Source organism: Dyadobacter sp. CY345, assembly GCF_021502725.1.
Taxonomy (GTDB): domain Bacteria; phylum Bacteroidota; class Bacteroidia; order Cytophagales; family Spirosomataceae; genus Dyadobacter.
In genome coordinates, this window is the sequence record NZ_JAKFFS010000008.1 from 57,672 (window position 1) to 115,342 (window position 57,671).

The 57,671-nt window shown below is 41.1% G+C and carries 43 protein-coding genes and 1 pseudogene (2 of these 44 cut by a window edge); 32 read left to right on the plus strand and 12 right to left on the minus strand.

Annotated features, from left to right (window positions below):
• Positions 1 to 605: the 5' end (the start) of a substrate-binding domain-containing protein gene (locus L0657_RS27050; RefSeq protein WP_235153991.1), read on the minus strand. The gene continues 2,131 nt to the left of window position 1, outside the view; only the first 605 of its 2,736 coding nucleotides appear in the window; the start codon lies at positions 603 to 605; its stop codon lies off the left edge, out of view.
• 556 nt (positions 606 to 1,161) lie between these two features.
• Here L0657_RS27050 and L0657_RS27055 point away from each other — a divergent pair.
• Complete coding sequence (locus L0657_RS27055) at positions 1,162 to 5,526, plus strand: PAS domain-containing protein (protein WP_235153992.1); 4,365 nt, start codon at positions 1,162 to 1,164, stop codon at positions 5,524 to 5,526.
• Between the two features lie 384 nt (positions 5,527 to 5,910).
• Here L0657_RS27055 and L0657_RS27060 read toward each other — a convergent pair whose 3' ends face one another.
• Positions 5,911 to 6,585: a VTT domain-containing protein gene (locus L0657_RS27060; RefSeq protein WP_235153993.1), complete on the minus strand. Its 675-nt coding sequence runs from the start codon at positions 6,583 to 6,585 to the stop codon at positions 5,911 to 5,913.
• Between the two features lie 970 nt (positions 6,586 to 7,555).
• On the opposite strand from L0657_RS27060, the gene L0657_RS27065 reads away from it, so the two are divergent.
• On the plus strand, positions 7,556 to 9,193 hold the full coding sequence (locus L0657_RS27065; RefSeq protein WP_235153994.1) for an ABC-F family ATP-binding cassette domain-containing protein: 1,638 nt from the start codon (positions 7,556 to 7,558) through the stop codon (positions 9,191 to 9,193).
• 42 nt (positions 9,194 to 9,235) lie between these two features.
• Here the strand turns inward: L0657_RS27065 and L0657_RS27070 are convergent.
• Positions 9,236 to 9,750: pseudogene (locus tag L0657_RS27070) on the minus strand (IS982 family transposase); the annotation flags it as partial.
• A gap of 171 nt (positions 9,751 to 9,921) precedes the next feature.
• Between L0657_RS27070 and L0657_RS27075 the strand changes: the two are divergent.
• From L0657_RS27075 to L0657_RS27120, 10 genes are all read left to right on the plus strand, one after another.
• Positions 9,922 to 10,401, plus strand: coding sequence for a RagB/SusD family nutrient uptake outer membrane protein (locus L0657_RS27075; protein WP_310588308.1), 480 nt, complete (start codon positions 9,922 to 9,924; stop codon positions 10,399 to 10,401).
• 80 nt (positions 10,402 to 10,481) lie between these two features.
• The gene (locus L0657_RS27080; RefSeq protein ID WP_235153996.1) at positions 10,482 to 12,197 is read left to right on the plus strand and encodes an FAD-dependent oxidoreductase; all 1,716 of its coding nucleotides are present in this window, start codon (positions 10,482 to 10,484) and stop codon (positions 12,195 to 12,197) included.
• 163 nt (positions 12,198 to 12,360) lie between these two features.
• The gene (locus L0657_RS27085; RefSeq protein ID WP_235153997.1) at positions 12,361 to 15,114 is read left to right on the plus strand and encodes a PQQ-dependent sugar dehydrogenase; all 2,754 of its coding nucleotides are present in this window, start codon (positions 12,361 to 12,363) and stop codon (positions 15,112 to 15,114) included.
• A 636-nt stretch (positions 15,115 to 15,750) separates the two neighbouring features.
• Positions 15,751 to 16,299, plus strand: a complete 549-nt coding sequence (locus tag L0657_RS27090; RefSeq protein ID WP_235153998.1) for a sigma-70 family RNA polymerase sigma factor — start codon at positions 15,751 to 15,753, stop codon at positions 16,297 to 16,299.
• Between the two features lie 175 nt (positions 16,300 to 16,474).
• Positions 16,475 to 17,515 (plus strand): FecR family protein, encoded by a 1,041-nt coding sequence (locus L0657_RS27095; protein ID WP_235153999.1) that lies wholly within the window; start codon positions 16,475 to 16,477, stop codon positions 17,513 to 17,515.
• Positions 17,516 to 17,681: 166 nt separating this feature from the next.
• Entirely contained in the window at positions 17,682 to 21,119 is a 3,438-nt protein-coding gene (locus tag L0657_RS27100) for a TonB-dependent receptor (RefSeq protein WP_235154000.1), read from the plus strand.
• A 14-nt stretch (positions 21,120 to 21,133) separates the two neighbouring features.
• The gene (locus L0657_RS27105) at positions 21,134 to 22,795 is read left to right on the plus strand and encodes a RagB/SusD family nutrient uptake outer membrane protein (RefSeq protein ID WP_235154001.1); all 1,662 of its coding nucleotides are present in this window, start codon (positions 21,134 to 21,136) and stop codon (positions 22,793 to 22,795) included.
• A 70-nt stretch (positions 22,796 to 22,865) separates the two neighbouring features.
• A complete protein-coding gene (locus L0657_RS27110) occupies positions 22,866 to 24,530 on the plus strand; it encodes a glycoside hydrolase family 28 protein (protein ID WP_235154002.1) in 1,665 nt (554 codons plus the stop codon).
• 38 nt (positions 24,531 to 24,568) lie between these two features.
• A complete protein-coding gene (locus L0657_RS27115) occupies positions 24,569 to 26,203 on the plus strand; it encodes a glycoside hydrolase 43 family protein (RefSeq protein WP_235154003.1) in 1,635 nt (544 codons plus the stop codon).
• A gap of 28 nt (positions 26,204 to 26,231) precedes the next feature.
• Complete coding sequence (locus tag L0657_RS27120) at positions 26,232 to 27,215, plus strand: alpha/beta hydrolase (protein WP_235154004.1); 984 nt, start codon at positions 26,232 to 26,234, stop codon at positions 27,213 to 27,215.
• A gap of 79 nt (positions 27,216 to 27,294) precedes the next feature.
• Here L0657_RS27120 and L0657_RS27125 read toward each other — a convergent pair whose 3' ends face one another.
• Positions 27,295 to 28,137, minus strand: coding sequence for a hypothetical protein (locus tag L0657_RS27125; RefSeq protein ID WP_235154005.1), 843 nt, complete (start codon positions 28,135 to 28,137; stop codon positions 27,295 to 27,297).
• Positions 28,138 to 28,370: 233 nt separating this feature from the next.
• Between L0657_RS27125 and L0657_RS27130 the strand changes: the two genes are divergently transcribed.
• On the plus strand, positions 28,371 to 29,108 hold the full coding sequence (locus tag L0657_RS27130; protein WP_235154006.1) for a GAF domain-containing protein: 738 nt from the start codon (positions 28,371 to 28,373) through the stop codon (positions 29,106 to 29,108).
• Between the two features lie 7 nt (positions 29,109 to 29,115).
• Here L0657_RS27130 and L0657_RS27135 read toward each other — a convergent pair whose 3' ends face one another.
• The gene (locus tag L0657_RS27135; protein WP_235154007.1) at positions 29,116 to 29,406 is read right to left on the minus strand and encodes an HU family DNA-binding protein; all 291 of its coding nucleotides are present in this window, start codon (positions 29,404 to 29,406) and stop codon (positions 29,116 to 29,118) included.
• 98 nt (positions 29,407 to 29,504) lie between these two features.
• On the opposite strand from L0657_RS27135, the gene L0657_RS27140 reads away from it, so the two are divergent.
• The 5 genes from L0657_RS27140 (at position 29,505) to L0657_RS27160 (ending at position 36,386) form a co-directional block, all read left to right on the plus strand.
• On the plus strand, positions 29,505 to 29,750 hold the full coding sequence (locus tag L0657_RS27140; RefSeq protein WP_235154008.1) for a hypothetical protein: 246 nt from the start codon (positions 29,505 to 29,507) through the stop codon (positions 29,748 to 29,750).
• Between the two features lie 333 nt (positions 29,751 to 30,083).
• Positions 30,084 to 31,520: a porin family protein gene (locus L0657_RS27145; protein ID WP_235154009.1), complete on the plus strand. Its 1,437-nt coding sequence runs from the start codon at positions 30,084 to 30,086 to the stop codon at positions 31,518 to 31,520.
• A gap of 448 nt (positions 31,521 to 31,968) precedes the next feature.
• Positions 31,969 to 33,201, plus strand: coding sequence for an ice-binding family protein (locus L0657_RS27150; protein ID WP_235154010.1), 1,233 nt, complete (start codon positions 31,969 to 31,971; stop codon positions 33,199 to 33,201).
• 771 nt (positions 33,202 to 33,972) lie between these two features.
• Positions 33,973 to 34,548, plus strand: a complete 576-nt coding sequence (locus L0657_RS27155; protein WP_235154011.1) for a porin family protein — start codon at positions 33,973 to 33,975, stop codon at positions 34,546 to 34,548.
• Between the two features lie 542 nt (positions 34,549 to 35,090).
• Positions 35,091 to 36,386 carry a sensor histidine kinase KdpD gene (locus L0657_RS27160; RefSeq protein ID WP_235154012.1) on the plus strand — a complete coding sequence of 432 codons (1,296 nt, stop codon included), beginning with the start codon at positions 35,091 to 35,093 and terminating at the stop codon, positions 36,384 to 36,386.
• An 18-nt stretch (positions 36,387 to 36,404) separates the two neighbouring features.
• On the opposite strand, the gene L0657_RS27165 is transcribed toward L0657_RS27160, so the two are convergent.
• The 3 genes from L0657_RS27165 to L0657_RS27175 form a co-directional block, all read right to left on the minus strand.
• Positions 36,405 to 37,037: a response regulator transcription factor gene (locus L0657_RS27165; protein WP_235154013.1), complete on the minus strand. Its 633-nt coding sequence runs from the start codon at positions 37,035 to 37,037 to the stop codon at positions 36,405 to 36,407.
• A 567-nt stretch (positions 37,038 to 37,604) separates the two neighbouring features.
• The gene (locus tag L0657_RS27170; protein WP_235154014.1) at positions 37,605 to 38,795 is read right to left on the minus strand and encodes an alpha/beta fold hydrolase; all 1,191 of its coding nucleotides are present in this window, start codon (positions 38,793 to 38,795) and stop codon (positions 37,605 to 37,607) included.
• A 125-nt stretch (positions 38,796 to 38,920) separates the two neighbouring features.
• Positions 38,921 to 39,664: a CPBP family intramembrane glutamic endopeptidase gene (locus L0657_RS27175; RefSeq protein WP_235154015.1), complete on the minus strand. Its 744-nt coding sequence runs from the start codon at positions 39,662 to 39,664 to the stop codon at positions 38,921 to 38,923.
• A 184-nt stretch (positions 39,665 to 39,848) separates the two neighbouring features.
• Between L0657_RS27175 and L0657_RS27180 the strand changes: the two genes are divergently transcribed.
• A complete protein-coding gene (locus L0657_RS27180; protein WP_235154016.1) occupies positions 39,849 to 41,150 on the plus strand; it encodes a DUF2268 domain-containing putative Zn-dependent protease in 1,302 nt (433 codons plus the stop codon).
• 37 nt (positions 41,151 to 41,187) lie between these two features.
• Here L0657_RS27180 and L0657_RS27185 read toward each other — a convergent pair whose 3' ends face one another.
• Positions 41,188 to 42,954, minus strand: a complete 1,767-nt coding sequence (locus L0657_RS27185; RefSeq protein WP_235154017.1) for an ABC transporter ATP-binding protein — start codon at positions 42,952 to 42,954, stop codon at positions 41,188 to 41,190.
• A 159-nt stretch (positions 42,955 to 43,113) separates the two neighbouring features.
• Between L0657_RS27185 and L0657_RS27190 the strand changes: the two genes are divergently transcribed.
• The 5 genes from L0657_RS27190 to L0657_RS27210 all read left to right on the plus strand — a co-directional run bounded on the left by L0657_RS27190 (position 43,114) and on the right by L0657_RS27210 (position 47,017).
• The gene (locus L0657_RS27190) at positions 43,114 to 43,758 is read left to right on the plus strand and encodes a DUF1080 domain-containing protein (protein ID WP_235154018.1); all 645 of its coding nucleotides are present in this window, start codon (positions 43,114 to 43,116) and stop codon (positions 43,756 to 43,758) included.
• Between the two features lie 78 nt (positions 43,759 to 43,836).
• The gene (locus L0657_RS27195; protein WP_235154019.1) at positions 43,837 to 44,307 is read left to right on the plus strand and encodes a YdeI/OmpD-associated family protein; all 471 of its coding nucleotides are present in this window, start codon (positions 43,837 to 43,839) and stop codon (positions 44,305 to 44,307) included.
• A gap of 69 nt (positions 44,308 to 44,376) precedes the next feature.
• Entirely contained in the window at positions 44,377 to 44,742 is a 366-nt protein-coding gene (locus L0657_RS27200; protein WP_235154020.1) for a hypothetical protein, read from the plus strand.
• Positions 44,743 to 45,012: 270 nt separating this feature from the next.
• Positions 45,013 to 46,626 (plus strand): ATP-binding protein, encoded by a 1,614-nt coding sequence (locus L0657_RS27205; protein ID WP_235154021.1) that lies wholly within the window; start codon positions 45,013 to 45,015, stop codon positions 46,624 to 46,626.
• Positions 46,619 to 47,017 carry a response regulator gene (locus L0657_RS27210; protein WP_235154022.1) on the plus strand — a complete coding sequence of 133 codons (399 nt, stop codon included), beginning with the start codon at positions 46,619 to 46,621 and terminating at the stop codon, positions 47,015 to 47,017. The genes L0657_RS27205 and L0657_RS27210 overlap by 8 nt, the downstream gene beginning before the upstream one ends.
• A 134-nt stretch (positions 47,018 to 47,151) precedes the next feature.
• Here L0657_RS27210 and L0657_RS27215 read toward each other — a convergent pair whose 3' ends face one another.
• Positions 47,152 to 47,709, minus strand: a complete 558-nt coding sequence (locus L0657_RS27215) for a hypothetical protein (protein WP_235154023.1) — start codon at positions 47,707 to 47,709, stop codon at positions 47,152 to 47,154.
• 219 nt (positions 47,710 to 47,928) lie between these two features.
• On the opposite strand from L0657_RS27215, the gene L0657_RS27220 reads away from it, so the two are divergent.
• From L0657_RS27220 to L0657_RS27240, 5 genes are all read left to right on the plus strand, one after another.
• Positions 47,929 to 48,726, plus strand: a complete 798-nt coding sequence (locus L0657_RS27220; RefSeq protein ID WP_235154024.1) for a transglutaminase family protein — start codon at positions 47,929 to 47,931, stop codon at positions 48,724 to 48,726.
• Between the two features lie 81 nt (positions 48,727 to 48,807).
• Complete coding sequence (locus L0657_RS27225) at positions 48,808 to 49,926, plus strand: AI-2E family transporter (protein ID WP_235154025.1); 1,119 nt, start codon at positions 48,808 to 48,810, stop codon at positions 49,924 to 49,926.
• Positions 49,927 to 50,036: 110 nt separating this feature from the next.
• Complete coding sequence (locus tag L0657_RS27230; protein ID WP_235154026.1) at positions 50,037 to 51,557, plus strand: FAD/NAD(P)-binding protein; 1,521 nt, start codon at positions 50,037 to 50,039, stop codon at positions 51,555 to 51,557.
• Entirely contained in the window at positions 51,541 to 52,455 is a 915-nt protein-coding gene (locus L0657_RS27235) for an AEC family transporter (RefSeq protein ID WP_235154027.1), read from the plus strand. Before L0657_RS27230 ends, L0657_RS27235 begins: the two co-directional genes overlap by 17 nt.
• Before the next feature lie 54 nt (positions 52,456 to 52,509).
• Positions 52,510 to 53,907 carry a hypothetical protein gene (locus L0657_RS27240; RefSeq protein ID WP_235154028.1) on the plus strand — a complete coding sequence of 466 codons (1,398 nt, stop codon included), beginning with the start codon at positions 52,510 to 52,512 and terminating at the stop codon, positions 53,905 to 53,907.
• Here L0657_RS27240 and L0657_RS27245 read toward each other — a convergent pair.
• Both L0657_RS27245 and L0657_RS27250 read right to left on the minus strand, forming a co-directional pair.
• Positions 53,900 to 55,027: an acyl-CoA dehydrogenase family protein gene (locus tag L0657_RS27245; RefSeq protein ID WP_235154029.1), complete on the minus strand. Its 1,128-nt coding sequence runs from the start codon at positions 55,025 to 55,027 to the stop codon at positions 53,900 to 53,902. The genes L0657_RS27240 and L0657_RS27245 overlap by 8 nt on opposite strands.
• Positions 55,028 to 55,112: 85 nt before the next feature.
• The gene (locus tag L0657_RS27250) at positions 55,113 to 55,571 is read right to left on the minus strand and encodes a hypothetical protein (protein WP_235154030.1); all 459 of its coding nucleotides are present in this window, start codon (positions 55,569 to 55,571) and stop codon (positions 55,113 to 55,115) included.
• 259 nt (positions 55,572 to 55,830) lie between these two features.
• Between L0657_RS27250 and L0657_RS27255 the strand changes: the two genes are divergently transcribed.
• The 3 genes from L0657_RS27255 to L0657_RS27265 form a co-directional block, all read left to right on the plus strand.
• Complete coding sequence (locus L0657_RS27255) at positions 55,831 to 56,415, plus strand: phosphatase PAP2 family protein (protein WP_235154031.1); 585 nt, start codon at positions 55,831 to 55,833, stop codon at positions 56,413 to 56,415.
• Between the two features lie 180 nt (positions 56,416 to 56,595).
• A complete protein-coding gene (locus L0657_RS27260) occupies positions 56,596 to 56,850 on the plus strand; it encodes a hypothetical protein (protein WP_235154032.1) in 255 nt (84 codons plus the stop codon).
• Between the two features lie 182 nt (positions 56,851 to 57,032).
• Positions 57,033 to 57,671, plus strand: partial view of a tetratricopeptide repeat protein gene (locus L0657_RS27265; protein ID WP_235154033.1) — the beginning only. It continues 1,038 nt past the right edge of the window; 639 of the gene's 1,677 nt are visible here — the first part of the coding sequence; its start codon is at positions 57,033 to 57,035; its stop codon lies beyond the right edge, outside the window.

The following is a 57,671-nucleotide window of genomic DNA, read 5'->3' on the forward strand; positions in this document are numbered from 1 at the left end:
AGCAATTTAGTCAGCGGAGCTTCCAGAGAATATTTGTCCCAATCGCCATCAAGTTTTGCAGTCAATTCAATGCCAGGAAAGCGGTTGATCGCTTCCATAAAACCTTTGTGGCGATCTATGTCTGCGGATGAGCCTGGCTTTTCGCTAATCTCAATCACCTTTCCGGTTCCTTTCAGTAGCGTATTTGTATAAGTGCCTGCAATTTGTCCAACCTCCAAATTGTCTGCGCCAACATAGGCAGTATATTGATCAGAATTTGTACGGCGATCCAGAATAATTACTGGAATTCCGTTTTGATATGCTTTCTCAACAACGGGCGAGATAGGTTTGGCTTCATTAGGAGATACTATAAGCAGGTCAATGTTTTGTTTGAGCAATTCTTCAATCTGAGTGATTTGTTTTTGGCTCTGGCCGCCCGCATCCTTCATAATAAAGTTAATCTCCGGATTGAATGACAGCTCGCGGTACATGCTCTCCTGCATAGTTTTACGCCAGTTGTCACTGGCCGTGCACTGCGAAAAGCCAATTGTATACTGTTTTGATTCTTTTTTGGAACAGGCAGTTACAATAAGAGAAACCAGAACAATAAGTTTAAAATATTTCATTATTTTTTTGCATTCAATTCAGCAGTTTGCTGTATAAATGTATTACAAATGAAGTTTGAATCAAATTGTCACAGCTTATGAAGTGTATGTAATTTTATGAAGGATTGCCCTATCGTTCCTGTTAATAAGTACCTTATAAGCCTGAATTTCCATATTATAAAAAAACATCCCTTGGTTTTCCATGGGTGAAAAATTCTTGGTCCTTCTCACCACAGCTGTGCATATCGCAAATTATTTTTCTATTTGAGATCGGAGTCATTCAGCAAACCAAATTAAAGGCTCAGGAGCTTTAGTAAAGTTTGATAGAAAATTCATTATTTGTATTAGGTTTGTTGAATAGCTGGCATATTCTGAATTTGTTTAAGAGTTCGTAGCCTTCTAGTTTCCAAATCGTTTGGAACAATAATTTAAACAAATACAATTGCTTAACTAACAGGTTGGTAGGATACCTAGAGCTACTATATTGTAAAAAGACCATTTGCTATTATGTCTGCCATGTAAAATTTATTATGGCGCCAGTTTCTTGTTTAATTCCAGCCTTCATTAAAGAGACTTTATGGGAAACCCCGCCAACAGTGATTTAGACAAGCTTTTTCAAGGACCTGGGGAAATGCGCGCCATTTGCCGGGCATTTAATTGGTCACAAACCGTTTTAGGAGCCAGCAGGCAGTGGCCTCAATTTCTTCGTTCATCCGTTCAATTGATTTTGGCTACTCCTTTTCCTACTGTAATTCTATGGGGAAAAGAACTTGCTCAAATTTATAATGACGGCTACCGGGATCTAATGGGTGATAAGCATCCATCAGGGCTTGGTCTGCCCACACAGGAGTGCTGGCCTGAGGTATGGCACATCAATGAGCCCATTTACAGGCGGGTTTGGCAGGGCGAGTCTTTTCGTTTCGATGACGCACTCTACCCCATTAACCGTTTAGGTTACTTGCAAGATGCGCGGTTTACCTTAGCTTATAGCCCGGTGTTTATAGATTCAGGTGAAGTTGGCGGCATATTGGTAACAGTACTTGAAACAACTCGCCAGGTGCAAGAAAAAAAGGATGTTAAGCAAGCATTAAACAATAGTGAGCAGCGGTTTGGCCACTTAGTTACAGCTACTTCCGAGATCGTTTACACAATGAGCCCCGACTGCCAGCAAATGTTTCAGTTGGTAGAAAAGGATTATCTGACAAGCGCAGCTTCGCCCAAGGGCAATTGGCTGGAAGAATACATTCCGCATACAGAGCGCGACCGCGTCCAGGAACTCATTCGAAAGGCCATTGAAGGAAAGGCGCCATTCGAAGCGGAACACCAGGTTTATCGCCGGGACGGCTCTGTTGGTTGGGTTTTTTCCCGTGCTATCCCGATTTTGAATGAAGCAGGCGACATCCAGCAATGGTTAGGGGCAGCAAGTGATGTTACCAAACAAAGGCAGGCAGACCAACGTTACCGTATGTTATTCGAGTCCATTGATGAAGGTTTTTGTTTATTAGAGCGCGTAAACAGTCAGCAGGTCGATTTTCGGTACCTGGAAGCAAATCAGGCATTTTCGCAGCATACAGGCGTTGGAGCAGTAACAGGTAAAACGATCAGGGAAGCATTCCCCGAAGCTCCGGAGGAAGCTTTCGCCCTGTACGAGAAGGTCTGGCAAACTGGTCAGTCTGTACGTGCCGTCATTGAAGTAAACGGTATCGACAGGGTTATTGAGCTTTTTGCATTTCTTGTTGAGCAGGGCGCAAATAGGCAGTTAGCTGTCATCTTTAAAGATATCACCCAAGATAGGCTTGATCAAACTCGTCAAGCCCTTTTGGCTGATGTAAGCCAGGAGCTGGCCAGTTTAGATAACGTTGACCAAACAATGGAAAGGCTTGGTGGTAAAATCGTTAACCATTTCAAAACGTCAAGAGTTGCCTTTAGTCAGGTAGGAAAACAGGGTGTAACCGTGGAATATGATTGGCACCAACCAAACTTATTAAGTATCCAGGGTTCATACCCGATTGAGCGTTTTTTAACAAAAGATTTCCAGCAGATATGTGGCACCGGTAAGACGCAGGTTATCCACGATGTTGCGATCGATACCGGCGTCATCCCGCAATTTGCGGAAGCGATGAACTGCGCATCATTTGTAAACATTCCATTGCCCCGGCACGGACAATGTCACTTTTGTATGACTGTGATGGATAAAGAGCCCCGTCACTGGCGTGAGGATGAAATTAGTTTAATGCGTGACCTTGCAGAACGCATTTGGGCACGCCTTGAAAGTCTGCAGGATGAAAAAGCCTTGCGACAGGCGGAAAAGCGTCTCAGGCTTGCCACGGAAGCTGCCGACATGGCGACCTGGGAGTGGCAATTGGATACCAACCAGATATTCTGGAACCAGGAGCATTTCAGGATATTTGGTCTCGAACCTCAAAACAAGCCAGTCAAACCTGAGCTTTTCTTTGAGCATGTGCATCCGGATGACCGTGAACGCGTAGGTGCCCAGCTGCAACAGGCCCTGGATCGCGATGAGTTGTTTGATTCGGAGTTTTGTGCTGTTCTTCAAGACGGTTCAAACCGCTGGATGAGTGGCTACGGCCGTGTGATGGAGAAAGTGAATGACCAGCCTGTCATTATGAGTGGGGTTATGTTTGACGTTACGGAGCGTCGCCAGGCTGAGCAAGCTCTTAACGAGTCCGAAGAGCGCTTTCGTGCTTTTGTGACCTCGACCTCGGATGCTGTCTACCAGATGAGCCCCGATTGGCAGCATATGCACCAGCTAGTAGGAAAGTCTTTCCTTTTTGATAAAGCAACAAAGAATTCCAGCTGGTTGCAGCAGTATATTCCATTAGAAGATCAGCCATTCGTACAGAAAGCGATCGATAAAGCAGTTGCCGCTCAGGTGCCTTTTGAGTTAGAGCACCGTATCATATTGGCAACAGGAGACATAGGGTGGACATTTTCCCGGGCAATCCCGAAGTTTGACAAACAGGGTGAAATCGTCGGATGGTTTGGAACTGCCAGTGATATAACGGAAATCAAACACTCTCAGCAGGCGCAACGAGAATCTGAACTGCAATACCAAATCTTGTTTGATTCGATCGACGAAGGTTTTTGTGTTATAGAAGTCCTCTTTGACCAGCATGAGAAGGCGATCGATTACCTTGTTTTGCAAGCTAACCCGGCACTTATCCGGCAGACCGGCCTCATTGATGTGGTCGGGAAAACGATGCGTGAGCTGGCCCCAGCCCACGAAGAGTTCTGGTATGAAACCTACGGACGTATTGCCAAAACAGGCGAACCGGCCCGTTTTGAGCATGAGGCGACTGCATTGGGGCACTTCTACGATGTTTACGCTTTTCCTATTGGCCCGCCTGGTCAAAACCGGGTTGCCGTTTTGTTCAATGACATCTTGGACAGAATGATCGCCCGGCAAACTCTGGAAGCAAGTCAGACGCGTCTTTCTGCTATATTCCAAAGCTTGCCAGTAGCGGTCGGAGAATTTGACCATGATGGGAGGGTTGTTATTGCTAATCAGGTGATGAATCGCTATATGCCTACCGGACTTATGCCCTCTATGGATGAAAGCCGTTATGATCGCTGGCTTGCGTATAATGCTGATGGCAGCCGGCTGCATAGGAGCCATTACCCCGGTGCCCGTGCACTGCGAGGAGAACGGGTTTTACCACCCGTCGAAATGCAGTATACCATGGACGATGGAAATACGATATGGACCCATGTAGCAGCAGTGCCTCTTATCAATAGCGAGGGAAAGGTTACCGGGCAGGTAACAATCGTTACGGATATTGACCAACTCAAATCAGCTGAATATGCCCTTCAACAGGCGGACCGGCGTAAAGATGAATTCCTGGCCATGTTGGCCCATGAGTTAAGAAACCCTATGTCTACCATACGAAATGGTTTGTCGGTACTATCGTTAACCAGGTCAGAATCTGATTCTGTTATGGAGCAAACCCTGACACTGATGGAGCGGCAGGTAGATCATCTGGTGCGACTAGTGGATGATTTGCTTGATGTAAGCCGTATTACCCAAAACAAGATAGTACTTAAAAAGGAGCATATTGAATTAGGGGGAAAACTATCGGAAGCGGTCATGGCAATTGGCAGCCAGTATGCGGCGGCTGGGAAACAACTGCACCTAACAGCTATGACGGATCGTATATACGTCACAGGTGACACTACACGGTTAAGCCAGGTGATCACCAATCTTTTAACAAATGGCCTTCGCTACACGGGTGATAATGGCCAGGTTTGGGTAAGTTTGAACCGACAAGACGGCCATGCACTGATCCGCGTTGCCGACAACGGAATAGGACTTACGACTGAGCAACTGAGCTCGATTTTTGATCTTTTTGTGCAAGCTGATAATTCACTGGCGCGCGCGCAAGGAGGGCTGGGCATCGGACTTACACTGGTACAGCGTCTGGTCAAAATGCATGGCGGATATGTAGAGGCTCGCAGCAATGGATTAGGCCAGGGAAGCGAGTTTTTGGTCTACCTCCCAATAGCAGATAAACCATCAATTACAAAAGCTATAACTGGCATGAGCGTTGGTCAGCAACTTCGCGACCAGTACATTTTGGTCATTGACGATAACGTCGATGCAACGATACTGGTTACCTTACTTTTGCAATTAAAAGGATTTAAAGTGGAAAGTCGCAAAAGTGGTTTAGAAGGGATTGAAGCAGCCGAAACAACCAAGCCTGCGGTAATCTTGTGTGACATAGGCATGCCTGGGATGAATGGCTATCAAACAGCAAAAATGATTAGGCAGCGGTCCTGGGGCAAAACTATTCCAATGATTGCCCTGACAGGTTATGGTCAGGAGGAAGACAGGCAGTTAGCCCTGGACGCCGGCTTTGATAGTCATCTTGTTAAGCCAGTTGACGTCAAAGAGCTGATCCGGATGATTGATGAACTAACGAAATAATCCCGTTTGCCTGGCATCATGCTGCATAATTTCAACGATAATGCAAATAGATATACTGATGACGGAAATTTTGAAATTACTTCCTTTACGATGGAGCATGCCACAGAAGTGTCTGTCATTAGCAAAAACAACTGATACCCTTCCAAATTATTGACCGGTTTAATAAAGATTACACATTACAAAAACTTAGTGACCAGATCGGGCAAAATGAAATAGGTCTGACGCTGTTTAGAGAAATCTTGTTCCGTGTTGATAAAGATAAGTATGGATTCAGATATATCATACAGAAGTCTAAGGCAATCTACAAGAGTTGCCTTAACCCCAACACAAGAGTTCCGCCGAGACGAAGTGGTTACGCTTTTATTACCTCTTTTTCTGGCACCGTTACACGATGGCCTTTGGCCGGCTGAAAGATCTTAACTTTCCTTTTAGCAACTGCCATATTATAGGCAATACTGATAATGCAACGATACCTAATACTACTTTTTCGAAATTATCCCTGACTAGTGGAATGTTACCCAAAAAGTAACCCGCAAAAGTCAAACTCACAACCCAAAGAATTGCCCCGATGATATTAAACTTAAAAAAGACGCTGTAATTCATTGCCGCAATGCCGCCGACGAAGGGTGCCAACGTCCTGACAATAGGAACAAACCTGGCTATTACAATTGTAGACGCGCCATATTTATCGTAGAACCCTTGGGTATGGGCAAGATGTTCTGGTTTGATCATACTTTTTCCGAAGAGACGGATTTGCTGAATTTTACCTCCAAAACGGCGTCCGATCAGGTAATTGCAGCTATCGCCAAGTATGGCCGCTAGTATGAGCAATCCAACAATGAGCCAGATGTTAAGGGAATCGGAATATTTGGCAGCCATTATTCCTGCTGCAAATAGTAACGAATCGCCAGGAAGAAATGGCATAAAAACAACTCCGGTTTCAATAAAAATAATTAGAAAAAGGATGAAATAAGTCCATGCTCCATACTGCTCAATGATATGTCCCAGATGTTTATCCAAATGGAAAAATATATCCAGGATTCCGTTAAAAAATTCCATAATTACCAAATTTTATTTGATGTTCACCATTAATAGGCAAACGATAATATATACAAGCATGATCGTAAATGCGTAAAGCATTCCAGGAAACATTTCGTTTTTCGATTTACTTTTTTCGTTTTTCATAATCTGTAATTAACATGTGAGAATAATAGCATAGCCGCTACATATGTCGTCTTATGAAGTTTTGAATTGCGGTTGAACACGTCATTAACTTACTATCAGACATTTTATTTTTACAGTTGTAAATTTACAGTTATAAATTTACAAAAAGAAATATCTTATTCAAATTTTAATATTAGTCACAATTTATTCTGTTTGAAAAAGCGAGTTAAGACTGCACTTATCCTTTTCATAGGACCCTGACAAAACTATATTTATGGAATTTCAAGTCTTCATTTCACTGTTGTAGCTGGTCGCTCTGGAAACGGTTTTTGGCGTTGCCATCTCCATTCCAATTTCGCTGGGAGTACCCGTGATTCTGGGCATAAAGGCTAATGAATCAATATTATGCGACCGCCAGTCCACGGTGCCTGACGATATTGATAACCTGAATTATAGGGAAATTGTGTGGTAAACGCTGCTGGAAGAAAAAAGTAGTACACCTGCTCCGCGTCGTGGTGCTTTTGTATAATTAGCCGATTTTGCTACTTACATGCTGTCCAATCGATCCGCGTTTATTTGATCCGCAAAAAGTCTTTGATCCGTTTGTTGAAAAGTTCGACTGGAAGGCGTTTTTCAGAATCGCAAAAATGTACTATTGAGAAACCGTGTGGAAGCTACGAATGGATGATCAGGAAGTGCCAAATAATAAAAGATCCATATTTTACCTAGGGCCTGAAATTTTTGCGGCATTTTTTGTCCAAAAAAGCCTTCTATTACACTTTAATAGAAGGAAGGGTCAAAAGTCAACTTTTTTCGCTTCTTTCAACCGTATAATCGTAGATTTGCGACTTGAAAAAATTAGAAGATGATTACAATTGAAAATTTGGCCGTTGAATTTAGCGGTTCTGTCCTTTTTAGCGAAGTTTCCTTCGTTATTAATCCTACTGATAAAATTGCCCTTATGGGTAAAAATGGAGCGGGGAAGTCAACAATGATGAAGATCATTGCTGGTGAGCAAAAAGCCAATCGTGGCCATGTGCGTGCACCAAAGGATGCCGTTATCGCTTATTTGCCGCAACATTTGCTTACGGAGGATAACTGTACCGTTTTTGAAGAAGCGGCCAAAGCGTTCAAGCAGGTTTTTGAAATGCGTGCTGCGATGGAAAAGCTGAATCTGGAGCTCGAAACCCGCACAGATTATGACAGTGATGAATACATGGCTATCATTGAGCAGGTTACCGAAATAGGTGAGAAATATTACCAGCTGGAAGAAGTAAATTATGACGCAGAGGTTGAGAAAGCCTTGAAAGGATTAGGATTTAGGACGGAAGATTTTCAGAGACAAACCAAGGAATTCAGTGGAGGCTGGCGTATGCGTATTGAGCTTGCCAAAATATTATTACAAAAGCCGGACCTGATTTTGCTGGATGAGCCTACAAACCATATAGACATTGAATCAGTGATGTGGCTGGAAGACTTTTTAGTCAATAAGGCGAATGCAGTAATGGTTATTTCTCACGATCGTGCTTTCATCGACAATATTACCAACCGCACGGTTGAAGTAACCATGGGCCGGATTTTTGACTACAAAGCGAATTATTCACATTATTTGGTCTTGCGTGAGGAGCGCAGGTCACATCAGGTGAAGGCGTATCAGGAACAGCAGAAAATGATTGCTGATAATATGCAATTTATTGAACGCTTTCGCGGGACTTACTCCAAGACGAACCAGGTTTCTTCCCGTGAGCGCATGTTAGAGAAACTGGAAATTATTGAAATTGATGAAATTGATAATTCTTCTTTGAAACTTCGTTTTCCCCCTTCGCCACGGTCTGGGGACTATCCGGTTACCGTAAAAGATGTTTCAAAATCCTACGGAGATCAGGTTGTGTTTAAAAATGCAAGCATGACTATTTCGAGAGGGGAAAAGGTATCGTTTGTGGGGAGGAATGGTGAAGGTAAGTCTACAATGATCAAGGCGATTATGGGCCAGATCGATGTTGAAGGGACCTGCCAGCTTGGCCATAATACGAAGGTCGGCTATTTTGCACAAAACCAGGCATCCTTGTTAGACCCAAATCTGACAATTTTTCAGACGGTAGATGAGGTCGCAGAGGGAGATGTGAGAACTCAGATTAAAAATATTCTGGGGGCCTTTATGTTTCAGGGTGAAGACATTGACAAAAAAGTGAGTGTTTTGTCGGGTGGCGAAAAAACGCGGCTTGCCATGGTGAAGTTACTCCTGGAACCTGTAAACTTACTAATTCTTGATGAACCAACGAACCACCTGGATTTAAAGTCAAAGGATGTTTTGAAAGAAGCGCTAAGAAATTTTGATGGTACGCTCGTGCTGGTTTCTCATGATCGTGACTTCTTGCAGGGCCTTTCCCAAAAAGTTTTTGAGTTCAAAGACAAACGTGTCATCGAGCATTTCGAAACGATTGATGCTTTCCTGGAACGCAATCGGATTAAAAGTATAGCCGATCTGCAACTTGCCAAGTAGAGGTTGGTTATAGTTTATTAATTTAAAACTCGTTGGGTGGAATTATGTAATCTGAATTTTAATATTGTTGATATATTGAATCGAGGTTAGAGCTGTTATTTTAGCCAAAATTCTCGTTTTAAAACCATCAAAGCTTTTTGCGTAGTTTCGTCTAATCATAAACTGGTCGCAAAGTTGTGAAAAAAGTGTTTCTATCCGTTTTCTGGTTTTCTAAAAACAAAAGCTTGCTTTTTGTAGTTTTTTTATTGTCCCTCATTGGCGTCTCCAATCGAATATTTACGGATTCAAAAAAGGTCCAGTTGTTGTTGATTTGATATATATCCAAGATCTCCAAGTAAAACAATATCAGTTGGTTGAGATTTTACTTCCTTTAAATACGCGATATCATGAACATTGGCCTTAGTAATTTCGATAAGGCCAAAAACACCAGTCATTGAGCATATCCCGTGCAATTTATATCCATAGAACCTGGTATTTTGAGACGCGCAGTAACCTTTCTACAGCGCTGTTTCAAAAGTCTCTTTACATATTTTAGCTCTTTTATGTCCAGCCATTTTATACTCAAATTCAGTATATTAACCCAATATGCATCCTTCGATTTTCGCTAATTCATTTCACCCAATGGGTTAAAGAATACAAAGTTGCGGCTGATGCGGCCCTTCAAAAAGCGGGTAGGTTTGCTACATGCAAAATATACGATGACGGCTTAAAACGCCTTTTCAGCGCGTGTGAATTTTATTCTGATGCGTTACGCAGAAATTTTACTTACATATGCAGAATCAAAAATTGAGCTCAATGAAATCGATGCATCGGTTTTAAACGCGATTAATCTGGTAAGAAGAAGAGCCGGACAGCCTGATGCTGTTACAGGAACTCAGGCACAAATGCGTCCGCTGATTCGCAGGGAACGCACGGTTGAGCTTGCTAAGGAAGGTTTTCGCTGGTTTGATATCGATCGCTGGGACATTTCTTCCATTGTGATGCCACAGAAAGTAATGGGTATTGCGAAAGATCCGGCGGTTGTGGCAGCGAAACCAAATTTCAAATTAAACACAGTACATCTAAATAATATTAGGACTTATGCCGAAAGTGAAAGTGTCCGGATGGTAAGGGAAATTCGTTATTGGTATCCCAAATTGAACCTGTTGCCTGTTCCTCAGTCCGAGCGTGACATTAATCCCGCACTTACACAAAATCCGGAGTGGTAAAAATCCGAGATCTATTTGCTTAGATCTGCCAGATATTAAAACACTGGCAGATCTGAAATATTATACAGTAAATTTGAATTATGAATCGTAGAAATTTCATTGAAAATCTGACGTTGGGAAGCGGTGTTATGGCCACAGCGTCTTTAATAACATCGCCTGCGACAGGGCAACCGGTACAAAAGGAAGTTGTAAACGGAAAAGTAATATTAACCTCAGACTTGGTCATTGCAGGAGGTGGTCTTGGTGGCTGTGCATCAGCTATGGCTGCGCTGAGAAATGGACTTTCCGTTATTTTGACGGAAGAAACGGACTGGATTGGTGGACAGCTAAGTCAGCAGGGAGTTCCGCCGGATGAGCATATCTGGATTGAAACGCATGGGGCTACTCAGCTTTACCGGGATTTCAGGAACAATGTCAGAGATTATTACAAACGTAATTATCCGCTTACGGATGAGGCAAAGGCTCGGAAAAATCTGAATCCGGGAGACGGCTCGGTCTCAAAACTTTGCTACGAGCCCAGGGTTGCCGTCGCAGTGCTAAACGATATGTTTGCGCCTTACCTCAGCAACGGGAAACTTAAACTACTACTTGAACATAAGATTGTTGGAGCAGACGCCAGCGGAAACCAGGTTAAAACGCTGGAAGCGATTAGTTTGATCAGCAAGCAAAAGTTGATATTGTCGGCGCCATACTTTGTGGATGCCACGGAATTGGGCGATCTGCTTCCGCTGACTGGTACTGAATTTGTGACAGGCGCTGAATCAAAAAGTGAAACGGGCGAGTTGCATGCGCCGGAAAAAGCGGATCCAGAAAATAATCAGGCTTTCACGGTTTGTTTCGCGATTGATTTTGTCCCGGGTGAAAATCATGTGATTGAGAAACCCAAGGAATATGATTTCTGGAAAAATTTTGTCCCGAAAATGTCAAAACCCTGGTCAGGGAAATTACTGGATCTTGCATATTCAAACCCTAAAACGCTTGAACCAAAATTGCTGGGTTTTCATCCGGAAGGGATTAGTATGGGTGAAAAACTAAATCTATGGAGTTACAGAAGAATTATCAATAAGGAGAATTTTAAAAAAGGATCTTACACGGGAGATATCACGATTGTGAACTGGCCGCAGAATGATTATTTTCTGGGAAATCTGGTAGGAGCAAGTGAAAAGGATTTTAACAAACATTTTGAACGTGGCAAACAGTTGAGCCTGTCACTTCTCTACTGGCTGCAAACCGAAGCGCCTCGTCCTGACGGAGGAAAAGGTTGGCCTGGAGTCAGGTTAAGAAAGGACATTATGGGAACAGAGGATGGGTTGGCGAAATATCCCTACGTCCGCGAATCCCGGAGAATCAAGGCTGTCTTTACTGTTAAAGAAGAGCACGTTGGGGCTGATAACCGTTCTTTGGTCACTGGAAAAAAAGCAGAGAACAAAGCTGCGGAATTTTACGACAGTGTTGGCGTTGGTTACTACCACATAGATCTGCACCCGAGTACGGCCGGAGACAATTATATCGATTTCGGCTCGCTTCCATTCCAGATTCCGTTGGGGGCACTTCTTCCGAAAAGTATGGAAAATCTCCTTCCTGCAAACAAAAACATCGGTACCACACATATTACCAATGGCTGTTACCGCCTGCATCCGGTCGAATGGAGTATCGGCGAGTCGGTAGGTTTGCTCATCAAATATGCTCTGGACAAAAATGTCATCCCAAGGGTGGTGCGGGAAAAGCGCGACTTACTGACTGATTTTCAGATTTTTATACGTAAACAGGGAATTGAAACAAAATGGCCTGAATAGAAGAAGATACCAGCATGCTAATTTCCTTTTGCGTATCAAGCAATGAATCCAATTCGGCTTATCTTGTTGCTAGCTTTAGCATTTACTTTATGAGAATAGAGTAAAATATCAAGTTTTGTTATTTTTGAAATAGCTATTCCTAAAAACTTAACCGCTTTAACTTTTGAGCACAGTAAAATTATTCAGCGGATTGTTTCTTACAGGTGCGCTGGCATCCGTAACGGTATTCAATCTTTTTACAGATAAAAATCCAGGTAAATTTTATCCGGAAAACAAAACATACGCTAAATCCGAAAGCCCGGATAAATCACAATTCATAGGAAAGGCGTTTGCCGACACATCAGCACCGGACAGCAGCCGTTTTACGCACATGATGCTTGCGCAGGGGCTGGACGAGCCTATGGAAATGGCTATTTTGCCTAATCTGGATGTTGTGATCGTTGAACGTAAGGGGGCGGTGAAACTTTATGATGCGGAAGAAAAACAGATTAAAACGATAACACATTTTAATGTTTTCAGTGGTATTGAAGATGGTTTGCTAGGTGTTGCCGTAGATCCTGAATTCGATAAAAATCACTGGCTTTATTTTTACTACGGTGTCGGTGGAAATAAAAATGTAAGCAACCTTGAACGATACGAAATGACGGATGGTCAGATTGATATGGCCTCTAAAAAAGTATTACTTGAAATTCCTACGCAGCGGACATATTGCTGCCATTCAGCAGGTTATCTGACCTTTGGTGCTGATGGATTGCTTTACCTTTCAACTGGCGATAATACAAACGCAGAAGAAATAGAAGGACATAACCCGACCGATGAGCGCCCGGGCAGACGGTTGTCGGATGGTCAGGGTACGACAGCAAACAGCAAGGATTACCGCGGAAAAATATTGAGAATCAAACCTGAGGCAGATGGTACCTATTCCATTCCGGATGGAAATCTTTTTCCAAAAGATGGCTCGACGGGTTACCCGGAAATTTACGTGATGGGCTGCCGAAATCCGTTCCGGTTGTCGGTGGATCCAAAAAATAACTTTGTGTACTGGGGGGATGTCGGGCCGGATACCAATGTTCCGGCAGAAGAGAATTTTTTAAGTTATGATGAAATCAATCAGGCGCGAAAGCCGGGCTTTTTTGGTTATCCTTATTTTTTAGGAAACAATGAGGGATTTCCAAAATATGATTTTGAAACAAAAAAAGAAGGACCAAAACAGGATCCATCGCATCCTGTAAACAATTCACCCAACAATACCGGAGTTAAAAATTTGCCAGCTGCACAGCCTGCGATGATATGGTATGGCAAAGGTGAGTCTAAACGTTGGCCGATGGTGGGAAAAGGTGGCGCGAGTGCTATGGCAGGACCAGTTTATTACAGCGATTTGTATCCCAATGCAAAATATAAATTGCCGGCATATTATGACGGCAAACTATTTATCTACGAATGGATCCGAAAATGGATTATGGCCGTGACGCTGGATAAAAATGGAAATTACGAAAGCATGGAGCCGTTTTTGCCAGATTTGAAAGTGATCGCGCCGATGGATATGAAAATAGCACCGGACGGGGCAATCTATATGTTAGCGTATGGAACCAACTGGTTTGCAAAAAATACGGATGCAGGTCTGATACGTGTTGAGTATTCGGAAGGAAATCGTAATCCGATGGCAGATATTCAGATTGATAAACAGTATGGTGCCGCCCCGATGACGGTTTCTTTTTCCGCAGAAAAGTCCCGGGATTATGATCCGGGCGATAAATTGAGCTTTGAATGGAAAATAGGAGCAAAGAAAGTTTCCGGATCGAAAGTGAAACATGTTTTTACCAAACCAGGAATTTATGATGTAGCACTAACCGTTTCTGATCCGCAAGGTGGAAAGGGTATCGCGACCGTGCAGGTTAAAGTAGGAAATACACCGCCCGCAGTTTCTATAACCAGCACCGCTAATAAGAGTTTTTACTGGGACAATACAATTTTTGATTATAAAATAAATGTAAAAGATGCGGAGGATAAAGCAATTGAAAAATCAGCCATAACAGCTTCTTTTAATTATCTGCCTTTTGGTAAGGATCTGGCGTCGGCATTATCGGGAGCTAGTCATGGAAATGTTAAATATGCGGCAACAGAAAAACTGTACGCCTCTCTTGACTGCAAGGCCTGCCATACTATGGATACCAAATCGATTGGGCCGGCTTTAAATGAAATTGCGAAACGTTATGCTGGAAAAGAGGGCTCTGACAAGAAACTTGCCGACAAAATTATTAAAGGCGGAAGTGGCAGCTGGGGAACCTATCCGATGCCGCCGCATATGGATTTACCTGAAAAAGACGCACTTGAAATTTCCAGATATATTCTTTCGCTTGGAGAAGAAAAAAAACAGCTTCCGCTTGACGGCAGTTTAAAACTTACTGAACATGTTGGTCAGGGTAAGGAAGGAGCTTATGTGCTTTTAGCAGGATATACTGATAAAGGTGCTAATGGTATTGAGGCACTTAGTAACAGCAGCCATATTGTGCTTCGAAATCCACTTATTCAGATGGAAGATTATGAAGAGGGTAGTGCGAATGTTGTGATTGCGACCTTGAATACCGGTTATGTTTCATCGATCTGGGGTAAGAACGGCAAGTATGTCAGCTTCAAACAAATCGATTTTACTCATATCAAAAAAATAAAGATCCGGTTACAGGAGCAGGGTGCTGGCGGTTTGATAGAAGTCAGGCAAGATACTGAAAAAGGTACCCTGATCGGAAGTTTACCGGTATCTGCCGGTCAGCCCAAAGATGTGAAAACAGACTGGAAGGAATTCGAGATCAGCCTGAAACCCACAACTGGTATTCATGACCTGTACTTTACTTTTTCAAATCCTGGTAAAAGCCAGGTCGGCCTGTTTTTTCTTGACTGGATTTATTTCGAAAATTAATTCTGCGTTCTACCATGCCTTTTAATGGCAAGATTTTGTGATCTAGCTATGTAGGTTACTAAAAAATAGATAAAATTTCTAATGTTATGTAATAGGTCAAACAGAATTATACAAAAATTCTGTTTGACCTATTTTCATTGGTATACTGTGGTGAGCAATATTATTAATATTCAGCTTCCATATGATGTAATTTTTTAAAATCACGATTGGTGTAAAATTGACGACTTATCTTCTAATATAAAGTCGAAGCTTGATAGTCACCGAGAAGTAAATTGCATGAGCCTCTAATTAAAATAATATTTTTTTTGCTTCTGTATAGAGTGGCATTTCTGAATTTATTTCAGGAAATCCGAGGTGAATATTAATTTATATTCTTCAAAAAATTCAACTTGAAAATTTACTACTTTCCCGATTTTTACCTTAAAAATGTAAATTTAGTGGAAAAAAGTACGCTGAAATTTAGATTTTTCGGCAATGACAACGTTCCCGATAACGGTTGCATAGAAAAACTTGTAATGCACCTTGCTTATCTTTTAAAAGCTCTTTTACTTACAGTCAAGGCGATTTTAATAATTAATACTATTCCCGGAATAGTTCAATTGATTTTTGGATCCTTAAATTTCACCTGTAAAGCAAATGAGCAGTTTACTATCTTCTAATGAGGTTTTGGTCGAGCGTCTTCGCGAAGGTGATCAGATCGCTTTCAAAGAGATCTATTCCAGATTTTGGAAAAAGCTTTTTTCCATTGCTCTCAAAAAGGTCAATGACAGCGCTGTTGTTGAAGGTATCGTGCAGGATATATTTTTAAAACTTTGGGAACGTAAGGAGTTGCTGAAAATCGATAATCTGGAAGCTTATCTGGTGACTGCGGTTCGGTATGGTTGCATTAATCATGTGCGACTTTCTATGATGCACGAAAAGTTCGAGCTGCATGTTCATAATTACCATGCACAGGAAATTAGCTGCACCGAGGAACAGATGGATTTTACAGATTTAATGGACTGTGTGGAAAAAGTACTTCGTTCGTTTCCTGAAAGTTCTCAGCAGATTTTTCGTATGCATCGAATCGAATGCCATTCTGCCAAAGAGATCTCCCTGCAACTTGGCATCCCGCAAAGAACCGTTGAACTGCGTCTAAGTAAAGTAGTCCAGACCCTGCGGATCTACCTGGACGAATACCTGTAAATTCATATTTAACTATCAGTCATAAATATCGTTTGCTTTTTATATAATAAATCAAAGATAATTTTATACCAACGAATCTTTTTGTATGAATATTTATTGAATTTATAAAATTTTTGCGGTGTGTTGTTCAATTGTTCGACTGTATGGTTAGCACCAGTAATCCATAACCAGAAAAATGAGCCGTCAACAGTTTTCACACCTGCTTCAAAAGTACCACAGGGGGGAGTGCACACCGCAGGAAAAACAGTTTGTCGAAAACTGGTTCGGTTTGCTTGATGATGAGCCGATGGGAAATGAGCGGGAGCCGGACTGGCAAGTGCTTGAAGAAAAGATGTGGGATCAGCTCCATATCAAAATACAAGAATCGGAAGGGCAGAAAGGCGGCCCTGCGTCTTCCGGGAATATGCGCTTTTTCTGGTTGGGACTGGCAGCCTCAATAATCGCCATAGCTTCGGGAGTCATTTTGTACCGCCATCAGGCAATGACCCTATTTTCAAAAAATAATACTGATTCATCTGCATGGTCAGAAAAGAAAAATACGTCGGATTTTAATGAAAGATTCCAACTCGAAGACGGTAGCATTATTGATTTGTCACCCGGTAGTTCTGTAAGATATCCGACACATTTTAGTGGAGAGAAAAGAGTTGTTTTTCTTTTAGGAAAAGCTTTTTTTGATATTACCAAAATTCCTGAAAAGCCATTTTTTGTTTATTCTGATCATATGGTGACCCGGGTTTTAGGGACCCGGTTTTATGTAGAGGAACAGAAAGGTATCGAAGCGCCTCAGGTAGAAGTCGTCTCCGGTGCCGTTGCAGTGTATGAAAATACAAAAGAGAATACGGCACAGGGTAATAATGTAATCTTAAAACCAAATCAAAAGACCAGTTTTTTTCCCGGCGAGCACAAGTTTGTGACCAGCCTGGTTGCGGAGCCACAAATCATTGACGATTCAGTTAACAGCGGCCGTTTCAAATTTTATAACACACCACTCTCCAAGGTGCTGGACAACTTACACACATCTTATGGGATCGATATCATCCTGGAAAACAGGCAGATGGCTACTTGTCCATTAACGGCGAATCTTACGGGACAGCCGCTTTACACACAGCTTGATATTATATGCGCCGCGCTTAACGCCAGCTATAAAATTAAAGGAACTTCCATTTTTGTTGCAGGCAAAGGCTGTAACGATCATCGCATTATCATTAAAACTTAACCGGGAAACATATGTAAAGCTAAATGCTCATAATCGAAAAACGCTGGTCATGCAGCGAACATGAACCAGCGAATACTACAAAAACGCCCTGTGTAAGACAGCGAATCAAAGCACATGGGTCAAGCTCATTTTATCAAAAAACCAATTAATAAAACTTTTTAAAGGTATGAAAAAAACAGAACCTTTACTTTTTCAAACTAACCGACAAATGACAACGCTAAATAAATTTAGCCGGTTGTTTTTAAGTGCGGTGATCTTAATCTGGTGTCTGGTTGGGATACAGGCACAGGCATTTGCACGGCAGGAAATTACTGACCGACTAGTTACAGTGAAAGCTGAAAAACAGCGATTTGAGGACGTATTGAACAGTATTGAAAGTCAGACCGGAGCCAGAATTGTTTATAGTTCCAAAAGAATTAACGTTAACCAGCCAGTTACGATTTCGGTTGCAAGTAAAAAATTAGGGCAAGTGCTGACTGAACTTCTGGTTCCAATGAACCTTTCTTATAAGCTGATTGGAGGGCAGATTGTGCTTGATGCGAATTTGCCGCAAAGTATCGAAAATGCTCCAAAAGCACCAGCTGCAAGAAAAGTGTCAGGTACAGTAACAGATGAAAAAGATGCCACTTTGCCAGGCGTAAGCGTAGTTATTAAGGGTACGCAAAAAGGAACGCTCACAGATGTGAACGGCAAATATGAAATTGAAATCGCTGACGAGCAGACGACGCTGGTTTTCAGTTTTGTAGGGTATGTTTCGCAGGAAATCATTGCATCAAACCAAAGTGTTATTACTGTAAAATTACAGCCGGAAGATAAATCTCTGGAAGAAGTTGTTGTGGTTGGTTATGGCACCCAGCGGAAAACGGAAGTAGCCACAGCGGTAGGAAGTATTGAGGGAGCTTCCATTGCAGAAAGAGGAACTGTCAGTCCGTTGCAAGGGGCGCAGGGACAAATTGCTGGGGTCGATATTTCAGCGGGTTCTGGCCGTGCGGGTTCAGGATTTGCCGTGCAGATACGTGGTCAGAATTCCCTTGCAGGCGGTCAGCCCTTATTCGTTGTTGACGGAGTCATTGTTTCGGATATCAACTTTTTGAACCCACAGGATATTTCAAAAATGGATGTGCTTAAAGATGCTGCATCTACGGCAATTTATGGGTCAAGAGGTTCGAACGGGGTAATTTTGATTACAACAAAAAACGGAAGATCTATCAAAGGAGGAGGCGCTACGATTTCTTATGACGGGTATGTAGGTGTGAAGAAAATCGCGCGCTTGCCCAATTTTATGACCGGGCCCGAGTTTTGGGAATATCGCCAGAACACATTTATCTCTCCTGAAATTATTGCCGGCCGGGAAAATTATGATAACACGATCGGGTCGCTGGGAAATCCAGTGGTATTGGAGAGAATTGCAAACAATGATTACACCGATTGGCCAAGCTTGGTTCTGAAAGATGGTAAACAATCCAATCATTGGCTAACCGTTTCTGGTATGAGCGATAATGGTTCAATCCAATATCTGATCGGGGCCGGTTATCAGGGAGAAGATGGAAACCTGCTGAACGAGACGATGGATCGTTACAACTTCAAAGCGAGTGTTGATGGCAAAATCAGCAAAAACTGGTCAGCCGGTATGAGCTTCAATTTTTCATTAACTGAAATAGAAAGAGGCAGTGACGATGCAGTTAGAAACGCCTTTAACATGGCACCGTTTTTCAGTCCATACAATCCCGATGGAACATTAATGTTCCGCCCGGGACAAATTCCTGTTCCAAATTCCACAGTTGTTTCAAGTTACACAAGTACTGTAAATCCGCTGTTGGAAATTCCGAATTCTGAAAATAATACCCGCCGCAGTTTTGGTGTTGGAAATATTTTCCTTCAATATTCTCCGGTAAGCTGGATTGATATCCGTTCTACATTTTCGCCAAGTTTGAACTTTCAGCGTAACGGACGTTACTGGGGTTCGCTTACTGGCGTCGGCGCAGGACTTTTGGCTGATGCAGAAAGAGGAAATGAGCAGTCGTTAAGTTATATCTTCGACAATATCGCGACAATCCGGAAAACCTTTGGTGAGCATAATTTTACATTCACCGGACTTTATAGTATGCAAAAAAACAGGTACGAAAGCGACGGACTTCGTGTGAACGATTTGCCATTTAATTCATCATATTATAACCTGGGTTCATCAACCAATCGCCAGTCGGGAACAAGTTCATTCAGCCAGTTTTCGATACTTTCTTATATGGCCAGGCTGAATTATGTGCTAAAAAATAAATATTTCCTGACGGTAGCAACCCGTTGGGATGGTTCGTCAAAATTGGCGGAAGGCCAGAAATGGTCAACATTCCCGTCGGCTGCAATTGGATGGCAATTATCCGAAGAAAATTTCTTGAAAGAGGTAAATCAGTTGTCAGACTTGAAACTCCGTTTGAGTGCCGGGGTAGCGGGTAACAATAACAACATCAGCGCATACGAAAGTAATATGACGCTGGCTGATCCATCTTTTTATGATTTCGGAGGAAACACAGCCTTGGGTTATGGACCAAGCCGGCTTCCGAATCCTGGCCTGACCTGGGAGCGTACAACAGAATTTGACCTTGGACTTGACTACGGGTTTTTCCGGAACCGCATAACTGGTACCATTGATGTTTATAACAAACTTTCAAAAGGTATTTTGATGAACCGTAATATTCCTTTGGAAACGGGTTGGTCGTCTATTAAAGATAACGTGGGTTCAGTTCGTAACCGCGGGATTGAGTTTTCTATCCGTACGCTGAATGTCAGAGCGAAGGATTTTACCTGGACAACATCCTTGAATTTTTCAAGAAACCAGAACTCGATCGTGAATTTGCTTGACAAGAAAGAAGATCTGGTTGGGAACTGGTGGTTTATTGGTCAGCCGATCAATGTGAATTATACTTATGTATTTGACGGAATCTGGCAGGAAAGTGAACGTGCGGATGCTGTGACATATGGTCAGCTGCCGGGACAGGCCAAGGTAAAAGATTTGAATAACGACGGCAAGATCAGCAGCGCAGATGATCGTCAGATTATCGGGCAAAAAGATCCGAAATGGACAGGCGGGTTTTCAACGCAGGTGACCTTCAAAAGTTTCGATCTCTCGGCATCGCTTTTTGCTCGTCAGGGCATGCAGGTTTACAGTGCCTTCCATAGCAATTTCTTAAATTATAGTGATCGTGGTACCAATAAGATTTACAACGATTATTATATGCCGGTCAATAAAGTGACACAGGCAAGAAGCTCAAACACTTATCCGCAGCCTAACAATGTCGGACCATACTGGGCTGGTGTGAATGGTGTCGGTTATTACAGAGATATTTCTTTCGTAAAAGTTCAGAATATTTCGCTGGGTTATACGCTTCCCTCAGGTTTGATCAAGAAAATCGGAATCAAGGATCTGAGAGCTTATGTCAATGTTCTAAATCCTTTTATCTGGACAAAATTCGATGGATTTGATCCGGAATCGGCGAGTGGGATTGATGCTTCCAGCAGCACAAACGTAAGTAATACAACGACTGGAAATATCAACAACACAGGCCCATCTACGATTACTTACCAGTTTGGTCTGAACCTTAAATTTTAACCGTTGAGATGAAAATGAAAATTTCAAATATAACTGCATTGGTCCTTGCGCTGTTCTTTCTGAGCGGCTGCAGCGATTATCTAAAAGAAGAAAATAAATCAAACATTATTTCTGATGAATACTATGCCACAGCAGAAGGTTATGAGAAACTGATCAATGCGTCGTATTCAACGCTGAGAACCGTTTATGCTGACCCATGGGTATTTTGTGCCGGTACTGATATGTATGTTGAAGGCCGTACGCAGCAACCCGTTGGCCTTAGCGAATACCGTAACCTGATTGCTGATGACGCGGAAGTCCTGACTTTTTATACCAGTCTTTACAAAGGTATTCAGATGGTCAATACTGCACTTTATTTTAATGACAAAACGGCTCAAACGGCGACGTTGGGTGCCAGAAAAGGGGAAATGAAATTTTTGCGGGCATACTATTACTTCCTTGCCGTGCAGACTTTTGGTGGGGTAGGGATAGTAACGGATCGCTTCACGGAGCCAGTCGATGTGTTTAAAAGAGACGAGGCATCGGCTGTTTATGAATTTATTATTAATGAATTAAACGAAGCTATCGAATTGGTTCCTGAGACCGTTTCAAACGCAGAATTTGGTAGGGTTACGAAAAGAGCTGCGCGACACATGCTGGCGAAAGTTTACCTGACGCGTGGTTATGAAACTTTCGCAGGAGCAGACGATTTTAAGACAGCGGCTACGCTTGCTGATGCGGCGATCAATGGTCAAGGATTAACCATTTCCTTCGAGGATCTTTTTTATCCTGGAAAGGATATCAATAATGAAGTACTGTTTTCAATTCAGTTTGCTCCGGGATCTCTACCAACTGAAACAAGCGGCGGAAACACCCAGGCAGCATACTTTGGACCCTATTTCGGCGGTCAGGGTGCTGTGCTTGGTTATCCTTACCGAACTTATGCCCTGACGCCAACGATGTATACTTTTGATCTTTTCACAAAGGAGGATGCGCGTTTTGATGCAACTTTCATGATCAACTTTTACGCGCGTTATTACGATTATTATACAAAAAGTACTGAGCGGAATTCGCTGGTTGTCCAGTATTATTACGCGCCAAAATGGATGAATAGCCCGGCCGATATTGCCGCATGGCGCGCCGCTGACCCTGCCCGCAGAGAAAAGACGATTGTTTATCCATATTCAAATGAATGGGAAGCGAGCCGTACTGTTGTTCTGGATAATTACACGCCGTCGGTGAAGAAGTTTGATGACCCAAATTCTCAGTTTGGTGCAAATACGAGTACTAGGGATTTCTTCCTGGCGAGACTGGGAGAAACCTATCTAATCGCAGCAGAGGCATATTTTAAATCAGGAAACAACGCACTTGCTGCTGAGAGAATTAATACAGTCAGAAAACGTGCTGCCAAACCAGGCGTGGATCTGAGCATTCAGCCAAGTGCAGTCAATATCAACTTTATTCTGGATGAACGAGGCCGTGAACTTGTAGGGGAGTATCATCGCTGGTTTGATTTGAAAAGAACCGGAACGCTTGTTGAGCGCAGCAAAGTTTATAACAAGGATGTTAAGAAATGGTTTACATCCGGTATTGATCCTTTTGCCGGCGTGGGTGGCGCTCTTAAAATTCTGAGACCAATTCCGAACCGCGCGCTCGATCTGAATCAAGGAGAGTTCGCTCAGAATCCAGGTTATTAATTTCTTGATGCCGGTGTGGTTTTGCAACTCCACCGGCATATTTTCTTAGAGCAACATCAACTTCGAAGCGATGATATTTTTCAAGACAAATTATAATAAAAAACTGGTATGTGCTGGCTTTCTCGGCCTGGCGGCAATGGGTGCTTATGCACAGGGAAATACGCCATACAGCTGGACGAATCTTCCAACAATACAACAGCCGGTTTTCAAAACGGATACTACGAATATTATTTCTCTGGGTGCGAAAGCGGATGGGGTAACGCTGAATACAAAAGCCATCAATGAGGCAATTGACAACGTTAGCAAAAAAGGTGGCGGCGTAGTTTTAATTCCCGCAGGGCTGTGGTTAACCGGCCCGATTGAAATGAAAAGTAATGTGAATCTGCATTTGAAAGAATCTGCGACACTGCTTTTTACACCTGACAAATCACAGTATGGATTAACGGAAGGTGTTTACGAAGGGAAAACAGCTGCGCGGAATCAGTCGCCCGTTTCCGGGAAAGATCTTGAAAATATCGCTATCACCGGAAAAGGAGTTCTGGATGGAAACGGCGATGTCTGGCGGGCGGTTAACAAAGGGCAGCTGACGGAAAGTCAATGGAAAGAAAAGATTGCAAGCGGAGGCGTTTTAAAAGACGATGGAAAGGTCTGGTACCCTTCTGAGCAATTTAAAAATGCTTCCGTGACTGGTAAAAGTATGCTGATCACGCCAGGGAAATCGCCGAAGGATTTTGCTGATATGAAAGATTTTCTTCGCCCGAATCTGGTGGTTTTTACAAATTGTAAAAAGATATTACTGGAAGGTGTGACATTTCAAAATTCCCCTGCCTGGTGTCTCCATCCGCTGATGTGCCAGGATATTACCATGAGAAATGTTCGCGTAAAAAATCCTGAGTATGCCCATAATGGTGATGGGATGGATATCGAATCCTGCAAGAATTTTTTGATCGAAGGCTGCGTGCTTGATGTGGGTGATGATGCCATTTGTATAAAGTCGGGTAAGGATGAAGAAGGCAGAAAACGTGGAATGCCAACTGAAAATGGTGTTATTAGAAATAATATTGTTTATAATGGACATGGTGGTTTCGTGGTCGGAAGTGAAATGAGCGGCGGTGCGAGAAATATTTTTGTCGAAAACTGCACGTTTATGGGCACTGACAAAGGACTTCGTTTTAAGTCGGTACGCGGGCGTGGCGGGGTGGTGGAAAATATTTTTGCCAGAAATATTTTCATGAAAGACATCGCGCAGGAAGCGATTTTCTTCGATCTATACTACTTCGTTAAATTCGCCACGGACGGCGAACGCGATCAAAGTCCTGTGGTCAGTGAAAGCACGCCGGTTTTTAGAAATATGCGTTTTGAAAACATTGTTTGCAACGGTGCCAAAAAAGGTATTTTCGTGCGGGGACTTCCCGAAATGCGGGTTAAAAATATTCACATGGAAAATATGGTGATGAAGGCGGATAAGGGCGTTGAATTGATAGACGCAGATAATATTTCCATAAAAAATGTGAAACTAATTACTGACGAAACAAATCCAGTGATCTTGATAGACAACAGCGGCGACCTGACTTTCAGTGGTATAGAATATAATCAGGATAGCGATCTTTTATTATCTGTTTCTGGAGATAAAACGGGTTCCATAAGAATGGATCATACTGATGTTTCAAAAGCGAAGAAAAAATCTGAATTCAGCAAGGGTGCTGCTGAAAAGAGTCTGGTTATTTCAAAGTGAAAATATTAAATTTCTTCGGTGACAGTATTTCAGGTTTTATGAGAAAGTTTATTCTGGCAGTATCTCTTATATGTTTGTCAGCCAGTGTTCAGGCGCAGCGTATTTCAAAGGTTTGGGTGGCTGATCAGGGCGATGGGACATATAAAAATCCGGTTCTTCATGCAGATTATTCAGATCCTGATGTATGCCGGGTCGGTGATGATTTTTACATGACGGCATCAAGTTTCGATGCCGTTCCCGGTCTTCCAATTCTGCATTCGAAAGATCTGGTCAATTGGGAATTGATCGGCCATGCACTGAAAAGACAAATTCCGATTGAGCATTTTGAAAAAACGCAACATGGAAACGGCGTTTGGGCACCGGCAATACGTTATCATAAAAATGAATTTTATATCTATTATCCCGACCCTGATTTTGGGATTTATCTAACAAAGGCCAGCAGCCCAACAGGTCCGTGGAGCGCGCCTGTCTTAGTAGAAGACGAGAATGGGCTTATCGATCCCTGTCCGCTCTGGGATACGGATGGCAAGGCATACCTGGTCCATGGCTGGGCAGGAAGCCGCGCCGGAATCAAAAGTATTTTGACTGTTAAAAAGTTGAACGCAGCGGGAGACAAAGTTTTGGATGAAGGCGTGATCGTTTATGACGGGCACCAAACAGACCCAACCGTTGAAGGACCAAAGTTTTACAAGCGTAACGGATTTTATTACATTTTTGCTCCTGCCGGAGGAGTTTCCACAGGCTGGCAGTTGGTATTGAGATCAAAGAATGTTTATGGCCCTTATGAGCGTCGTGTCGTCATGGATCAGGGAACCTCACCTATCAACGGCCCGCACCAGGGAGCATGGGTGGATACGAAACCGGTGAATGGAAAATCTCAGGATTGGTTCCTGCATTTTCAGGATAAGGATGTTTACGGTAGGGTAGTACATTTACAACCGATGAAGTGGGTAAACGACTGGCCGGTTATCGGCGAGGATAAAGACGGTGATGGTAAGGGGCAGCCCGTACTATCTCATAAAAAGCCAGATCTTGGGCAGCAGTATGACATAAAAACACCAGAAGAGTCTGACGAATTTAATGCGTTAAATCTTGGTAAGCAGTGGCAATGGCAGGCAAACCCAAAAGGTATCTGGTTTACAACAAGTGCTCAGGGTTTTCTAAGATTATATTCCTACAAGCCAGCTTGGGAGGCCAAAAATTTATGGAGTACACCTAATATTCTACTACAAAAATTTCCATCCGAGCAATTTGTAGCAACAACCAAAGTGCTCTTTACTCCAAATCCAAAACTTGAAAATGAAAAGACGGGCCTGGTTGTAATGGGACTTAGTTACGCCGGTTTATATCTCAAAACTACAAAAACGGGTATTGAACTTACGCAGGTAGTTTGTCAAAAAGCGGCAGAGGACAAACCTGAAAAAGAAACAATGATAGCAAAGTTGAAAACCGGCGATCCGGTATTTCTTCGTGTTCAGGTTAGCAAAAATGGAATTTGTCAGTTCAGTTACAGTATTGATGGACAGGATTACAAAATTGCCGGTGATACTTTTAAAGCAGAACCGGGAAGGTGGATCGGCGCAAAATTAGGAATTTTTTGTTCGAGAGATACCCAGACCAATGATTCCGGATATGCCGATTTTGATTGGTTCAGAGTTGAAGCTGCAAAATAATTCGAAGATATTTTTTAATGATTTCGGAATGAAACATGTAGTGTTGGTATTTATTTTGGTCTGTTCCAGCAAAATATTTGGCCTTTGCCAGATCAGGCCGACCGGCACCCCCGATAGCAGCTTTTCGGTCAGGAGTGCTTATGAAAATGATAGAAAAAACTTCCCTCAGCTCACACTTGCAGATTCTTCAATGCCGGAAAATGTACAGGTTTTTAAAAATCTGATTTATACAAAAACAGCTGCCCAAAATCTGGCTCTGGATATTTACACATCGGCGGGTAAGCCTAAAAAAGTTGTCCCGGCAATACTGATGATTCATGGCGGAGGGTGGCGCTCGGGTGACAGATCTCATAATAATACTCTGGCCCGGCAGCTTGCGGCAAAAGGTTATGTCACAGTCACAGCCAGTTACAGTTTATCAACGCATGCGCTTTATCCGCAAGCAGTGTTTGATATCAAAAATGCAGTCAGGTGGATGAGGGCAAATGCCGAAAAATATGGGATAGACACTTCCAAAATTGCGGTTTTAGGGTTTTCGGCAGGAGGGCAGTTAGCAGCGCTTGTAGGAACAACGAATGGAAATATACTTTTTGAGAAAGAAAATCAACATCCAGCTATGTCCAGCCAAGTGCATGCGATAGTTGATATCGACGGGACCCTGGCTTTTATCCACCCGGAATCAGGAGAAGGCGATGACTCAAAATCAATATCCGCTGCAACGTACTGGTTCGGTTATTCGAAAACTGAAAAACCTGAACTGTGGGAGCAGGCTTCTCCGCTAAATTATGCAGGAAAAAACACGCCGCCAATACTTTTTATTAATAGTTTAGTTAGCAGGATGCATGCTGGTCGGGACGATATGATTGAAAAATTGAACAGTTTCAACATCTATTCAGAGGTAAAATCCTTTCCGGAAGCGCCTCACTGTTTTATGTTTTACACACCTTGGTTTGAGAAAACGCTCACGCATGTTGATCATTTTCTCAAACGGGTTATGGATATTAAGCAATAACTGATTCAAACTGATTTGAGCCGTTATTGCCTAATTTAACTGGAAGTTAGTCCGGTGGTGAGATTCAAAAATTGTCACCTCAATATTCAAATTCCAGCGTTTGCGGTTTGCTCAGTGGAAGTCGTGCCTGAACAATCAATGTTCTTGGATAGCCGTTTGTGTTGTACTCGTACTTATAATCGGTGATGTATTCTGATCCATCTTCTGCCAGCCTTTTCTCTAAAACAATATTATTCGGGCTGAGAGCGTCAATTGACACCAGCTCAAAGTGTAACCCTAGCTTAAAGAAAGGATTTGGGTTCGTATCGTACTCGTATTTTACTATGCTCACTTTACCCGGTTTGTCACGGGAAGTCCGCCTCGCTTCGACGATATTGTGGCTGGCATCCCGTAAATAAGTATAGATGTAATCTGCCTCTTTTTGATATTTCGTTGTATTTGTCTGTTTGCTGATAAATCCATCTCTGTCAAATTTGAATTCGCTTAAACTAGTGTTCTTTAAAGAAGGGTTTTCAACTGTCAAATTTCTAACCGAATCGTTCAGGATCTCATTGAAGGTAATGTTGTAAAAGGGTTTAAAATCATCTGAGACCCAACCGCCCTCGCCAGAGAATTGTGCAGAGACCACATTAAATGACTTGGCGATACCATTTTCCTGCAGCAAAGTTCTTGTCGCCCAAAGAGCAGGCTTGTCAAAAAGAAGGTAATTTTTTTCCTGAAAAAGAAAATCTCCTTCGTATATATATTCGGTTACGAGTTTACCGCCGGAAAATACTTTTTGTAATTTAACATCAACGGCTTGACTACCAAATGGAGCTTGCTGTTTTGATATAACGTCCGGATTCGGAGTTGGGTCAGACTTGTCGTTCTGATTACAGGAAATGACCAGAAACAGGATTAAAAGGAATAAAGCATTTTTCATAGCGGAAGTAGTTTTTTGTATAAGTAAATATATTATTTTTTCTGGTCTTCATGAGGTTACATCTAAAAAAGATTGTATTTGGAACTTACATCGTCATATCTGATTAAACCCGGCAATTTTTGGACTTCTGGTGATCGATATAAACGTCACACTTACAAGGTGCACTTAATGAATTATTAAATTTTGTTAAAAATAACCGTAACTTGCGTAGTTTAATATATAGAAAAAATTCGATGCAAATTGACGTGGCGGACAATCAGGAGAAGGAAAGACTAAACGCACTGAAAAGTTATGATATCCTGGATTCTTTACCGGAAGAAGAATACGATGATATTACCAGACTTGCTTCTGAAATTTGCCAAACTCCCATTTCACTAATCAGTCTCCTGGATGATAGCAGACAATGGTTCAAATCGAATCATGGCTTGCAGGTTAGGGAAACACCGATTGAATACGCCTTTTGCTCTCACGCCATTTTAAATCCAAACGAAATTTTTATTGTACCGGATTCAAGAAAGGACCCTCGATTTTCCGGAAATCCACTGGTTACAGGGGAGCCATACGTAATATTTTATGCCGGTGTGCCTCTTGTGGATAAGAATGGGTTTCCGCTTGGGTCACTGTGCGTGATTGATAATGACGCCAAAGAATTATCCGATCAGCAATTGTTATCCCTTCGTGTGTTGGGCCGGCATGTGGTAAATCTGCTTGAAATGAGAAAGTCTAATAAGGCATTGAATACAATAAAATGTCTTTTAGAACAGCGAAATAATGAGCTTGCTAAGACTGAGGAGTTGATCAAAAGTCATATCAATCCGTCGCTCGTATCAATTACCCAACAATTAAAAAGTGCAAGGGACATAATTGCAAATTTTCAGCATACCAAAGACGAAACTTTGCTGGAGAATGTTATTTCTACCCTTGATGCTGTTCAGGTTAAATGCGATACCCTGAACAAAGCTATAAACTGACAATATGTTATGAACCGCCATTTCCTTCTTTGACCTGGCTTGTGAATTCATCCGAAGGTTTAAAATATGGAATGATTTGAGCGGGTACATGAACAGTAGCTTTAAGTTTAATGTTCCTGGCCGTTTTAGCAGCTCTTTGTTTGTTGATGAAACTTCCAAAGCCCCGGAAGTAAATATTATCACCATTGCTCATAGAATCTTTTATTGTGAGAAAAAGTGATTCAAGAATTTTCTCCACTTCTTCCTTTTGTATTCCTGTCCTTTCTGAAATGCGGGCTGTTAGTTCTGCTTTCGTCATTATGGCATAAGTCTTTTGAAAGTGAATTTATTAGTAAATGATATGCGAATTACTACTACTTTTTAATTTTTTGGAAATATAATTAAATATCAACGTTTATGGATAACACTTTTGAATTAGATGTGAATTTTAACGGACAAACGTTTGAATTTCAGGGAGAATTGATAGTTAGTGGCTACTTGCATAAAATTCAGCTGGACGTAAATGGAACGATCGTTTCATTTGAACCCGACGAAGAAAGGAATTATAGAGCATTGATGTCAATCGAGGATCTGAAGGAAAATGATATCCCCGTAGATTTGCTCAGGGCAATAGCGCTGCGCCTGGATTCTTTACTTGGCTAAATTATTACTCATTAGTAAATCGTGGCTATCCCAGAAAAACACTCACGTGCGCTGGGGTGATCATCAGAATTGAAACGCTTCCTAGAAATTATTTCCTGTTAACGAGTATCAAACTACCCAAACAGATCGTCGCTTGGGGAAAACTGTACTTGACGGCGAATATGGAACAAACATGATTGAGAGGCTTCCGATATCGGCCTTACATATAAGCTAAAACGTTAATCTTGATTGAAATAGTAGATATTATAAGAAATAGTCATTCATCAATTGCAATGATGCGGGTTGAATGCATGATTATTTAGTGGCAACGGCATAATCACTAAAATAATATCAATGAAACTGCATTCTATAATTATCGCATCAGCATTTATCCTATTTTCGACCTATGGTTTCGGTCAGGATGCTGACAATCAATCTGTGAAAGAGCTTAATGAGCAGAAGCAGAACATCGAAGCCAGTAAAAAACTAAATGAGCAGAAAATCCAGTTGGCAGAATTGGAGAATGAATTGGCCAAGAAAAAGGAAGATGCTGTAAAGGCTTCGACAGATGCACAGCAGGCTGCTAATGAAAATAAAGAATTTGCTGATAAACTTCGTCAAAATCCGAAGGACAAAAAACTGGCCAACCAGGCGAGTAAAGCGGCGCGGAAAGCTGAGCGTTCTGCCAGGTCTGCGAACAAAACAAATGAAAACCAGGAGCAATTGACAAAGGATATTGCCTCACTCAGAGAGAAAATATCTCAGTCTGAAGCAGAAGTAACCGCGGCTCCGGCACTTTCCGGGACTGCAACTGCTGGTAATTTGAGCCAGGGTGCTGTAAACAATAACTTAGCAACAACAACGCAGGCTACTCAGCAAAATGCTTCCGGCCAGGTTGTGCAGCGAAATTTTAACGTCGATTCTTTAATGTCGTCAGGCTCAACACAAAACATTACTGAAAAGGTATTGGAATCAACGTACCGGAATTATCCGCCTCAGCAAGGTCAGCCATCAATAATCATTAACAATATTATCATCCCTTCTGATTATCAGAGACCACAAAATCAGGGAATGGTGCGTCAATCGGCGCAACCAGAGCGGCAAGACCGCATACGCGATGAGGATTATGAAGACTACAGAGCCTGGTTGAGAGAAAGAAACAGGAAACCAGCGAGGCAACAGCTTGCCGCGGAAGAATCGCGAGCATCTTCTGATCGGTTGACATTTAAGGAGCGTTTTGGTGAAAAACCGGCGCGAAATTCAGGTCTTTGGGTAATTCCTGTTGTTGGAGTTCACGCTTCAAATTTTAAAGCAGATATTCAGGATGGCGAGGCTGACGGCCGTATTGGCTGGAATGCTGGTCTCGATTTTCGAATCCATACAAAGAGATTTTTTGTTCAGCCTGGTGTTCATTATTTTAGTTCTTCGATGCGCTTTACCAGTGAAAGCGAAGTCTCGAATGCACCATTATTGTCAGGCCCGAGAATTCAGTCATTACGTGTTCCTTTATTATTAGGGCTTTATCTGACAAAAGCGAACAAAGGATTTTTTAAGATGAATATTAAAGGCGGAGCAACAGGATCATATTTATTAGCTGTCGATAACAACGACCAGAACGCGTTTAACGAAGACAATATTGAGGAGTTTTCTTACGGTCTTAATGGCGGAATAGGATTGGAATTTGGTCTGATCACGCTTGATATCTCGCATGAGTGGGGAATTACTCGTTTGTTTAAAGATAGTGATATGAAAAATAATATTCTGAGAGCCACGATTGGATTGAAGCTATAAAGTTTTTGTATAGTCGTTACCGGGATTTGTATTCTGCCTAGCAGTATCCAAATCCCGGTTTTTTTATGCCTGATAAATATTACAAAACAAAACAACAATAATAATTGAACGCATACACATAGTTCTACGAATTTATCTTAAATTTGGCATGATTCTTGTAGTATATATTTGATTAATGAAATGTAAAGCTCCTTTCTTGTTTGCTGCCAGATGCTTCCATTCCATTAGTTTTATTGCATCCCCACATATAGTAGACAGTTCTCACCCTGTTTTTCTATCATCGTTAGTTAATTTTTATTTGGTATCGACTTTCAGTCTGCTGTACAATTTGCAGTATGCGGTTTGTAGAATCTGTAATAAAAATTCTCTAAGCATCGTGTGTCGCTCTTCAGGGCTTCTGGTTACCGCATTTCGTTCAAAAACAAATTACAAATTCTATCAATTTATTATGAGAAACTTTTCAAACTTTATTTTATTAATGCTTGCCCTGTCTGTCCCAATTGTAAACAGCCAGGCTCAAACTGCACCCGTTATCGGAAGCCCAGCTAGTACATTTACACTATTTACGTCTGCCGGAGCGCTGACGAATACTGGTGAGTCCGTTGTAACCGGAGATATCGGAACAAACGCTGGTAATTACTCAGGTTTCAATGGGTCAGTTCTCATAGGTACTTCACATGTCGCTGATGGCATATCAGCAGCAGCAGTTCCGCAGGTGGCAGAGGCATTTACTTCATTTGATGTTAATGCATGCCCGGCTCCAATTTCCCCTACGCTTGGAAATGGACAGACTTTAACGGCCGGAATTTACTGTGTTGGTGAAGCTGCTACGTTAACAGGAAATTTGACGCTGGACGCCCAGTCTAATCCTAATGCAGTCTTTATTATCAAGATTGGAGGGGCTTTGACGACAGCGGCATTGTCAAATGTTCTGCTTACTAACGGAGCTCAATTGTCAAATGTTTACTTCAGAATCGATGGTGCATTAACAACAGGAACAAATTCATCATTCAGAGGAACAGTGGTTTCTTCAGGAGCCATTGAATTTCTTGATGGAGCCAGCTTTCAGGGGAGAGCGCTGACAACGGCCGGTGCAATTACGTTAAACAACAATCAGGTAAATGGAGAAGTCCCTCTCCCTGTTGTATTAACAAAATTCAATGCCGAACGTTCTGAAAATGAGTCAGTGTTAATTTCGTGGAGCACTGCTTCTGAGACAAATAGCGAACGGTTTGAGGTGCAGCATAGCGTTAATGGTAAGGAATGGAAAGAACTTGGATTCGTTGCAGCAAAAGGTGAAAGTGCTGCTATATTAAGCTACACTTTTGCTCATGCGAAGGCGTCAAGAGGCTCTAACTATTACCGTTTGAAAATGGTAGATAAAGATCAGACATTTGCATACAGCCGGATCAAAAGTATCGAATTCCGACCAAATGTTTCAGTTGTGATGTACCCAAATCCTACGCCTAACAGTGTGACTCTTATGGTAGAAGATATTGAACAGGTGCAGCGTATTCAGCTAATCAATATTTCGGGTATCGCTGTTTTTGACCAGCAGAAAGCCGGATTGACTAGTCTTGGGAGTCAGATTGATATGAAACAGTATCCTGCTGGCGCATATGTTGCCCGGGTAACAGCTGTGAACGGTTCAATTTCTTCGGTTAGAATTGTAAAGCTTTAATTGGCAGATCGCGGAATCTTACCCGCCTTACATTTTAAGTTCAAAAGGCCTGACAGGAACAGATTATCGTTTCAGTCAGGCCTTCTGGTTTTCTATCTATTAGTTTCACAACAGATATTAGAATTCGATTATCGGGTAAAAAATAAAAGGCCCGGAAGCCCAGACCTTTATCTAAATATTTCTCACCGCCCGAAGGCTTGTAGTAAAAGTACGACAAAAAAACGGATTGTACTATTAGAATAATCGGTAAACGTAATTCTTGTTTTGTCAGCCATGAAAATTTGCTAAATAAACAAGATATGTTACCATTAGTAACCTTAACGTCGATATTTTAGCAACCTTTTTGTAGGATCGGTGACAATATTGTAAGGTCACATTAATATTGAATGTTTGCATTTATTTAAGATTTTAAGATACGGAACTAGCTTAATATTTGAATTGTAGATTATAGGATAACTTCAATTCCGATATTTATATACGCTACCAGAAAAGCAAAACTAACGGATGATTTGGGGGCAATCCTGTTGTTCTATCAATCAGCTGGTACTCGAATCTTCATAGGACCCAATCAATAATTTGTAATTGTCGTAATCTGGTCACGTATTCTATCTGAAATTTCAAGGTAAAGCGATTGGCAAATGTAGTATAGCCATCTGTGGTATGATATTTTAGCCTTCAAAAGCGTCTGGAAATCGCCCCGTTCTCGACATATTTTGTTAAGCCCGGGCGTTAGCCATCATTTTAAACTATCATTTATTAAATTCAAGACTCATGAAAAAATTGTTATTTTCAGCCGCATTATTATTGTGCGCGCAATTTTCCTTCGCTCAATCATTTAGTATCGGCCCGAAAGCTGGTCTCAATATCAGTAATTATACTGGCGGTGACATCGAATCTGATGCATTAGTTGGTTATCACTTAGGTGGACTTTTAAATTATGGTTTTGGCGAAGTTTTCTCAATCCAGCCCGAAGTATTGTTTTCAACCCAAGGTGCCAAGGTGCAGAGTAATGGAACTAAATCAGAATTTAAAATCAGTTACATTACGATTCCTGTAATGCTTAAATTTAAAACCAGCGGAGGATTTTATGTAGAGTTCGGGCCTCAGGTTGGTTTCCGTGCTTCTTCGGATGTGCCTGACCAGTCTATAAATAATTTTGCTAAAAACCTGGATCTTGCAGCAGGTGCCGGCCTTGGATATCAGTCACCGATTGGTCTGGGGGCAGGTCTCAGATACATCGCAGGTCTTTCAAAAGTAGGAAACTTTTCAGGGCAACCAATTAATCCCGATTTCAAGAACAGTGTAATTCAAGCCAGCATTTTCTGGGCGATTCCATTGGTAAAATAATTTTTCTGATGAAAAATAAGAAAGCACAGGCTCGTAAGTCTGTGCTTTCTTATTTTTGTATCAATTGAGAATTACAATTATAATTCACAAATTCAACCTGTAAAGTGCTTGCCGTCTATCATTCACTGATTATTGGCTATTGCCGATCCCAATCTTTCAAAAATGAATTTGTAACAATTGATAATGGCCAGAATATTGCACTGTTCACTGCCCGCGGCCAGTTAGGTTTAGGTTTTCGCGCTTCTTTCATGCAGTAATAAAGAAGAATTATCCCCGATAAAATAAATGCTGATGCCATAGCCCAAAATTGTTTATTGATGGTCTAAAAAAGACAGAATTTTTAGTTTTTCTAAATGTTGTATAAAGTAATTGGTTCAATAACAATTTGAAAATTAGCGATTTATCATTAATGTTCAAAATGACGAAGGAAATATTTTGTGTCTTAATTTCCATTATTCTATACAAATTGATCTCAACATCGAAAAAATAGCCTTTATGAGCCTATCTTTGCGTTTTTTAGATGTCATCAAATTTCCTCTTCCTTGTTACTCACTAACCTGACAAATAAAACCCTTCGGATATGGAATTATCTGAAAGGTGACAAAACCTTTTCCCTGCAGAGCAGAATTTATAATTCTGTCTGCCTCGTCACAATGGCAATTATGGTTTATAATGTACCATTTTGCCTGGCATTGGGACTATATGATTCGATGCTGGTAACGTTATTACTTATTCCCCTACAATTTTATTTATATTATCTCTCACGCTTCCAGGGAAAAACGGCGCTAAGCTCTATTTTTTTAATATTAATCATCAATCTGTTTTTTGCGATCTCATTTACGCTGAATTCGGGTATTCAAGGCTCTTCGCTGCTATCGTTTTCTATTTCCTATTTTTTAATTATAGCCATTGTACCCCGACGTCAATACTGGTTTTGGACAATCGCTAACATTCTGCTTGTGATGGGCCTGATCGTTTGGGAATATTATCATCCGGAATTAATCAATAATGGCTACCCGACACGAGCCGACCGCTTTGTTGATATTGCTTCTACGTATATCGCCACTATTGTTCTGACATTTTCCTGTCTTTCTTATATCATCAATAATTACAATCAGGAACGAATCACTGCAGAGCAGAATTCAACAGTACTTGCGTCTTTAAATCAGCAGAAAAATAAGTTGATCAGCATCATATCTCATGATTTCAACGCGCCGCTGAACAATATAAACAGTTATTTATATGTGCTGAGCAACCGGGATTTAAAGTTGGAAGACAAGAAAAAATATGAGAGTGAGCTTCGGAGAATTACGTTTGATACCCAAAATTTACTTTTGAACCTTTTGAACTGGTCAAAAAGTAATATGAATGGAATGAATTACGTGCTGGAATCCGTAAACGTGAATGACGCGATGACGGATACATTAAATGTGTATCAGAATATTGCATCGGAAAAAAATGTTGAACTGGTTTATGAGATATCCGATGAAATCGACGTCCTTGCGAATTTTGAGCTTATTGAAATAATATTCCGTAACCTGATCAGCAATGCGATAAAATTTACACCGGAAAGGGGGATAGTCCGCGTCTTTTCAGTTAATTCAAACGGTTATCACACCATTTCGATTTCGGATACAGGGCAGGGAATTCCACCCGAAAAACAGGCTGAAATCTTTACAGCAGATGTTACGCCCACTTTTGGAACGGGTCGTGAGCGAGGCGCAGGACTTGGACTTAAAATTTGCAGTGAATTTGTTCAGTACCTGAATGGCGAAATCTGGTTTACGACAGAACAAGGCATTGGAACAACATTCTCGGTAAAACTTCCTGTTGCCTGATCAAGGAAATTTGATAAATCAGTATTTAAAAAGGGCAATTTTCTTCGATAATTCAATTTCGTTTGTAACGTTAAGTTTGGCATACAATCGATTTTTATAAGTACTGATCGTCGAGGCTTTCAGATTCATGATGTCCGCAATCTCGTTTGTAAATTTCCCTTCGCCGACCAGTTTCATCACTTCCATTTCGCGCTGTGAAAGGTTCAGGAATAGAGAGTCTGAATCAAGAGGAGCGTTGTTGATCATACTATTCAGCATAACCTGTTGAATATCAGGGCTCATATATTTCTTGTCAGCATGAAGTGTTGCTATTGCACTTTTGAATTCTTCCCTGGAAGTTTGTTTTGAAATGAAACCGTCTGCTCCGGCTGAAATGTAAGACAGCGCGTAAATTTTTTCGTCGTAGCCAGAATGAATAAGGATCTTAACATGGTTTTGAATCTCCTTAATTTTACTAATCATACGAATTCCTTCGCCTTCCGGAATATCAATATCCAAAATAATATAATCGAAGTGCTCAGCAGTGAGTTTTGATAGCCCCTCGGAGAAAGAGCTTACCGACTGCGTTTTCGCATCTGGCAATACTTGTGAGATCATCACTTCTATACCCAGTGCGGTGAGAGAGTGATCTTCAAAAATTAGAAAATTCATTAGACAATATTATTCATCAAGAAGCTGGGCAAGTGTCATCCTTCTTCATCAGACACGATTTAGAAGATATGGCTTTAAAATTTTTCTACAAATATCTTAAAAATCCGCTACAAATTTCCGGAAATAAAAGGTCAAAATTTGCCTTCGCATTTTCGGCTTTTGAGATAAACTGTCTAAATAACTGTAAAGCAGAACTATTTATTGGCTGGGTTATCTAATAAAGATGCATTGTCCGCAGTTTAAAGTTGCGCTATATAGATTGTTGAAGACCAATCGATGGAGAAACTGAGATTACTTTCTCCAAATAAAGGCATTTGAATTAATTTCAAATATATGTTGAGTAAAAAATATGCTCCACGGGTGATACCCATGGAGCATTTTGTTATTTGGATAGAAGAGGATGTTTTCGTTTTTGTGGGTGTGAGTAGTCGATTTCTTTTCCGACCCTTGATGTGGTTTGTATAGTGGAACAAGGTTTGACAAAGGTCGGCTATTGTTTTAGTTTGGTTTGTAGTAAGATCAGTCAGACTTTGTAGAAAGATTTTGATCTGGCGGATCTCTAAACTCCTATTTATTAAAATACAAATCAGCTGTTTTTATAAACTGCTGCCAATCGTACGCTGTAAGATCATGAATTCCTTCCCTGATATGATAGGCAAGCGGCGGTTGTAATGAGGGAGTATTTATCGGGGGCAAATTTTTAGGTAAGCTGGATTTGAGTTTGTATAATTCATAAACTTTTTCCGACTCTTTTGCGGCCAAAAAGGTCCCTTTCGGATCGGCCCACAAATCCTCTGATGCATTAGTAATATAAACCGGTCTTGGAGCGATGGTCGCAATCAGCATGTGCTGATCTAGTGGCAGGGCCTGCTCCTTGTTATTGAATTTTTTATAGTTATTATTAAACCAGTGCGGAAATGTTGTGTTGATACGCTCAATGGTTTCGCCATATCTCCGATGTGAAAGCGCTGCTCCTGTATTTCCGGAACAATTGGTGACGCACATGGCAAAACGCTGATCCTGTGCAGCCGCCCAAAGCGAAGCTTTTCCGCCCCTGGAATGACCAACAACCACAACTTTTGAAGCATCAATGGATTTGTCATTTTCAAAATAATCCATGACTCGGCTTGCCGCCCACGCCCAGGCTCCGACCGCTTTCATCCCATTATCCTTTTTGAGCTGCTCGGGATAAAGACGTAATACGCCATCCTGGAAAGTGTTTTTATTGTCCGGGGCTGCGTCGCTGTAATGAAAAGCAGCCACTGCATAACCGGCATTAATCACTTGCTCCGCGGGCCAAAATTCGCTGATTGTATCCCTTGTAGCTGACGTATTTCTTGGGCTACGGTTGTTGATGAGCAGAAACACGGGAACCGGCTTTTTAATATCTGACGGAGTGAAAAGTACAAGATTAATGGTATCGGATTGTAGATCATTAGTAACCAAAATCTCTACTTCTTTCAAATTCGCCTTGCCATCCATGGCCTTTGGGCTTTCTCTTTTTATCTTAAAGGAAATAGCATCATACTTTTTAGGCATGATACCATACACATTTTCTTCAAAAAGCGAAATGATTTCAGGTCTTCGAATATCCTCCCACGCTTTTGCAGTCGTAATTTTTTGATCGTTATTCGATAAAAGAATTTCCGGTAGTGTGTAAGCCGGGACTTTCGATTCGTCATAATTTTGAGCCGCTAACAGGTTGCAGAACAATAAAAACAAAAAGGTGACGGCGAGAATTTTTCTTTTGACCTCCATGATAGATTTCGATGAGCAAATCTGGTTGAACAAACCTGATTTATTCTCAAAAGCAGGATTCTACTAAACTTTACTTGAAATAAATTTTGGCTGGAAAGAGGGTGATACTATGTGTCAATTTTCTTTTACAAAAGATAAAAAATTGAATAGATCATCCCCAAATTAAATGCTGCATGGCAAATAATCGCTCCAAGAATGGATTCAGAATGTTTTTTAAAAAGGAAAAACATAATGCTGACCAAGAACATGGATAACACCCAAATCAAAGCAGGCATTTTTAGTAATGTCCATTGGCCATCAAGAAAGATAAGTCCAAAATGAGAAATGTGTGTGATTGCAAAAGCTGCACTATCAACGAAGGAGGCTTTGGTATCTCCAATAGATTTGGCAAAACTTGCATGGACAATGCCTCTGAAAAATAACTCTTCACCGATCGGGCTAAACGTCATTCCGGTGATCGCCATGATGGTGAATAAAATCGCTTTACCTCTCTCATCAATCTCAGCCGGGATTTTGTAAGATTTTCCAATATAAACGTACCAGTTTTCATAAGAATTTCCGTGAAAGATTTGGCCAAGATAATGCAGCAAAATGCTGGCTGTCAGACCCGCAATAGCTGCGATAAACAACGATCTATATTTTTTCGTAATTAAAATGCCAATTTTACGGCGTCCGGATCTGCTTAAAAACAGGAAAGGAGCAGCTGCGGAAGCCGCCATAATCAGGCCAATAAATCCATAGTTTCCGGTGGCGTTCGCTTGCAGAACCAGAATGAAGCGGGATACGCAGATAAGTAATACCAGGAAAAGGCCGAATTTCCAGTTAAAATCAAAAAATCGCTTAAAGAAAGGTTTTAGCTCGTCGCCCATGTTTTTTATATGAAGTCACGAAACTAATAATTTGAAAGGGTTCTATGCAATTTTTCTGGCGTTTAGAATTGAAAATGAATGACAAAACCCGGTCCCGGGATCATTAGGAATTAAGTTTTTGCAACTTCAAAAAAGTCAGATAAATTAGGAGAAAAATTAGAAAATATTTAAACCATCCGATCTTATGCTACTACTATTCCGACTTTCATTTTTTTTAATTCTAGCCACTTTTACAACGCGTGGATATTGTCAGAAATATGAAGCGGATGCTGTTCAGTATAAAAAGTTGGCGGATAGTTTGGGTAAAGCGAAAAGTCACAGAATGGCTGCAAGTGCATACGTTATGGAAGCAAAATTTCGCCGTATGGATGCGTTCAAGCGGCAGGCAAATGTTGATGCTGCGTATCATTATGTCCAGGCAAACCTGGTCGACAGTGGGATGATCTATATGGAAAATGCGGTACGGAAATATGGGTATAGGAGTAACGGCTGGATTGATTCAGATCCGGCTATGGCGGGTTTAAAAAATCACCGGAGCTACGCTGCTCTGCAAAAGTTTATTCTTGAAAAAAAGAAAAACGAAGAGGATCCGGAAAATGCTGCACTTATAACAAGTGATATTGAACTTTTTTGGAAAGTTTACGACCGGTATAAACTGGATACAGCCAATGCTGAAAATCGTTTTTTGACGGAATATTTCGAAAAGGGAACAGTAGCGCTTCAGGAATATTTTCGAATCAAAATGCCGAACATCGGAGGTATTAAAGGATTTGTGCAAAACATGCGGACGATGCCGGCGTATTATAAAAGTATAAGAGAAAATACTTTAAAAACCCAGTTTTTGAAGGACAGCATCCAGATTGTTTTCAGGAAGTTGAAAAGCTGGTATCCGCCAAGTACATTTCCAAATACTACCTTCGTGATCGGCGGATGGAGTTCGGGAGGGACGGTAACCGAAGAGTATGGGGCACTTGTTGGAACTGATATGCAGTCGTCAGATGAAAACACGGTTCTAACTGAACTTAATCCATGGCAAAAAGGAAATCAAATTCCGTTTAAAGAAATGAATCATGTGGTGGCACATGAGCTTATCCATGTGCAGCAAACTCAGATGGAAGCGGACACGACCTTATTATCCTATGTTTTAGGGGAAGGCATGGCCGACTTTCTCGGAGAGCTCATCAGCGGAAAAACGGCGAATCATAGGCTTCATGTCTGGGCCAAGGGAAGGGAAAAAGCAATTTGGTCAGATTTTAAAAAGGAAATTTATTTGGACCGCTATTCCAACTGGATCGCTAACAGCAGTCAGGAAACACCTGACCATCCGGCTGACCTAGGCTATTGGGTTGGATACCAAATCTGCAAGGCATATTTTGACCAAAGCAAGGATAAAAAGCAGGCAGTTTTTGATATGCTCAATATCAAGGATTACAAAAAGTTCTACGCTGAAAGTAAAGTTGAAGAAATGATAACTGCGATTAAATAAATGTCTGCTTAATTCTCACGATTGAAAAAACTTATCATTACTCCAATTCTTTTACCTTGCCCATTAAATCATGAAAGATTTGACTATTGCGGTTTAGATGGCCAAAGGTGCCCTCGTCGATAAGATTACCATCTTTTAAAATGTAGATATAGTCAAATTTAGGAAGCAGATGAAGCCTGTGAAGTGCTGATAATATGGCCTTATCTTTAAATTCTTCAAACATTTTTTCATAGATCAAAGCTTCCGTTTTAGGATCTACACTGCTCGTAGGTTCATCCAAAAGAATGATATCACTGCTTCTGGCTGCCAAAACTCCTCTGGCCAGCGCCAAACGCTGCTTTTGTCCACCCGAAAGATTTACTCCTTTTTCCTGTATATTGGATTCCAGTCCATTCGGTAATTTTTCAATGACGCTGCTGAACTGCGCTGTGTCGCACACTTTTAGAATATCGTCCGGATCAAAAGGAAGTCCGAGCGTAATATTGTAAGCGATCGTATTCTCAAATATTTCCGGATCCTGCGGGAATAGTGTGACCGCCTCCGAAAGTATATCCAGTGGAAGTTTTTCTGCACCGTCAACCGTTAAAACAGCTCCTTTTTCAGCGTCGTAAAGTCCTCGTAACAATGCCAGAAGTGTACTCTTCCCGCTTCCGCTTTCGCCAATAAAAGCGACTCTTTCACCACGTCGAATTCGAAGGTTAAGACCGTTAAGACTACGGGCATTTTTATCAGCTTCGTAAGTTTGTGAATGCGAAAAACTGAGATTTTTAATTGTTATTTCTTTCCAGTTTTCCGGCAAAGTATCCCCCGCTTGGGGACGATTCTGGTCATGATAAGCCTGGCCAATCATCCGGGCAGTTTGTACCTCGGTATCGTACCGGATAATTTCGGTGTATTGCCAGGCAACGTCCTGAAAAACACTGGTGAATTGATTGACATAACCAAGAAGTGTCACAAGCCCGCCCACCAGAAAAACGGCTCCGGGAGTATAATTCTGATAAATATAACCAACAGTGACAACAACATAAATCAATCCGATAAAGAGACTGGCAACAAACCATTTCCATTCGTTGATAAGCACGTTTCTCTTGAAGGGAGGGAAAACGTCTGCCACTTTATTCATCAGGCTGCTTTCCATTCTCTTTTCAAGACGGAGTGTAATTACAGTAATGATGTTCGACAAACTATCGAAGAGGGTGGAGGAGACAATGTGTTCCTTTTCGTTCGTTTCGTCCAGTGCTTTTATAAAAGGTTTATCAAATTTGAAAATTACCCAAACGGTTAGAATACCTATCAAAACGCCGATGGTCCCGTAGAGCGGGGAAAAATAAACGATGGCAGCAAAGGAAAATACGAATTTGGAAAACGCATGAAGGAACATAAATCCATCCTGAAAAAAATCCCTTAGTGCCTCGTATGCTTTTCTGATCCGGTTTATCGTTGCGCCACTGTGATGATCCTGATGCCAACGGATCGGTAAATGAAGCGATTGATGATATAGTTCATTCAGGAAATTTTTGCTGAGATCAAAAGCCAGTTTTCTTTCCATAATTCTGGCGGGTCCATGAAATGCCCATTCCAGAAGCGTCAGACCGATGTACGCGCCGGCATACCACCAGACATTTTGAAGTACGGCATCGCTGTCTTTCTGAACTGACTCAACAAACCAACCATATAATAAAGGATGAAGTGCCAGCACAACATTGGCCATTATGAACATCCCATAAACCAAAAGGTAGCGTTTTTTTTGTTGACGGGCATAACGCCAGGCTGTCGACAATAAGGAAATATAGGGATTCTGCATTGAAAAAATCGTTGTGACAGTACAAAGATAGGCTGATGTTTGTTTTCGATTTGCAGCAAAAGCCAATAGATTTTTATCAATAACAGTAGTTTTGGGTGAGCTCTGTACTTTTTGCAGCATCTAAATAAACCAATCAATTTCTACTACTACTGAATTACTATGAAAAAAACGATTAACATATTGGCTGCTTTTGTGCTGCTGACGGTTATGGGCAGTGCCGTTTCCGATACAAAACAGGATGGCTGGATTTCAATTTTTGATGGTAAATCGTTGAAAGGCTGGAAGGTGGGAAATAACGCAAGTTCGTTTTCTGTTGTGGACGGAGCGATCCAGGTTTCCGGCCCAGTTGCACACTTGTTCTATGAAGGGCCGGTCAAAAACCATATGTTTAAAAACTTCGAATTTAAAGCGCAGGTGATGACAAAACCGGGAGCAAATTCAGGGATTTATATACATACCGCATATCAGGAAACAGGTTGGCCTTCAAAGGGTTATGAAGTTCAGGTAAATAATTCTCATACTGACTGGAAGAGAACTGGAAGTCTTTACAATATTCAGGACGTGAAAGAGACGTATGTGAAGGATAATGAATGGTATACAGAATACATTAAAGTAGAAGGCAAACATATCACCATCAAAATCAATGATAAGACGGTGGTGGATTATGAGGAAACGGATACAGACAAAAGATCTGGCGGTGAAAAAGACAGAATTTTAAGCAGCGGAACCTTCGCCTTACAGGCGCATGATCCGAAAAGTGTAGTTCTTTTCAAGGACATACAGGTTAAACCTTTGACCGAATAATTTTAATCAAATAGCCTTTCTCCGATAAATAAATCATTTATCCTGAAAGGCTTTTTTGTGCCTGATCATTAAGATATTTTGAAAGATTCACTTCATTTCGAATCGATTCTGGAACGATTGCCAGGTAAGGGCGGGCTGTTTTATATGTCCGTGCCTGTGGAAATTGCCCAACAGTTCATGCCCGACAGGAAGCCTGTCAGAATGGTGTGTCTTTTAAATAATCAGGTGAAATTTCAATGTGCGATCATGCCGAAAAGCGACGGCGGTTATTACATCAATGTTGGTACACCACTCCGTACGGAAGGAAAATTCACTTTGGGGTGCAAACTTTCTGCCGAAGTTTGGCAGGATGAAAGTCAGTATGGCCGTGATATGCCCGAGGAACTTGCTGAGCTACTTGCCATTGACGAAATAGGTGATAAACTTTTTCATGCCTTATTGCCTGGTCATCAGCGAGGCATTATTCATTATGTTGCATCTTCAAAAGTTGTTCAAACGAGAATCGACAGAGCAATTAAAATGCTTGATCGGTTGAAAATTCAACATTGAAACCGGGTTGGAATAGTTTTGGTAATCTATTAAAAACTTAAAATTATTCACGAAAAATTATACGTGTAAATGGAACACAACCTGGAACCCGGCGATCTTGTTGAATCTTCTTTCGATGGTATTTGGAATGTTCAGAATATGGACAGCGAATCTGTAAAATGCTTCCGCTATGACGATGATTGGGAGAGACACGAAAGAGAATTTGGAACCGACGAATTAAAGGTTCTACAAACAAATCCGGACAACATCATTCTTCCGAACGCTGCCGTGACGCTTTCCTCAGGCGGTCCCAAGTGGACTGTATGCGAGATTTTAGAGACAACGGCTAAGTGTAAAATGTCTCAGGATTTTGGTTTCATGGAGGTTGAATTGCCTTTAAAATCATTGATGAATGTCATCGATAATTCTGAGAAAAATAGCAATATTGATTTATAAGTTTTTGAATTCATGAATATCGATTGGGCTGTCTCGCGTATTGATGAGGCAGCCTTTTCTTTGTCCTTCATTGTAAATTGATACCCATATCTGGGTAAATAAAGGTGAGATTGGTATCTAATGACGCATTTGATAGAAATTTTTCTATATTAGTGTTGCAGTTTAGTTTACATTGCGAGTTGAATAGATACGATAATACATGACTTTATTTGTCTGTAATCTGTCTGAGATTCTCTTTGATATACTTGATAACAGCACTTTAACCCATACTTGATCATTACTTTGGAATCTCATGAGCTTGTAGTAACCAAGCCGCGTAACTGTATTGCAGTCAGCGGTATGGTATATGATGTTATTAAAGACAAATCTTCTTTACAAGAGCAGATCACAGAATTTTGTGTAAGTGTTTTTGATCTAAGTAACTGGCCTCCAAGATGGTCTTTTGGGCAATCGCCAGATATTCACGGCTGGATATATATTCTTTCTGATCTGGGAATTTGTGCAGCTTACTTAACAATTCCGTTTTTATTGCTACGCTTCGTTATTAAAATAAAAGATACTCCTTTCTATAAGATTATATTATTATTCATTGTATTTATTACGCTTTGCGGTTTCACCCATTTCATGGATGCCGTCATTTTCTGGTGGCCTGCTTACCGGTTAAGTGCCTTCATAAGGCTTATAACAGCGATTATCTCAATAATTACAGTATACAAACTTTACAAAAATTTGCCTTTAATCCAGTCTTTAAGGACTGTGCGGGAATTAGAAGCAGAGATAAAAAAGCGGAGATTTGTAGAAGAACAGCTAGCCGGCAGCGAGTTTTTGTTATCAGAAGCTGAAAGGATCAGCCGGGTTGGGGGTTGGGAACAGGACCTGATCACAAATAAATTCACGTGGTCAAAAACTGCTTTGGACATTATCGAATTACCCGCAGGTGCTTCGACCGAAAACGTCAAATTAATAGATTATTTCGATGAGGTGGATAAACCACTTTTAGCGGCGGTTTTTGAAGGCGGCCGTGTTGACGGTGTAAAATGGGATATTGAATTGGTGTTGAATACTTATACAGACAAAAAAATCTGGGTGCGAATTTCCGGCGAACCGCTATATATCGAAACAGGGAAAGTTGTCAAGGTTCGTGGAATTTTAATGGACATTGATAAATACAAAACGACTGAAATCGCGCTTAATAAATCGCTCGAAATTACAAGTAAGAACAATGGGCAGTTGAAGAATTTTACCCATATTCTTTCCCACAACATCAGAAATCATGCAAGTAATTTGCAGTTGATTTCATCATTGGTGAATAGCGAGAAACTGGATACTGAGAATGCAGAGCTCTTTCACATGATCAAAAATGTGTCGCAGGGGTTGGATGCCACGCTTGAAGATCTTTCTCAGGCTTTAAAAATCAAAGAAAGTATAATGGTTTCTGAACTGCTTGATTTTCGGGTCGTTACAGACAAGACGATTGGCGTTTTGGAATCTGATATCAATGTCAATCATGCTGAAATTATTTGTAATTTTAAGGTTAGGAAAGTACGTTTCCCAAGGATTTATCTGGAAAGCATTTTATTGAATTTGATAGCAAATGCTATAAAATACCGTAGGCCGGATGTAAGCCCGTTTATTCAATTGGCTTCTTACAAAAACGATGACGGATACACAGTTTTGGAATGCAAGGACAACGGATTGGGTATTGATTTGAATTTGCATGGGCAGAAAATTTTTGGTCTTTATAAAACATTTCACGACCACAAGGATGCGCATGGAGTGGGACTTTTTCTTGTGAAAACGCAAATAGAATCACAAGGAGGAAGGATTGAGTTGGAGAGCACGTTAGGGGAGGGTTCTACTTTTAAAATTATTTTTAATGAATAAATTGAATACAGTTTGTGTGATCGATGACGATTTGATTTACAGTATCGCGATTAAACACATTATCAAACGTTCTGAAATTTCAACAGATACGCTGTTTTTTAAGAATGGGCAGGTAGCATTGGAATATTTTATGCAAAACCTGACGGATCTGGCATTACTTCCGGATGTTATCTTACTGGATTTAAATATGCCAGTTCTGGATGGGTGGCAGTTTTTAGATAAATATGAGCCGCTGATCGACAAACTTTCAAAAATAATCCCTGTATATATTGTCAGTTCTTCAGTCGATGAAGACGAATACAATAAGGCAAAATCATTTCACACGGTGAAAGATTTTATTGTTAAGCCAATTACAGTTGAAAGATTACAACAAATAGCTGACGAAATCTGAGTGTAAACAATGACCATTCTGCACTAACGGGCATTTGATATACGGCTCAATTATGATAGTTGTGCAAATCAGGAAAGGCTAACGTACCAAATGGTAATGGAATATTTTTAAAAGATGCAGTAATTTTTAATTCGCTAACTTTTGAACGTCAAGTCAAAACCAAATTCATTGGAAGACCGATAGTTAATTTTTGCCGGTAACATTTTCACAACAGTCTCGATGAGCCTCTGGCTGCGGGACGATAGTATTTTCTCTTCTGGCGATATCACACTATCAGTGAGATATCCAAATTCCAGTTTACCAAAAAGAAAGCGGCATTGAATTTCTATCCGCGGCTCCTGGGCAAAAATGTAATCTTTTGATATTTCAGCCAACAAACCTTCAACCAAAATCGCAAGAAGAATAGCCTTGTTCTTTTGCAGCCATATATCATCGAACGAGTATTTAATTACATCCGGACATATTCCAAGTTGCTTGCTGGTATTTCTCAACACGACCTGAATAAACTTTAACAGTTGAATTTCTTCCAGATGCTCCTCTTTGTAAAGTCGTTTAAAAGCGAAAGCACTTTGTTCGGTGCTTCGTAATATTCCTATAAATGAATCGGGAAAATCGATTCCATTTAGTTTTAAAATCAATTGGTCGGATACTAATTCCGGGGCATACGTTTGCCTAAACAGGTTCTTTTCCATGGCGAATGTGTATCGTTTATTGCAGAGGTATATTCAATCGTAAAATTAATTAATATTACGGATCTTAAATTATTCTATACGACCGTTCACTAACTTTTCGAACATTTTTATAGATGAAGTTGGCATTGTTATCGCTGAACTGTCATTTTTTATACTTAGTCATGAACTGGCATAATTGTATTATGGAAAAAAAATAACCAGACTATAATCAAAGTACTTATGAAAATGAAAGGCAGAAGCGTAATTGTCTACAACGTTTACGCGCCAACAAATGTGATTTGCATGCTGCGCCCACGGCGGCAAAATGGGCAATCAATTATTGAAGAAGGATTTAATATTGAACCGTCCGTTCCTTTTTCCGAATACACAGATTTATACGGAAATTCTTGTCAAAGATTCGTTTTACCGACCGGCCAGGTTACAATTTCCACAGAAGTTCAGGCTCAGGTTAACGCCACAAAGAAAATACCTTCGCCGGTTCCGGGATATATTCTTGTAGGAGATCTTCCCGATGAAATTATGTATTACATTCTTCCGAGCCGTTATTGTCAGTCCGACTTAAAGGAACTTACGGATCTGGCTTTTCAGATCGCCGGTAACTTTGTTCCGGGTTACGATCAGGTCGAGGAAATCAGGAAGTGGATTCATAATAATGTAAAATATCAGTACGGTGTATCCGATTCTACAACAACGGCAATGGATACTGCGAGAAATCGTATAGGTGTCTGTCGTGACTTCACGCACTTAGCAATTTCGCTTTGCCGGGCGCTAAGTATTCCTGCAAAGATGACGGTCGGGTATCTGGACAAGTTACAGGAGATGGACCTTCACGCATGGTTTGAAGTTTACATCGGTGGCGAGTGGTATACGTTTGACGCGGTTCAGGAAGTTACCGAGGGGTATCGTATCGAAATCGCACATGGTCGCGACGCTGCGGACGTGGCGATGATTACACAATTTGGGAATGCTACCTTACAATCGCTTCATGTAGAAGTCAATCTTTTGGAAGCAGAATAGATTTTCCGGATTAGACATTTTGTTTGAACAGATATTTAAAAACTTATGCAACTATGCTACGAATACTGACACCAGCCATCAATGAGTAATATTTTTAGGGGCAGAATCACCGGCCAGGACGGTGCCGATTCACAAGGGGAGCTTCGTTATCCTTTTTACATCAAAGTGCCGATTATATTAATTGGACTTTATCTTTTGTTTTACATTGCCTGGCTTTTGCAGGATGTTATCGTGCCTTTTGCTTTCGCAGGTTTGCTCGCGATTTTGTTGAATCCGGTGTTCAATTTCTTTGTCAAACGAAAAGTTAATAAGATCGTTGCCATTGTATTGACAATTCTGCTGGCTGTGCTGGTACTTGCGATCGTACTATTCTTTCTTTCGGCGCAGATTGCTCAGTTCGGAGAAATGTTGCCCCAGTTGGAAAAGAAATCTTTGTCTCTGTTTCATGATCTTCAGGAGTGGTTGACTTCTCAGTTTGGAATATCTACCGAGCGGCAGATGAGTATGGCAAAAGACGCTATGAACGGCGGCAAAGCCTATATTGGAAAGACGCTTGACACGCTTGTTGGTATGTTAACTTTCTTCGTGTTAATTCCGCTTTACATATTTTTGCTTCTACTTTATAAGCCGTTAATCCTGAACTTTATATATGAAGTTTTTGAAGAGGATAATGAAGAGCAGGTAGCCGAGATTTTACAGGAAACAAAAAGCGCTGTTCAAAGCTACATCGTAGGATTGCTGATCGAAACGTTAATAATCGCTGCTTTAAATTCAGGAGCTCTATTACTTTTGGGCGTAAAATACGCAGTTTTGTTGGGCGTTATCGGAGCAATTCTTAACCTGATACCGTATATAGGCGGAATTGTCGCTATTGGTTTGCCGGTTTTAATGTCGTTGATTACCGGAGATAATTTTACTACGCCATTGCTTATTGTCGCAGCTTATACTTTGATTCAGTTTGCGGATAATAACATCATTGTCCCACGTGTAGTTTCTTCAAAAGTGTCAATTAATGCGCTGATTTCCATCCTCATAGTACTGCTCGGTGGGAATTTGTGGGGAGTGAGCGGGATGTTTTTATCCATCCCTTTGGTTGCAGTTTTAAAAATAATTTTCGATCGCATCGATGGACTTAAACCTTGGGGCAAACTGCTCGGAGATAAAATGCCGGAAGATGAACCGAAGGAAGCTGCGAGCTAACTGTTAAATAATAGCAAAGAGCTCGAAAAGAATTTTATAGCACGATTATTTTAGGCCAGTCTGAAATTGTAAAAAACAATTCGGCTGGCCTGATTTATTTTAACCTATATATGCAACCAACAAATATTACGATTATCGGTGGAGGTGCCTGCGGCATTTCACTTTTCATTGAGCTCTTTCTTCAACTTAGAATCGCCAATTCCCATAATAAAGTTTCCATTACAATTATCGAAGAAAACGAAGAAGTCGGGAAAGGACTCGCGTTTGGCACGAAGCAGCCTGGACATATTCTCAATACACAAGCGGATTTGATGGGAATCCATTTTGCTGAACCTGCACATTTTAGTGAATGGCTCAAAAAACATGATTCAAAGATCGGTGACGAAGTGGTTGACAACCAGGGAGAGGATCAGGCTTTTACTACCAGGAGACTTTACGGAGATTACTTGAAAGACCAGTTTGATCACTATTTCGAGTTGGCAAAAAAAGAAGGAATGACTGTCGATCTGATTAACGCCAGCGCAATTGATATTGAAAAAGAAGGTGAAGGTTTCAATATTCAATTATCTGACGGAAATAGCAAGTCCGCAGACTTTGTTGTGTTAGCTGCTGGTACCCCGGTCGCCAATATGTATGAAGAACTTAACGACAAAAAGAACTATTTCGATTCTCCATGGCCATCATCCAAGATTTTGGACAATGTTCCCCGAAATGAAAATGTCGGTATATTAGGTTCCAGTTTAAGTGCAATTGATGCATTGATGACTTTGGCGGATAATCATCATCAAGGCCAAATTACATTTTACTCGCTCGATGGTCTGATGCCCAGGGTACAGGTTGAAAAACCAAAACCTTATACTTGTGAATTTCTGACGGTAAGTAACCTGCACAAAATTCAAAGAGAAGAGTTAAGAAGCCCTTCCATTTTTGAAGTCTTTCGCTTATTTATGAATGAGGCTGAAAATTATGCCGAGGTTAAGATCGACTGGAAAAAGACAGGACGTGAAGGTATCAGAGCTTCAACACTTTTGAAAGCGGATATCAAAATATCTGAAAACGGGGGTGATGCACTTATGAACATCCCTTATGCGCTACGCTACGAAAGTTCCCAAATGTGGAAATTACTTGACGAAGCTGGCAAGCTGAGCTTTAAGAAATGGCTTGGCAGTTATTGGGCAGTCAACAGGCACTGCATGCCACTTGTGAATGCAAAACGGATTGAGAAACTATTTGATAGCGGTCAGCTTCAAGTGATTCCCAAACTAAGCGATGTTGTTTTTGACGAAACGGACGGAACATTTGTATTGACCTGCAAAAAGAAGACAAGCAAGGAAAAGTATCTGATCAATGCAACCGGACCTGCGTCCGGCGTGAAAGATATGAAATCGGATTTGATTCAGAATCTGGCAAAACATAACCTTATTGAGCCAGAAAAAGCGGGTGGTATTAAGATCAATACCCAAACAATGCAGATCATTAATGATGGGAAGTCCTGCCCGAATTTTTACGCACTTGGTCATCTTGCCAATGGACTTTTGTTGGACGTGAACGCCGTGTGGTATAATGTCAGAACAATTGGAAATCTTAGCCAGCATCTTATAAATCGCATAACGGGTGAAAATTCTCTTTAAATTATATTCAGAGCTTCTGCCTGTTATGGCATTTATTCCGATAGGATACTTCGTCAAAAAGTGGATAAAAGTCAAACCGGAATATGTCAGCGGACCGCTCATAAAAGTTCTTCTGCCACTTTTGGTGTTTTTCAACGTACTGGATGCCGAGGCTGAGAAACTATATATACTCCCGATTTTTACGTTTTTGCTGGCTTTGGCCATGATTCCTGCCGCTAATATTGCACATAAATATTTTGCAAAAGACTCAAATCCGTTGTTGCTGCGAAGTTCTTTCTCGTTTTTCAATATCGCTTTTTTTGGAATTCCTACGGTTACTGCACTTTATGGAGAAGATAAAGTGAGCGCACTGATCTGTATTTATCTTGGTTCAGCGCTTTATGGCGATACAATTGGTTATTACCAAGTAGCAAAAACGAATCATTCTCCGAAAAAGGCGTTGGTGGAAGTGCTAAAAATTCCATTTCTGTATGTTTTGATAGCTGCTGTAATCAGTAAAGTTTTCGAAGCTGAAACACCGGATTTTATGGAGCCAATCCTGAAAGTGATCAGCTTGGTTGTATCCTGTGCAGGTATGCTGATCGTTGGTTTTCAACTTTCCGATGTTAAATTTAAAAATTTGGAATTGGGTTATTTTGGTAAAATTCTTGGTTTTCGAACAGTGGCTGCTGTTCTGATACTCGGCTTGCTTATGCTTGCTGAATATTTTATTTTTAAGGTGCTTGACGACACAGATTATAAAATGCTCCTTCTGGTGTCACTTTTTCCTGTCGCGGCCAATGTCACGGTTTTTGCTTCTTTCCTTAAAACTGAGGAAGAGCAGTCTTCTTTATTGGTATTTTTGTCAGCGATGCTGTCACTTGTGCTGGTATCGGTTGCGGCTTTGTTTCTCAGTTAACATATCCTGAAAATCATGCGTGAGTAATTTTTTAAAAATCGGCTTGATTGAATCATGGAAAAATTGAATTGGATAAAGGTTTGTGACCAGGCTCCTTATTTCGAAGAGGAAGACGGGCTCAGCTGGACGCCAATTGGACAAAATGATGCGCTAACCTGGCCAGAATTACAGGGATTATTTCTCAGGAAAAATGTAAAAGAAGTTGAGGATTATCTGGCCTATATTTCTTCACACGGCGTTACCTGCCTGCGCATTATGTTGGAATATTGTCAGACAGAGAATCGTTATTTTGAGCGTCCGGTTGGGAATTTCCAGCGCAATATGGTCCAGTTCTGGGACGACCTTTTCCAACTTTGCGAAAAATACAACCTGCGTATTTTGCTTACGCCCTTCGATACTTTCTGGATGGTCAGACGATGGAATTTTCATCCTTACAACGCCAGAAACGGAGGTCCTTGCAAAAGTAAGTGGCAATGGCTTAGCTCTCCTGAAACCAGGGAGGTTATAAAAAATCGTTTTGCTTTTGTTATTAATCGGTGGGGTGGAAGTGGCGTCATTTTTGGTTGGGATCTATGGAATGAATTGCATCCCAGGCATAACCAGAAAAGGGTAGAGGGACTGTCCGATTTTATAACTGATTTGAGTACCTATGTCAGAGATCTTGAACAGGAATTATACGGCAAAACCCATCTTCAGACGGTGTCTGTTTTTGCTCCGGACCTGGATAATCATGATATGCACGATATCGTTTATAAGCATCCAAACCTGGATTTTGCAAGCACCCATTTCTACAAACAACCAGAGATAGACAGTCCCAGAAATACCTATGATGCGGCCGTCACATCCGGAGCAATGGTGAATGAAGCATTGCTCCTGACGCCTGAATCAAGGCCATTTCTGGATAGTGAGCACGGCCCAATTTCTTTTTTTAGGCGGGCGCGCAGGAATTTGCCGGAAGATTTTGATGATAATTATTTCCTTAATATGCAATGGGCGCATTTTGCTTCCGGCGCAGCTGGCGGAGGCATGCGCTGGCCTTACCGCCATCCGCATACCTTAACTCACGGAATGCGACTTGCCCAAAAAAATCTGTCTGAATTTATTCAGCTGATACAGTGGAATAATTTCACCAGAATAAATCTGAATGATGTAGTTAAAGCGGATGATCCGGAAATTACCGTTTTTGCCAGTGGAAATGCTTCCCAGACGATTATCTGGCTGATGCGGCGTCCGCTGAAAAACACAAAAGCAAGTGTTGGAAAATTAAATAATCAGAAGTTATGTTCAATCTCAGTCCCTAATCTGGCCAATGGAAGTTACCGCGTTTCGATATGGGATACTAATTCCGGTTTAGTTGAAAAACAAATTTTGACAAAGACTGAATCTTTCCTGAAAGTGGAAATTGAGTTTTTTGCCGACAATATTGCATTGGCGGTTACGGCCGTTATTTAACTACTTGCGGCTCCCAAAGTTTTTTAATTTCAGGTTTTTTGAAGACAAAATCACCTACTGAAACAAGTGAAGCGTCGGGAGCGGGCTGACGGAGATAGGTCGTAAGATCTCGATGGATTCTTTCCAGATTTTCAGGTCGAAGAAGTCCACGGGCTCCGACAGAACGTTCGGACAATGCCATACACCGGATACAAATTTCTTCAATCATACTTCTGGCCATGTTGACGTAGGCAATAATCTGGTCGCTGTCGTATTTTCCTGACTGAATCTTATCCGCCGCTTCTTTCATCCACAGATTTCCAGTTTCAATCAAGAAAGACATTTCTGCAATTCTTGCCTTCTGAAACGTATCTTCGGTTCTGTTTATTGATTTTAATAATTGATGTGTTTCTTCCAGGACAGCTTCTGCGCCACCAAGCTGAACCGAGCAGAAACGGATGGCGCCGGATGAAAAATGTGGCTGTTTGTAATAATCATTTGGAGCTCCGAGAAAGTTGTCCTTACTAAGAATAATTCCTGTAAAATCCATTCTGAAACTTGCCGAAGCGCGCATACCCAAAGGCCGCCAGAATGATTTATCCTGCCTGATCGCCGCAACTTTTTCTGTTGGAATAATGCACATTTGCCAGCCTCTGACACTTGGAGATTTTAATTCGGCTGTAACCAACGGCCGCTGGATTTGATCACCACCTGAACAAAATGTTTTTGAGCCTTGTAATATAAAATTCCCGTCTGCACGCTCGTGGGCAAAAAGACCATCCTGATCCTGCGTGTTCCAGACGCCAAATAGTTTTTGTGAATCAGTTACTTCATCATACCAACGCTTTTTCTGAGCCGTAGTTCCATATATATCAATCAATTGAAGAGCATTCATGTGACCTTCAAATATTCTGCCGACGGGGAGGCTTGCCTTGCCGATCGATTTCAGCAACGTGAAATTGTCAACCAGACTGTCTGATTTGAACGATAATTTTCCCGGCTTGATCTGTTGAGATAAAAGTCCGGCCTGACGCATTTCTCTAAATTCTTCGATCGGAAAATTTCCGTCGGTATCACTCAGTGCTGCGAAGTGCTTGATTCGGCGTAAGACTGGATCAAAATCGGGATGGTTCGAAAACATATGGTTGAGCTGGCAAAAGCAGAATGGGCTTTTACCAGCTTAACTTAATAGAATCATACCCGACAAAGATGATCTGTAATATCGCTTATTTACAAGGAACTTTCGATAAAATCAGGCCGTCGAACCGCACTTGGTCTGGTTTCGAGAATACAATTTTCCCGTTTTGTTCGATATGTTCACCAGAAGCTTGAATCAACAATGTATCGTTTCGTAGAAATATTACCTGCTGCACACTTTCGGAAGTTGCTGTTTTGAATGTGCACATCGCTTTCAACGTATCTCCAAACATTTTTCCAAAAAACGAGCCGTTATTTTCATCTTTTTCATAAAGTTTGTAGCCAAGACTGCCTTTAATACTGTCGCCATACATGAGCGCATTCATCATAACCGTATCCTTTTTCAGTATTGAGGAGTAACAGATATTGAAAGTACTGTCTCTGTCAGAACTTTTCGTATCAAGTGCCGAGTTCTGCGTGGGACTTGAATTGCATGAGGCAAGTAAAAAAGCCGTGAGCACGGATAAAGGAAAAAGTGATTTTTTCATACGTTGTTAGTTTGTGATCATGATTTTGCCGGTCCGTAGTTTCGGATTCTAAAGCTTTGCAAAAATGAGCTAACCTTACAGCGGGAAATATGACCCGGCAACGCTGAGTTTATGATTATAGTCATTTTTAAATAAATCGTGGATTTGAAATCACTTGGATCAGTTGAATTGGGAACAAAGATCCTTAAATGACTGTATCATTCATGTAGCTGAAAAAAAACTGGGTTGTCGGAAATTACCGATTATTTGTTCAATGACGATGAGAAATGTATTATTGACCTGTTATATTTTTTGCTTTTTCACCGTAAAGGCGCAGACTGGCGTCGATAAATTCGATTTGCGCGTGCTGCAAAAAATAGAAACAACACGGTCAGAAAATCAGACAAGGATTTTGAAAGGTATTTCTGACGCAAATAATTATGTAAATCTCGCTGTGCCAGCCGGACTTCTTATCGGCGGAATAATTGATCAGAATAAAGATATGCGTCAAAATGCATTTTATATAGCAAGCAGCACAGCATCGACTGCAATCTTGAATTTCGCATTGAAGGCTATTTTCAAACGACCGAGGCCATTTTTGGTACATATAAGCCTCACGCCGATAACGAGACCGTCCCAATATTCCTTCCCATCAGGGCACACCTCTGCGTCTTTCAGTACGGCGACGGCTCTTACGATGGCATATCCAAAATGGTATGTTGCTGCGCCTTCTTTCATTTGGGCGAGCACTGTCGGATATTCCCGCATGTATTTGGGCGTTCATAACCCTTCTGATGTTGCGGCAGGGGCCTTATTGGGGGCTGGTACTGCAATAGGTTTCGGGTTTATTCGGCCAAAGGATTAGGTCACTTTTTTGATGACAACTTGGCACTAATTTAGCGCAGGAAGCAAACTATTTTTGTTTTTATCTGGAATTTTTTCGAAGTAAGATTTTCTAGTTTGACAACGTAAAGTTTACAATTTCGTCATCTTGGTATTTTAAAAATAGAGCAACTTGCAGTGTCTAACATTATTTATCCCGGATATGAATTTGAAAAAGGAATCACTGGAAACTGTCATTGCAAAAGCTATTGAATCATCGCTTGCGCCTTCTTATGTATTATCTGACAAGGCGAAAAAGCGAATTGAAAAATCCGCCGAAAAACTTGGCGAGAAGCTATCTGAATTGTTTGAAAAAGAAAAGAAGAAGGCACTAAAGAAAGCGGATGAGAAGGTAAAAGAGAAAAAGCCGATTACAGAATCTGAAAAGGATACTGGCAAGGATTTGTCGGATCAATAATTTTTTTGAGCAGATTCCGCGTCCGGTCCAGTTTACTGCTGACCGGATGCGATTTGTTGATTTCAACAACACCTTTCTAGAAGAATTTTATAGCACTGCGAAATACCCTTATCAATAAGGTAAGGGATTTTTGAACGGATGGCATTAACTTGCGATCAGATTCAATCGTTGGGAAAATTGTTATGAATTACGTTGCCCTGTTTTATTTTTTCAAAAAATACAAGTCTCTGACCTTTCTGGTGCTGCATTTTTGCTGCGGTTTTTTCTGCAATTTTTCTTTCGCGCAAATTGAAACACAAGATCACTCCAAAGAAAATAACGAACAGCTTCATAATAATTTCAGCAGGCCCGATTCAGTTTTGCTTGTTTTAAAAGAACAATATAACAAAGCCGTAAAAATTGATGATCAGGTGAAAGCGGCACAATATCTTCACCAGATTGGTAAACTTCTATTCAGTTCCGGGCATTATCCACAGTCGCTGGACTATCTTCTGCAAGCGGATAACATTTTTCGTAAACAGAAACAAATGATATTGCTTGCTGAAAACCTGGGAACACTTGGTGAGCTTTATTACCGGACCACCCAAACTTCCCTGGCCAGAAAACAATTTGATGAGGCACTTTCTCACTACCAAAACCTAAAAGACGAAGCGGGCAAGGCAAATATTTATGGGCATATAGGTCATTTGTATGAGAAACGGCAATTGTATGACAGCTCATTCTTTTTTCAAAGAAAAGCGTTGCAGGCCTACGAGCAGATCAATCAAAAAGACGGTGCTGCCAAAATATATGAGAATATCGGCAGTATTTATGAAGACCAG

Coding starts and splice junctions, on each gene's coding strand:
- L0657_RS27120 (WP_235154004.1), top strand. CDS start 26,232: ATGAAACATGTAGTGTTGGTATTTATTTTGGTCTGTTCCAGCAAAATA.
- L0657_RS27185 (WP_235154017.1), bottom strand. CDS start 42,954: ATGCAGAATCCCTATATTTCCTTATTGTCGACAGCCTGGCGTTATGCC.
- L0657_RS27155 (WP_235154011.1), top strand. CDS start 33,973: ATGAAAAAATTGTTATTTTCAGCCGCATTATTATTGTGCGCGCAATTT.
- L0657_RS27135 (WP_235154007.1), bottom strand. CDS start 29,406: ATGACGAAAGCAGAACTAACAGCCCGCATTTCAGAAAGGACAGGAATA.
- L0657_RS27255 (WP_235154031.1), top strand. CDS start 55,831: ATGAGAAATGTATTATTGACCTGTTATATTTTTTGCTTTTTCACCGTA.
- L0657_RS27130 (WP_235154006.1), top strand. CDS start 28,371: ATGCAAATTGACGTGGCGGACAATCAGGAGAAGGAAAGACTAAACGCA.
- L0657_RS27250 (WP_235154030.1), bottom strand. CDS start 55,571: ATGAAAAAATCACTTTTTCCTTTATCCGTGCTCACGGCTTTTTTACTT.
- L0657_RS27175 (WP_235154015.1), bottom strand. CDS start 39,664: ATGGGCGACGAGCTAAAACCTTTCTTTAAGCGATTTTTTGATTTTAAC.
- L0657_RS27245 (WP_235154029.1), bottom strand. CDS start 55,027: ATGTTTTCGAACCATCCCGATTTTGATCCAGTCTTACGCCGAATCAAG.
- L0657_RS27095 (WP_235153999.1), top strand. CDS start 16,475: ATGAGCCGTCAACAGTTTTCACACCTGCTTCAAAAGTACCACAGGGGG.
- L0657_RS27080 (WP_235153996.1), top strand. CDS start 10,482: ATGAATCGTAGAAATTTCATTGAAAATCTGACGTTGGGAAGCGGTGTT.
- L0657_RS27170 (WP_235154014.1), bottom strand. CDS start 38,795: ATGGAGGTCAAAAGAAAAATTCTCGCCGTCACCTTTTTGTTTTTATTG.
- L0657_RS27125 (WP_235154005.1), bottom strand. CDS start 28,137: ATGAAAAATGCTTTATTCCTTTTAATCCTGTTTCTGGTCATTTCCTGT.
- L0657_RS27150 (WP_235154010.1), top strand. CDS start 31,969: ATGAGAAACTTTTCAAACTTTATTTTATTAATGCTTGCCCTGTCTGTC.
- L0657_RS27105 (WP_235154001.1), top strand. CDS start 21,134: ATGAAAATTTCAAATATAACTGCATTGGTCCTTGCGCTGTTCTTTCTG.
- L0657_RS27220 (WP_235154024.1), top strand. CDS start 47,929: ATGAAAATGAAAGGCAGAAGCGTAATTGTCTACAACGTTTACGCGCCA.
- L0657_RS27055 (WP_235153992.1), top strand. CDS start 1,162: ATGGGAAACCCCGCCAACAGTGATTTAGACAAGCTTTTTCAAGGACCT.
- L0657_RS27225 (WP_235154025.1), top strand. CDS start 48,808: ATGAGTAATATTTTTAGGGGCAGAATCACCGGCCAGGACGGTGCCGAT.
- L0657_RS27240 (WP_235154028.1), top strand. CDS start 52,510: ATGGAAAAATTGAATTGGATAAAGGTTTGTGACCAGGCTCCTTATTTC.
- L0657_RS27165 (WP_235154013.1), bottom strand. CDS start 37,037: ATGAATTTTCTAATTTTTGAAGATCACTCTCTCACCGCACTGGGTATA.
- L0657_RS27100 (WP_235154000.1), top strand. CDS start 17,682: ATGAAAAAAACAGAACCTTTACTTTTTCAAACTAACCGACAAATGACA.
- L0657_RS27260 (WP_235154032.1), top strand. CDS start 56,596: ATGAATTTGAAAAAGGAATCACTGGAAACTGTCATTGCAAAAGCTATT.
- L0657_RS27215 (WP_235154023.1), bottom strand. CDS start 47,709: ATGGAAAAGAACCTGTTTAGGCAAACGTATGCCCCGGAATTAGTATCC.
- L0657_RS27180 (WP_235154016.1), top strand. CDS start 39,849: ATGCTACTACTATTCCGACTTTCATTTTTTTTAATTCTAGCCACTTTT.
- L0657_RS27140 (WP_235154008.1), top strand. CDS start 29,505: ATGGATAACACTTTTGAATTAGATGTGAATTTTAACGGACAAACGTTT.
- L0657_RS27065 (WP_235153994.1), top strand. CDS start 7,556: ATGATTACAATTGAAAATTTGGCCGTTGAATTTAGCGGTTCTGTCCTT.
- L0657_RS27060 (WP_235153993.1), bottom strand. CDS start 6,585: ATGGAATTTTTTAACGGAATCCTGGATATATTTTTCCATTTGGATAAA.
- L0657_RS27230 (WP_235154026.1), top strand. CDS start 50,037: ATGCAACCAACAAATATTACGATTATCGGTGGAGGTGCCTGCGGCATT.
- L0657_RS27210 (WP_235154022.1), top strand. CDS start 46,619: ATGAATAAATTGAATACAGTTTGTGTGATCGATGACGATTTGATTTAC.
- L0657_RS27200 (WP_235154020.1), top strand. CDS start 44,377: ATGGAACACAACCTGGAACCCGGCGATCTTGTTGAATCTTCTTTCGAT.
- L0657_RS27190 (WP_235154018.1), top strand. CDS start 43,114: ATGAAAAAAACGATTAACATATTGGCTGCTTTTGTGCTGCTGACGGTT.
- L0657_RS27090 (WP_235153998.1), top strand. CDS start 15,751: ATGAGCAGTTTACTATCTTCTAATGAGGTTTTGGTCGAGCGTCTTCGC.
- L0657_RS27145 (WP_235154009.1), top strand. CDS start 30,084: ATGAAACTGCATTCTATAATTATCGCATCAGCATTTATCCTATTTTCG.
- L0657_RS27115 (WP_235154003.1), top strand. CDS start 24,569: ATGAGAAAGTTTATTCTGGCAGTATCTCTTATATGTTTGTCAGCCAGT.
- L0657_RS27110 (WP_235154002.1), top strand. CDS start 22,866: ATGATATTTTTCAAGACAAATTATAATAAAAAACTGGTATGTGCTGGC.